The organism is Streptomyces sp. SID5464 (genome assembly GCF_009862985.1).
Classification (GTDB): Bacteria; Actinomycetota; Actinomycetes; order Streptomycetales; family Streptomycetaceae; genus Streptomyces; species Streptomyces chartreusis_D.
Window position 1 is genome coordinate 6,384 of record NZ_WWIQ01000020.1, and the last position, 57,671, is coordinate 64,054.

General features: G+C 72.6%; 45 protein-coding genes and 2 pseudogenes (1 of these 47 only partly in view). 28 read left to right on the top strand and 19 right to left on the bottom strand.

The window, feature by feature from the left end; genetic code table 11:
* Nucleotides 1-549: cbb3-type cytochrome c oxidase subunit I (locus GTY47_RS12860; protein WP_010033776.1), on the bottom strand; the 549-nt coding region annotated here is incomplete at its 3' end.
* Nucleotides 550-966: 417 nt separating this feature from the next.
* Here GTY47_RS12860 and GTY47_RS12865 point away from each other — a divergent pair.
* The 4 genes and pseudogenes from GTY47_RS12865 to GTY47_RS12880 all read left to right on the top strand — a co-directional run bounded on the left by GTY47_RS12865 (nt 967) and on the right by GTY47_RS12880 (nt 5,190).
* On the top strand, nt 967-2,028 hold the full coding sequence (locus GTY47_RS12865; RefSeq protein ID WP_010033779.1) for an N-acetylmuramoyl-L-alanine amidase: 1,062 nt from the start codon (nt 967-969) through the stop codon (nt 2,026-2,028).
* Between the two features lie 76 nt (nt 2,029-2,104).
* Nucleotides 2,105-2,507, top strand: a pseudogene (locus GTY47_RS12870) (ABC transporter substrate-binding protein); the annotation flags it as partial.
* 76 nt (nt 2,508-2,583) lie between these two features.
* A pseudogene (locus GTY47_RS12875) lies at nt 2,584-3,874 on the top strand (ATP-binding cassette domain-containing protein); the annotation flags it as partial.
* Between the two features lie 227 nt (nt 3,875-4,101).
* On the top strand, nt 4,102-5,190 hold the full coding sequence (locus GTY47_RS12880; protein WP_231911232.1) for an acyltransferase family protein: 1,089 nt from the start codon (nt 4,102-4,104) through the stop codon (nt 5,188-5,190).
* A 3-nt stretch (nt 5,191-5,193) separates the two neighbouring features.
* Here the strand turns inward: GTY47_RS12880 and GTY47_RS40215 are convergent, their stop codons facing one another.
* The 3 genes from GTY47_RS40215 to GTY47_RS12890 all read right to left on the bottom strand — a co-directional run bounded on the left by GTY47_RS40215 (nt 5,194) and on the right by GTY47_RS12890 (nt 6,727).
* Nucleotides 5,194-5,355 (bottom strand): hypothetical protein, encoded by a 162-nt coding sequence (locus GTY47_RS40215; protein WP_173937233.1) that lies wholly within the window; start codon nt 5,353-5,355, stop codon nt 5,194-5,196.
* Nucleotides 5,356-5,570: 215 nt separating this feature from the next.
* Nucleotides 5,571-5,795 carry a hypothetical protein gene (locus GTY47_RS12885; RefSeq protein WP_010033790.1) on the bottom strand — a complete coding sequence of 75 codons (225 nt, stop codon included), beginning with the start codon at nt 5,793-5,795 and terminating at the stop codon, nt 5,571-5,573.
* Nucleotides 5,796-6,223: 428 nt separating this feature from the next.
* The gene (locus GTY47_RS12890) at nt 6,224-6,727 is read right to left on the bottom strand and encodes a MarR family transcriptional regulator (protein WP_010033791.1); all 504 of its coding nucleotides are present in this window, start codon (nt 6,725-6,727) and stop codon (nt 6,224-6,226) included.
* A gap of 108 nt (nt 6,728-6,835) precedes the next feature.
* Here GTY47_RS12890 and GTY47_RS12895 point away from each other — a divergent pair, with 108 nt between their 5' ends.
* A complete protein-coding gene (locus GTY47_RS12895) occupies nt 6,836-7,351 on the top strand; it encodes a YceI family protein (protein ID WP_010033792.1) in 516 nt (171 codons plus the stop codon).
* An 18-nt stretch (nt 7,352-7,369) separates the two neighbouring features.
* On the opposite strand, the gene GTY47_RS12900 is transcribed toward GTY47_RS12895, so the two are convergent.
* Complete coding sequence (locus tag GTY47_RS12900; protein WP_040902536.1) at nt 7,370-9,073, bottom strand: membrane protein; 1,704 nt, start codon at nt 9,071-9,073, stop codon at nt 7,370-7,372.
* A gap of 143 nt (nt 9,074-9,216) precedes the next feature.
* Nucleotides 9,217-13,284, bottom strand: a complete 4,068-nt coding sequence (locus tag GTY47_RS12905; RefSeq protein ID WP_029180746.1) for a bifunctional nitrate reductase/sulfite reductase flavoprotein subunit alpha — start codon at nt 13,282-13,284, stop codon at nt 9,217-9,219.
* A 194-nt stretch (nt 13,285-13,478) separates the two neighbouring features.
* Between GTY47_RS12905 and GTY47_RS12910 the strand changes: the two genes are divergently transcribed.
* The 4 genes from GTY47_RS12910 to GTY47_RS12925 all read left to right on the top strand — a co-directional run bounded on the left by GTY47_RS12910 (nt 13,479) and on the right by GTY47_RS12925 (nt 16,166).
* A complete protein-coding gene (locus tag GTY47_RS12910; protein ID WP_010033798.1) occupies nt 13,479-13,874 on the top strand; it encodes a cell division protein SepF in 396 nt (131 codons plus the stop codon).
* A 108-nt stretch (nt 13,875-13,982) separates the two neighbouring features.
* Nucleotides 13,983-15,176, top strand: coding sequence for an ATP-binding protein (locus GTY47_RS12915; RefSeq protein ID WP_010033801.1), 1,194 nt, complete (start codon nt 13,983-13,985; stop codon nt 15,174-15,176).
* Nucleotides 15,173-15,496 carry a nucleotide pyrophosphohydrolase gene (locus tag GTY47_RS12920; protein ID WP_029180747.1) on the top strand — a complete coding sequence of 108 codons (324 nt, stop codon included), beginning with the start codon at nt 15,173-15,175 and terminating at the stop codon, nt 15,494-15,496. Before GTY47_RS12915 ends, GTY47_RS12920 begins: the two co-directional genes overlap by 4 nt.
* Nucleotides 15,497-15,695: 199 nt before the next feature.
* Nucleotides 15,696-16,166 carry a DUF6099 family protein gene (locus GTY47_RS12925; RefSeq protein ID WP_010033807.1) on the top strand — a complete coding sequence of 157 codons (471 nt, stop codon included), beginning with the start codon at nt 15,696-15,698 and terminating at the stop codon, nt 16,164-16,166.
* A 44-nt stretch (nt 16,167-16,210) separates the two neighbouring features.
* Here GTY47_RS12925 and GTY47_RS40220 read toward each other — a convergent pair whose 3' ends face one another.
* On the bottom strand, nt 16,211-16,384 hold the full coding sequence (locus GTY47_RS40220) for a hypothetical protein (protein ID WP_010033808.1): 174 nt from the start codon (nt 16,382-16,384) through the stop codon (nt 16,211-16,213).
* 237 nt (nt 16,385-16,621) lie between these two features.
* Between GTY47_RS40220 and GTY47_RS12930 the strand changes: the two genes are divergently transcribed.
* Entirely contained in the window at nt 16,622-17,545 is a 924-nt protein-coding gene (locus GTY47_RS12930; protein ID WP_010033810.1) for an LLM class F420-dependent oxidoreductase, read from the top strand.
* Between the two features lie 100 nt (nt 17,546-17,645).
* Here the strand turns inward: GTY47_RS12930 and GTY47_RS12935 are convergent, their stop codons facing one another.
* Nucleotides 17,646-18,458, bottom strand: coding sequence for an SAM-dependent methyltransferase (locus GTY47_RS12935; protein WP_010033812.1), 813 nt, complete (start codon nt 18,456-18,458; stop codon nt 17,646-17,648).
* 161 nt (nt 18,459-18,619) lie between these two features.
* Here GTY47_RS12935 and GTY47_RS12940 point away from each other — a divergent pair, with 161 nt between their 5' ends.
* The 5 genes from GTY47_RS12940 (at nt 18,620) to fxsT (ending at nt 30,011) form a co-directional block, all read left to right on the top strand.
* Nucleotides 18,620-20,083 (top strand): 3' terminal RNA ribose 2'-O-methyltransferase Hen1, encoded by a 1,464-nt coding sequence (locus tag GTY47_RS12940; RefSeq protein WP_010033815.1) that lies wholly within the window; start codon nt 18,620-18,622, stop codon nt 20,081-20,083.
* Nucleotides 20,080-22,656 (top strand): polynucleotide kinase-phosphatase, encoded by a 2,577-nt coding sequence (locus GTY47_RS12945; RefSeq protein ID WP_010033817.1) that lies wholly within the window; start codon nt 20,080-20,082, stop codon nt 22,654-22,656. The genes GTY47_RS12940 and GTY47_RS12945 overlap by 4 nt, the downstream gene beginning before the upstream one ends.
* Before the next feature lie 156 nt (nt 22,657-22,812).
* Complete coding sequence (locus tag GTY47_RS12950; protein WP_010033819.1) at nt 22,813-24,363, top strand: hypothetical protein; 1,551 nt, start codon at nt 22,813-22,815, stop codon at nt 24,361-24,363.
* Nucleotides 24,360-25,457 (top strand): AAA family ATPase, encoded by a 1,098-nt coding sequence (locus tag GTY47_RS12955; protein ID WP_010033820.1) that lies wholly within the window; start codon nt 24,360-24,362, stop codon nt 25,455-25,457. Before GTY47_RS12950 ends, GTY47_RS12955 begins: the two co-directional genes overlap by 4 nt.
* Nucleotides 25,458-25,532: 75 nt before the next feature.
* Entirely contained in the window at nt 25,533-30,011 is a 4,479-nt protein-coding gene (fxsT, locus tag GTY47_RS12960; protein ID WP_231911111.1) for an FxSxx-COOH system tetratricopeptide repeat protein, read from the top strand.
* A gap of 46 nt (nt 30,012-30,057) precedes the next feature.
* Here the strand turns inward: fxsT and GTY47_RS12965 are convergent, their stop codons facing one another.
* The gene (locus GTY47_RS12965; protein ID WP_086012463.1) at nt 30,058-31,419 is read right to left on the bottom strand and encodes a cation:proton antiporter; all 1,362 of its coding nucleotides are present in this window, start codon (nt 31,417-31,419) and stop codon (nt 30,058-30,060) included.
* Between the two features lie 221 nt (nt 31,420-31,640).
* On the opposite strand from GTY47_RS12965, the gene GTY47_RS12970 reads away from it, so the two are divergent.
* The 5 genes from GTY47_RS12970 to argF all read left to right on the top strand — a co-directional run bounded on the left by GTY47_RS12970 (nt 31,641) and on the right by argF (nt 38,420).
* Nucleotides 31,641-32,738: a hypothetical protein gene (locus GTY47_RS12970; protein WP_010033828.1), complete on the top strand. Its 1,098-nt coding sequence runs from the start codon at nt 31,641-31,643 to the stop codon at nt 32,736-32,738.
* A complete protein-coding gene (locus GTY47_RS12975; RefSeq protein WP_010033830.1) occupies nt 32,735-33,841 on the top strand; it encodes a caspase family protein in 1,107 nt (368 codons plus the stop codon). Before GTY47_RS12970 ends, GTY47_RS12975 begins: the two co-directional genes overlap by 4 nt.
* Nucleotides 33,842-34,260: 419 nt before the next feature.
* Nucleotides 34,261-35,988, top strand: coding sequence for an HEXXH motif domain-containing protein (locus tag GTY47_RS12980; protein WP_010033833.1), 1,728 nt, complete (start codon nt 34,261-34,263; stop codon nt 35,986-35,988).
* Nucleotides 35,989-36,097: 109 nt separating this feature from the next.
* Nucleotides 36,098-37,321 (top strand): arginine deiminase, encoded by a 1,224-nt coding sequence (locus GTY47_RS12985; RefSeq protein ID WP_010033839.1) that lies wholly within the window; start codon nt 36,098-36,100, stop codon nt 37,319-37,321.
* Nucleotides 37,322-37,412: 91 nt separating this feature from the next.
* Entirely contained in the window at nt 37,413-38,420 is a 1,008-nt protein-coding gene (argF, locus tag GTY47_RS12990) for an ornithine carbamoyltransferase (protein ID WP_010033840.1), read from the top strand.
* A 34-nt stretch (nt 38,421-38,454) separates the two neighbouring features.
* On the opposite strand, the gene GTY47_RS12995 is transcribed toward argF, so the two are convergent.
* Complete coding sequence (locus tag GTY47_RS12995) at nt 38,455-38,922, bottom strand: ATP-binding protein (protein WP_010033841.1); 468 nt, start codon at nt 38,920-38,922, stop codon at nt 38,455-38,457.
* Nucleotides 38,923-39,230: 308 nt separating this feature from the next.
* Between GTY47_RS12995 and GTY47_RS13000 the strand changes: the two genes are divergently transcribed.
* A complete protein-coding gene (locus tag GTY47_RS13000; protein ID WP_010033843.1) occupies nt 39,231-40,058 on the top strand; it encodes an enoyl-CoA hydratase family protein in 828 nt (275 codons plus the stop codon).
* Entirely contained in the window at nt 40,043-42,424 is a 2,382-nt protein-coding gene (locus GTY47_RS13005; protein ID WP_040902509.1) for a bifunctional salicylyl-CoA 5-hydroxylase/oxidoreductase, read from the top strand. Before GTY47_RS13000 ends, GTY47_RS13005 begins: the two co-directional genes overlap by 16 nt.
* Here the strand turns inward: GTY47_RS13005 and GTY47_RS13010 are convergent.
* Together GTY47_RS13010 and GTY47_RS13015 are read right to left on the bottom strand one after the other, a co-directional pair.
* Nucleotides 42,408-43,235: a PaaX family transcriptional regulator C-terminal domain-containing protein gene (locus GTY47_RS13010; RefSeq protein ID WP_010033847.1), complete on the bottom strand. Its 828-nt coding sequence runs from the start codon at nt 43,233-43,235 to the stop codon at nt 42,408-42,410. The genes GTY47_RS13005 and GTY47_RS13010 overlap by 17 nt on opposite strands.
* 15 nt (nt 43,236-43,250) lie before the next feature.
* A complete protein-coding gene (locus GTY47_RS13015) occupies nt 43,251-44,873 on the bottom strand; it encodes an AMP-binding protein (RefSeq protein ID WP_010033848.1) in 1,623 nt (540 codons plus the stop codon).
* Between the two features lie 128 nt (nt 44,874-45,001).
* On the opposite strand from GTY47_RS13015, the gene GTY47_RS13020 reads away from it, so the two are divergent.
* From GTY47_RS13020 to GTY47_RS13035, 4 genes are all read left to right on the top strand, one after another.
* On the top strand, nt 45,002-46,156 hold the full coding sequence (locus tag GTY47_RS13020; protein WP_010033851.1) for an acyl-CoA dehydrogenase family protein: 1,155 nt from the start codon (nt 45,002-45,004) through the stop codon (nt 46,154-46,156).
* Nucleotides 46,153-46,551: a RidA family protein gene (locus GTY47_RS13025; RefSeq protein ID WP_010033854.1), complete on the top strand. Its 399-nt coding sequence runs from the start codon at nt 46,153-46,155 to the stop codon at nt 46,549-46,551. The genes GTY47_RS13020 and GTY47_RS13025 overlap by 4 nt, the downstream gene beginning before the upstream one ends.
* A gap of 103 nt (nt 46,552-46,654) precedes the next feature.
* Nucleotides 46,655-47,092 carry a DUF6299 family protein gene (locus tag GTY47_RS13030; RefSeq protein WP_010033856.1) on the top strand — a complete coding sequence of 146 codons (438 nt, stop codon included), beginning with the start codon at nt 46,655-46,657 and terminating at the stop codon, nt 47,090-47,092.
* 115 nt (nt 47,093-47,207) lie between these two features.
* Nucleotides 47,208-48,080 (top strand): LLM class flavin-dependent oxidoreductase, encoded by an 873-nt coding sequence (locus tag GTY47_RS13035; protein ID WP_010033859.1) that lies wholly within the window; start codon nt 47,208-47,210, stop codon nt 48,078-48,080.
* Between the two features lie 24 nt (nt 48,081-48,104).
* On the opposite strand, the gene GTY47_RS13040 is transcribed toward GTY47_RS13035, so the two are convergent.
* The 7 genes from GTY47_RS13040 to GTY47_RS13070 form a co-directional block, all read right to left on the bottom strand.
* Nucleotides 48,105-48,416, bottom strand: a complete 312-nt coding sequence (locus tag GTY47_RS13040) for a metalloregulator ArsR/SmtB family transcription factor (protein WP_010033862.1) — start codon at nt 48,414-48,416, stop codon at nt 48,105-48,107.
* A gap of 50 nt (nt 48,417-48,466) precedes the next feature.
* Nucleotides 48,467-48,766, bottom strand: a complete 300-nt coding sequence (locus GTY47_RS13045; protein ID WP_010033870.1) for a hypothetical protein — start codon at nt 48,764-48,766, stop codon at nt 48,467-48,469.
* A gap of 148 nt (nt 48,767-48,914) precedes the next feature.
* Nucleotides 48,915-49,679: a class I SAM-dependent methyltransferase gene (locus tag GTY47_RS13050; protein WP_010033875.1), complete on the bottom strand. Its 765-nt coding sequence runs from the start codon at nt 49,677-49,679 to the stop codon at nt 48,915-48,917.
* A gap of 90 nt (nt 49,680-49,769) precedes the next feature.
* Complete coding sequence (locus GTY47_RS13055; RefSeq protein ID WP_040902538.1) at nt 49,770-50,975, bottom strand: aminotransferase class V-fold PLP-dependent enzyme; 1,206 nt, start codon at nt 50,973-50,975, stop codon at nt 49,770-49,772.
* Nucleotides 50,972-52,291 carry a pyridoxal-phosphate dependent enzyme gene (locus GTY47_RS13060; protein WP_010033880.1) on the bottom strand — a complete coding sequence of 440 codons (1,320 nt, stop codon included), beginning with the start codon at nt 52,289-52,291 and terminating at the stop codon, nt 50,972-50,974. Before GTY47_RS13060 ends, GTY47_RS13055 begins: the two co-directional genes overlap by 4 nt.
* Nucleotides 52,288-53,754: a Y4yA family PLP-dependent enzyme gene (locus GTY47_RS13065; RefSeq protein WP_010033883.1), complete on the bottom strand. Its 1,467-nt coding sequence runs from the start codon at nt 53,752-53,754 to the stop codon at nt 52,288-52,290. Before GTY47_RS13065 ends, GTY47_RS13060 begins: the two co-directional genes overlap by 4 nt.
* A gap of 97 nt (nt 53,755-53,851) precedes the next feature.
* Entirely contained in the window at nt 53,852-55,318 is a 1,467-nt protein-coding gene (locus tag GTY47_RS13070; protein ID WP_010033886.1) for a serine/threonine-protein kinase, read from the bottom strand.
* 235 nt (nt 55,319-55,553) lie between these two features.
* Here GTY47_RS13070 and GTY47_RS13075 point away from each other — a divergent pair, with 235 nt between their 5' ends.
* Both GTY47_RS13075 and GTY47_RS13080 read left to right on the top strand, forming a co-directional pair.
* Entirely contained in the window at nt 55,554-56,642 is a 1,089-nt protein-coding gene (locus tag GTY47_RS13075) for a serine/threonine-protein kinase (protein ID WP_010033890.1), read from the top strand.
* A protein-coding gene (locus GTY47_RS13080) for a hypothetical protein (RefSeq protein WP_010033891.1) crosses the window boundary here: on the top strand, nt 56,639-57,671 show its 5' portion. Its footprint extends 239 nt past the window's final position; the window shows 1,033 of its 1,272 coding nt (coding positions 1-1,033); it begins with the start codon at nt 56,639-56,641; its stop codon lies beyond the right edge, outside the window. Before GTY47_RS13075 ends, GTY47_RS13080 begins: the two co-directional genes overlap by 4 nt.

Sequence of the window (57,671 nt, forward strand, 5' to 3'; positions counted from 1 at the left end):
GTTGACGGAGCCGAGGATGGTGCCGAACCCGGACAGGGCCAGGCCCATGAGCCACAGGTCCCCGCCGACCTGGGGAGTGCGCTCCCCACCGCTGAGCGGGGTGTAGGCGGTCCAGCCGTAGTCCGCGGCGCCCTGGGGGGTGAGCAGGCTGCCGAGCACGATCAGGCCGCCGAAGAGGAACAGCCAGTACGACAACATGTTCAGCCGCGGGAAGGCCACGTCCGGGGAGCCGATCTGCAACGGCATCACCGCGTTGGCGAACCCGGCGAACGTCGGCGTCGCGAACAGCAGCAGCATGATCGTGCCGTGCATGGTGAACGCCTGGTTGTACTGCTCGTGGGACAGCCACTGGATCCCCGGCCGGGCCAGCTCGGCCCGGATGGCCATCGCCAGCGCCCCGGCGATGAGGAAGAAGACGAACGACGTGATCAGGTACAGGTGCCCGATCTTCTTGTGGTCCGTGGTCGTCACCCAGGAGACGATCACCTGGCCCGGGCCGCGGCGCTCCGCCGCCGGTACCGGAGCGGCCGGTTCGGTATGTGTCGCCATGAGTTCCTCGATCGGCAGTGCGTGTCTGACCCGCCGGAAACTAGTCCTCCTGATGCGGAACAGCCGTCCGACGTGGGGCTCCTTGGGGCCGAACGGCCGAGCGGTCCATACGAATGAGTGGTGTTCCGAGGTAGGCGGTCGGCAGGTGCGGACGAAAGAGGAGTCGCTGCGTCCCGCGCTGCCCTGCCCTTCCTGATGCGGCAGCGTCGTAATCTCGCCGAATTTGTGTGCGGGCGTACGGCGAGGTGAGCGATGAGGCAAGCGGCGGAAGAATGGTGGGTGAGGGCCTGGCGGGGTACCAGGGCAGGTTCGGGCGAAACGAGCCGCCGGGCACACTCCGCAACCGCGACCGCTGTCTTCGGACCGGCACGAGTGTCTTCGGACCGGCACGAGCGCGCCGAAACGGAGGACCGACGCATGGCCACACCGCTCACCGCCGCCCGGCTCGTCGCCGCGCTGAAGGCCGAGGGCTGCGCCGTTCACGAGGTCGGCGGATGGCGCACCCACAACCGCAACCACAAGGGCCCGTGGGGTCCCGTGCACGGGGTGATGATCCATCACACCGTCACCGGGCCCGGCACGGACGTCGTCGGTCTGATCTACCACGGCCACAGCGCCCTGCCCGGTCCGCTCGCCACCGGATGCATCACCAAGGACGGCGTCGTCCACCTGACCGGCAACGGCCGGGCCAACCACGCCGGCGGCGGCGACGGTGACGTTCTCGATGCCGTCATCGGCGAGTCGTACGGCACGTATCCGCCCGCGACCCACGAGCACGACGGCTCGGCCGGCGCGGTCGACGGCAACGCCCGTTTCTACGGCTGGGAATGCGAGAACAAGGGCGACGGCAAGGACCCGTGGCCGAGCGCCCAGTACATCGCCATCGTCAAGGCCACGGCCGCGATCTGCCGCGCGCACCGCTGGGGCCCCAAGAGCGCGATCGGACACCTGGAGTGGAGCGACTGGAAGGTCGACCCGCGCGGGTTCGACATGGCCGGCTTCCGCCGTGACGTCGCCGACGCCCTGGCCCTCCGGGCGGGCCTGTGGGAAGGAGAGGACCCCATGCCGCAGTACGTCAACCTCGGTGCCGCCGGGGGCTATCGGCTCGCGCCCGGTGCCTGGGACTCGGTCGAGTTCGCCACGGAGTGGGCCGACGAGACCGGCGACCACGCCACCGGCGGGAGCGTCTTCGTCCGCGGCCCGGCCCGTTTCAGCGGGAGCGTCAGCCTGCACATCGACGGGCTGCCGGCGGGTGCGGTAGTCCAGGCACGCATGTCGGAGTACGAGGGCGACCAGCACCGCGCCGACCACCCGATCCACGAGATCGTCGGGACCGGCGGCGGCACCTTCGCGGTCGTGCCCCTGACGAAGCGGCTCCCGTCCGGCCGGAGCATGCGGGTACGGCTGCTGAACCAGGCCGCCGGCCCGGTGACCGTCGCGAGCGCGGTGCTGACCGTGCTGGTGTGGAAGGAGACCTGAGTCCCGGGCTCCAGCGCGCTACCGGGTCGGCAGCCCGGGACCCGTGCAGCGCACGTTCGCCGACGGCACTTCTCCGCGCACCGACCGGCCGCCCTTCGACGACGAGCGGGTGCGCCAGGCGTTCTTCCTCATCGCCGACCGGAAGGAGCTCGTCGACGGAGCCCTGTCCGGGGCCGGCGAGGTCGGCAACGACCTGTTCGGCAAGGGCTACGAGTACTACGCCGACGGCCTGCCCCAGCGCGAGCAGGACCTCGACCGCGCCCGCGCCCTGCTGAAGCGGGCCGGCGCCGGGAAGCTGAGGGTCACCCTGGACACCTCGGCCGTCGCCGCCGGTTTCACCGAGGACCAACCCCACCAAGTGGCAGCACAAGGACTTCGACGCCCTCTACCAGCAGGCCCAGTCGACCCGCGACAAGACCGGGCGGGCGGCCGTCTACGAGCGGATGCAGCGCCGTCTGTACGCCGAGGGCGGCTTCCTGCCGCCCTGGAGAAGAGCCCGAGAACGAAGGGACGGCGGCCGTGACCGAGACGGACCAGACCCCGACGCCGCAGCCCGTGGCCGAGATCCGCGACCTGCGCGGCGAGATCGACGGCCGTGCGATCGTCGACGGAGTCCGCCTGCGCGTGCTCCCCGGCCGTGTGACCGCCCTGGCCGGCGCCTCCGGCAGCGGCAAGACCACCACCGGCCTGGCGCTGCTGGGGGAGTACCCGGCCGGTGCCCGGGTCACGGGGGAGGTGCGCCGGTCCGGGGACGGTCCGGTCGGGTACGTGCCGCAGCATCCCGCCGCCGTCCTCAACCCCGCCCGCCGCGTCAGCGCCCTGCTCGACGACATCGCCCGCCCCCCGGGTACGCCACCTGCCCCGGCGCGAACGCCGCGGCGCGGCCCGCGAACTGGTCCTGCGGGCCCTGTCCGACGCCCAGCTCCCGGACGCCGAAGCCGTGCTGCGCCGCTACCCGCACCAGCTCTCCGGCGGCCAGCAGCAACGCGTCGTCCTCGCTCAGGCCCTGCTGCTCGGCGCCCGCGTCATCGTCGCCGACGAACCCACCACCGGCCAGGACGCGCTCACCGAGAGCCGGATCGGCGACCAGCTGGCGGCGGTCGCGGCCCGCGGCATCGGGGTCGTCCTGCTCAGCCATGACCTGGACGTCGTCCGTGCCCTCGCCGACGAGGTCCTCGTCATGCGCGCCGGACGGGTCGTGGAGTCGGGGCCCGCGGCGCGGCTGTGGGCTGCGCCCCGCCACGCGTGGACCCGCCGGCTGCTCGACTCACAGGGGGCCGCGCCACAGGACCGGCCGAGCGGCGACGCCCGGCAACCCGCGCTGGTGGTACGGGACCTGACCGCCGTGCACGGCCGCGGCAACACCGTCCTGCGCGTCCCGCACCTCGCGCTCCACCCCGGCGCGTGCCTGGCCGTCGTCGGCCGCTCCGGCAGCGGCAAGACGACGCTGGCCCGCTGCCTCGCCGGCCTCCACCGCGACCACGACGGCGACGTCCTGCTCGACGGCACACCGCTCCCGCGCAGCCTGCGCCACCGCAGCCATGCCCAACTCGCCGCCGTGCAATACGTCTTCCAGGACGCGCGCGCCGCCTTCGACGAGCACCGGCCCGTCCTGCACCAGGTGGCCCGTACTGCGGTACGGCTGCCGGGTGCCGGCGAACGGGCGGCGACCGAGGAGGCGTCGGCCACCCTCGCCCGTCTCGGACTGCCGGCGGAACCGGCCCACCGCCGCCCCGGCGAACTCTCCGGCGGCGAACTCCAGCGCGCCGCCCTCGCCCGCGCCCTCCTCGCCCACCCCCGCGTTCTGGTCTGCGACGAGATCACCTCAGGACTCGACACCGTCACCCTCCCGTCTCCCTCACGGAGACGACCGCCCGTCTGGACACGTATACCCGGGCATGAACCGAAGCGAGTCACCCCCGTCACGAGTTGAACCGGGGCACGGCCCTGTGATTAGGGTGCGTGCGATGTTCTGCGCAGACGCCACCCCCTTATCCCGGGCAAGACGAGGCACAGCCGGTTCCGGCTTCTTCGGGAGGGCCCGTGAGTGACACGGTGACGACGGCCCGCCCGGTGGCCGAAGGGACCGGGGCCCCGCGGGGAACGGAACGGGGCGCTGCGGCCCGCCCGGCGCGGCAGCGGGACGCGTTCTTCGACAACGCCAAGTACCTGGCGATCGTGCTGGTGGCGGTGGGACACGCCTGGGAGCCGCTGCGGTCGGGCAGCAGGGCCGTCACCGCGCTCTACATGCTCGTCTACGCGTTCCACATGCCGGCGTTCATCATCGTCTCCGGCTACTTCTCGCGCACCTTCGACGGGAGCCCGGCGCGCCTCAAACGCCTGGTCACCGGTGTCGCCGTGCCGTACGTGGTGTTCGAGACGGCGTACACCCTGTTCACCCGGTGGACCAGCCAGGACCCCGACCGCCCGGTCAGCCTGCTGGATCCGCTGTATCTGACCTGGTTCCTGGCGGCGTTGTTCGTCTGGCGGCTGACGACGCCCCTCTGGCGGCATGTGCGGTGGCCGCTGCCGACGGCCCTCGTCATCGCGATGCTGGCGACGCTCTCGCCGTCCATCGGGCACGACCTCGACCTCCAGCGCACGCTTCAGTTCCTGCCGTACTTCGTGGCCGGCCTGCTGCTGCGGCCGGAGCACTTCCGGCTGGTGCGCCGGCGGCAGGCGCGGATCCTCGCCGTACCGGTGGGCGTCTGCGCGCTGGGTGTGGCGTACTGGGCGGTGCCGCGGATGAACTACGCCTGGTTCTTCCACGCCGACAGCGCCCGGGAACTGGCCGCCCCGTTCTGGTACGGGCCCGTGATGACACTGGCGGCCTTCGGCTGCTCGGCCGTCCTGGTCGCCTGCTTCCTCGCCTGGGTGCCCGGGCGCCGGACGTGGTTCACCGTGCTGGGCGCGGGCACGCTGTACGGCTATCTGCTGCACGGTTTCGTCGCGCAGGCCGCCACGTACGGGGGCTGGTACGAGCCGGCCTGGGTCCACGGACCCGTCGGCGTGCTCGCCGCCACCCTGGTCGCGGCCGTGGTCGTCACAGCGCTGTGCACGCCGTCCGTGCGGCGGGTCTTCCGCTGTGTGACGGAACCGGGGATGGCGTGGGCCTTCGGCACGGGGAACGCGGCCCCGCCGCGGGGCGATGCCCGGGCGTGAGGCCTACTGCTGGGGGCTGGGTTCCTGCTGGACCGGTGCGTGCCCGTTCAGGGCCTGCGTCATCTGGTGCTGCGTCTCTTCGGCGACGACGCGAGCCTCCTCGACGACGTCGCCGCGTTCGCGTATGAGGCTTTCGTAGATCGGAAGTTCTTCGGTCCGGGTCAAGTCGGGTTTCACAGGGTTTGTCCTAACGCTTTACAGCCGGGTCTGAGGGGCCCGTGTAAGTCTGCGTCATGCCGTGCCGCGGTGTTACCCACCCCCGTCGTGTCCAGAATTCCGTCACGAGCTTCGCGAATTCCCCACCTTTGCGACCGTGGGGAAGCGCCCGGGTACGGCGAAGGCCCCGGGAACGCGTCCCGGGGCCCTTAGCGCGGATGCCGTCAGAGCGACGTCGTGTGAACGGCAGCGCTGCCGCCGGCCGAGGCGCCGTCCGACGACAGGGACCCCTGGAGGTCGGCGCAGACGCCCGCGGTCAGGGGCTCGACCAGGCCGCTGGAGAGGCTGCCCACGAGGCCCACGGAGGCGCCGCCCGCCATACCGCCGGAGACGGTCTCCAGGTCGGCGTCGGACAGCTCGGCGATGTCGACCCGAGAGGTGAGGTTCATTGGAGGTGTTTCCCTTCGCGTGAATATCTCGCAATGGCGGCGAGCGTGGGGGGTTGCCGAGTTCAGAACCGAGATTCCGCACCGACGGCTCCGCCGTGCGCAGGATCAAAGCACTCCGCGGGAGAAAAGTTCCAGCCGCCTCCCGGCACCGCACCGCGCCTTTCGGTGACCGTCTTCACCACCATGACCACGGGCACACGAAATGCGCCCACTTCTTCACACACCCTGTCGCCCCGTCGTGCGCACGGGTATTGCGCCCCGATTCCCGAAGCGGGCACTTCGGCGCCAAATCCCCGTGCCACGGCACTGACTTGGCGCCCTGCGTGCCGTCCCCCGGCGTCCTGGCGAACCGTGTGCAGATGTGCTGGAGGTTCCGATTCCGTTTAGTCGGGCCGCCGCGACCGGCGTCTCCGGCTCCCGGACCTCCCTCAGTCCGGGCGGGACTCCTCGGCGAGGTCCGGCACCAGCGCGCACAGCGCCTCCCGCTGGTCCGGGCCCATGAAGCGGGCGAGGGACTGCGTCACCGTCTCGGCGAGCGGGCCGGAGGCCTCGGTCAGGAGGCGGCGGGCCTTGTCGGTGAGGGTGACCTCGACACCGCGCCTGTCGCCGCACACCGACCTGCGGGTGACGAGGCCGGCGTGCTGGAGGCAGGCGATCTGGTAGGTGAGGCGGGTCTTCGGGCGGCCCAGGAGCTCCGCGACGCGCGTCATGCGCAGGCCGCCCTCGGGCTGCTCCGCGAGCAGGCACAGGATCAGGAACTCGTCGTGCGAGACGTCCAGCTTCTCCTTCACGACCGAGCGCAGCCGCTGCTCCACGGCCCCGGTCGCGGCGAGCACCAGCATCCAGGCGCGCAGCTCCGCCGGCAGCAGCCCGCTGCCCTCGGTGAACGGGCATTCGGGCAGGTCGGCGGGGTGCTCCTGGGGGTCGGCCATGCATCCAGCGTACCTGTCGTCCAAATTTGGAGAAGAGGGTTGTTCAATTTTGGACGAGACGCTAGCGTGCAGTCATCCAAATTTGGACGATATGAGTGGAGGAAGATCATGACCGTCGCCGTGGAAACCGGACTGTGGCAGCTCGACACGACCGCTTCGACCGTCGGCATCCGGCACAAGACCATGTGGGGCCTGGTCACCGTGAAGGGCACGTTCGGCGCGATCAGCGGCTCGGGCGAGGTCCGGTCCGACGGGTCCGCCGTCGGCACCCTGACCTTCGACGTCGCCTCCCTCGACACCAAGAACGCCAAGCGCGACACCCACCTGAGGTCCGCCGACTTCTTCGACGCCGACCACCACCCCGAGATCACCTTCGTGGCCCGCAGCGCCGAGCTGCGCGACGGCGACCAGGTGCACATCGTCGGTCAGCTCACCGTGCGCGGCGTCAGCAGGCCGCTGTCCCTCACCGCCCGACTGAAGGACGGGAACGCCACGGGGCTCACGCTGGAGACGGAGTTCAGCGTGGACCGGGACCAGTTCGGCATGGGCTGGAACCAGCTGGGCATGATCCGCGGCCTGACCACGGTCACCGCCGGCCTGCGCTTCGTCCGGACCAGCGGCTGACACGACCCCGGCGCGGGTTCAGCCCGTTCGGTGCACCGCCTGCTGCACATCCGCGCTCGACAGGGTCTGCGGCGACGCCGTGAACGCGCGCAGGCGGATCCGGGCCCCCGGCCGGGGCAGGGTGAACCGGCCCGAGGGCGGCCGGAGTTCATAGCGGGCGGTGGCATGCCCGGGCAGACTGCGCGGCCCCCGGACGACCTTCCAGTACGGGTCCATGCCCTGGCCCATGGTCAGGGTGAAGTGCGGGGCGAGGGCCGTGCCGTCCGTGTTGGTGACCTGCAGCGTGAGGCGGGAGACGGTGGCCGCGGTGGCGTGGCGGACCGCGACGACCCGCATCCGCAGGGGCGGCGTGCCCGTCGCCGCCACGGCCGCGCCACCCAGCGCGGGCATGAGCAGCAGCACCGTCAGGGCGATCCGGGCCGGGCGGCGCCGCGGGCCCGACAGCGACCGCGGACGGGGCTGCCACGCCCCGGCGAAGGCCGACGCGGGCGCGGTGACGGCCGCCGCCAGCCACAACGGCGTCATCAACAGGTAGTAGCCGTCCTGGGAGCGGGTCGCCAGATAGAAGGCACACCAGGGCAGGACCGTCGCGGCCGGCCCCAGGCGCCGTACGAACAGCACGAACAGCGCGAGCAGGCCGGCGAGCAGCAGCAGGCTCGCGGAGGAGTACCAGTCGAGCCGGTCACTGCCGTCGGTCAGGTACAGCGAGATGTCCACCACGCCCTGCCCGTGCAGCACCGCGCCCTGCGTCAGCGGCAGGGCGATCCCCGTCAGCCAGGTGCCCGGCTCGCTGACGGCGAAGTAGGTGTTGATCAGCAGCCACACGGTCGCCGCGGCCCCGGCGAACCGCAGCACCACCAGCGCCGCGGCCCGGCCGCCCAGTTCGCCGCGGCGCACCGCGTAGATCCCGGCCAGCAGGAACGGTGCCAGGAACCAGGGGAGTTGCTGTGCCGCGCACGCCGCCCCCAGGCATGCGGCCCGTGCCAGACCGGCCGCCCGGAGCCGCCCGCCCGCGCCGATGCGGGGCCAGCGCACCACCACCGGCACCAGCAGGGCCAGGGCCACGACGGCCGGGTAGCCGAGCCGCCCGTACGACGGAAGCATCCCGAAGCCCAGACACACCATGGTCGCCGCCGACCGCCACGGCGCCGGCAGCATCCGCCACAGCACGACCGTGCCGGCGACCAGCGCGCCCGTGCTCACCGCCGTCGCCGGAGTGCCGCCGTGGCCCAGCCACAGCAGCGGCACGGCCAGCAGCGGGGCCAACGGCGGATAGCCGTAGGTGAGGTCGTAGCCCCCGGTCACCGTCGGGGTGAGGGCCACGCCGTGGCCGAAGAGCCAGGGCCACGGCTGTCCGTACACCGGATGCCCCGCGGCCACCTCCCGTGCCGCCTGCGTGGTGAGCAGCGCCTCGTCGGAACCCCGGTGCAGCATGATCCACGCGCACAGGGCGAGCGTCACACCCGTCACCAGCACGCACAGGTCCACCCGCGCCAGTGACCGTTCCCGGCGGACGACCAGAGTCAGCACCCCGCACGCCAGGATCGAGGCATAGCACACCGAGATCACCGCGGCCACGGCCGGCCGGTGACTGGCCGCCGTCGCCCACACCGCACGGGTGCCGATCAGCAGACTGATGTCGGCGAGCAGGGTCAGGACGCGGTGCCACTGGGCCGGGGACGGCGGCACGGACGCCGCCGACTGCGTGCGCGGGCCGGGCACCACCAGCGTGGTTTCTGCCGAGTACACGCCGAAGGACGCTAATCGCCGCCGGTGAGCGGGGCCCGGACGGTGGTGAAGAGACGGGTGTGAGGCGAGTAAGGACCTGCGTGCGCCTCAGGAACCGCCAAGGAGTCGCGGCCCGCTCAGTACACGTCCCGTACGTACCGCTTGTCCGCCGCGAGGTGTTTCACGTACGCGGCGGCCTCCGCCTCGCTCAGCCCGCCGTGCGCCACCGCGATGTCCCGCAGGGCCCGGTCCACGTCCCTGGCCATGCGGGAGGCGTCGCCGCAGACGTAGAAGCGGGCGCCGTCGCACAGCCAGTGCCACAGCTCCGGCCCGTGCTCGCGCATCCGGTCCTGTACGTACACCTTGTTGCGCTGGTCGCGGGAGAAGGCGGTGTCCAGACGGGTGAGGGTGCCCTCGTCGAGCAGAGCCGTCAGCTCGTCCTCGTAGTAGAAGTCCGTCGCGCGGTGCTGCTCGCCGAAGAACAGCCAGTTGGGGGCCCGGTGCCCGAGGGCCCGCCGCTCCTGGAGGAAACCGATGAACGGCGCGACGCCGGTGCCGGGGCCGACCATGACCATCGGCGTCGACGCGTCGGCCGGGGGCCGGAAGTGCGGCGAGCGCTGCACGAACACCGGCACCTCGGTGTCCGCCCCGGCGTCGGCGAGGAACGGCGAGCAGACCCCGCCGCGCGGACGGCCGTGCAGGTTCTCGTACCGCACCACGGACACCGTCAGCGACACCTGATGCGGATCGACCAGCGGGCTGGACGATATGGAGTACAGCCGCGGCTGGAGCTTGCGCAGCACCCCGGCCCACTCCTCGGCGCTCGCCCGCACCGCGTACTCGGCGACCACGTCCACGGCCTGCCGCCCCCAGCACCACTGCGCCAGCCCGTCCTTGTTGTCGGGCCGCAGCAGCCTGCGCAACTGGTGCTTGTCCCGGGCCCGTTCGGCGACGAACCGCAGCAGGTCCGGGGTGATCTTCGTGATGTCGAGGTGCCGGCCCAGCGCCTCGGCGAACGGCACCTCGCCCACACCGGCCACCTCGACGGCCGCCCCGGCGTCCAGCCCGGTCACCGCCAGCCACTCCGCCACGAGGGCGGGCGCGTTGACCGGACGCACGCCGAGTGCGTCCCCGGCCTCGTACGCCAGGTCCGTCCCGCTGGTGTCGAAGGTGAACCGCCGGACCTCCTTGCCCGCGCCGGGCCGGCTGAGCAGCCGGTTGCCGACGAGCCGGGCGATCGTGGCGGCGGGCTTGGACTTGGGCTCGGACTTGGGCTTCGGCTCGGGCTCGGGCTTGCGCTCTTCCGCGGTGGTGCCGCCGAGCGCCGAGAGCACCTGGTCGAGCCACGCCCCGGCAGAGGGCTCGTAGTCCGGCTCGCAGTCCGTACGCGGGGCCAGCCGCACCGCGCCCAGCTCGTCGAGCCGCGCGTCCAGCCGGCGCCCGTGCCCGCAGAAGTCGTCGTACGAGGAGTCGCCGAAGGCGAGCACGGCGTACCGCACACCCTCAAGCCGCGGGGCCCCTTCGCCGGAGAGCGTGTCCCACAAGCCGGTGCCGTTGTCGGGCGCGTCACCGTCCCCGAAGGTGCTGGTGATGAAGAGCAGGTCCGCAGTGCGGGCGAGCGCGGCGACGTCCGCCTCGTCCATGCCGACGAGGCTCGTACGGTGCCCGGTCTCGGTCAGCCGCGCGGCGGTGGCGGCGGCGAACTCCTCGGCGTTCCCCGTCTGCGAGGCCCACAGCACCACGACCTCACGGCCGGCCGGCTCCCTCGCGGGGGCGGCCGGTGGCGCCGAGCGCGAGTACATGCCGGCGAGGACCCCGTTGACCCACAGGGCGTGCTCGGGCGTGAAGGGCGCGTCGGGCGGGAGCACCGGAACGCCGGGGGCGCCCGAGCCGAGCCCGGCGAGGAAGCCGGTGAGGTACTGGCGTTCCTGGGCGGACAGGACCGGGGGAGGGGAGGGCTCCAGACCGAAGGGGTCGGCGCCGCCCGGGGTGACCACGGTGGGCGTCAGGGCCGCGACGGGTTCCTCGGACCCGGGCGTCGCAACGGGCGTCGCCACCTTCGCCAGCGAAACGGCACACACCTTGAACTCCGGCTGGAACGACAGCGGATCCACCGCGTCGCTCGTCACCGCGTTGATGCTCAGGTACTCGCCGAACAGGTCGTTCCAGTGGAAGGGCGCGAAGCAGCAGCCCGGCCGCACCCGGTCCGTGACCACCGCCGGCAGCACGGCCCGCCCGCGCCGCGAGGCGACCTCGACCAGATCGCCCTCCACGACCCCGAGCGCGTCCGCGTCCCGCGGATGGAGCTCCACGAAGGGCCCGGGGTTCAGCTTGTTGAGCTTGGCGACCTTCCCGGTCTTGGTGAGCGTGTGCCACTGGTGCTGCACCCGCCCGGTGTTGAGCACGAACGGGTAGTCGTCGTCCGGCATCTCGGCGGCGGGCAGGTGCGGCCGGGCGAAGAAGACGGCACGGCCGCTCGCCGTCGGGAACCGCAGCCCGTCGTCACCCACGTACCGGACGGGATTGCGCTCGGGCCCGTCCTCCCGCGCGGCCGGCCACTGCACGGGCGTCCGGCGCAGCCGCTCATAGGAGACACCGCGCAGGTCCCACTGCGTCTTCGGGTTGTGGAACCGCCGGATCTCCTCGAAGACCTGCTCGGCGCTGTCGTACGAGAACCCCTTCTCGTACCCCATCGCGCACGCGACCTCCGCGATGATCCGCCAGTCGGCCATCGCCTCCCCGGGCGGATCGGCGGCGGCCCGGGTCAGCGTGAGGTTGCGCTCGCTGTTGACGAAGACGCCCTCCGCCTCGGTCCACATCGCGCCGGGCAGGACGACGTCGGCGTACGCGTTCGTCTCGGTGTCCGCGAACACGTCCTGCGTGACGACGAACTCGGCGGCCTCCAGGCCCTCGATGACCGTACGCCGGTTGGCGACCGAGGCGACGGGGTTGGTGCAGATGATCCAGCAGGCCTTGATCTCACCGTCGGCCATCTTCCGGAACATCTCGACGGTGCCCTGCCCGACCCCGTCGGCCCGCAGGGTCCCCGGCGGCAGCTCCCACACCTCCTCGGTGAACGCCCGCTCCTGAGCCACGAGCACCGACCGCTGCCCCGGCAGCCCCGGGCCCATGTAGCCCATCTCGCGCCCGCCCATGGCGTTGGGCTGGCCGGTGAGGGAGAACGGCCCGGCGCCCGGACGGCAGATCGCGCCCGTCGCCAGATGCAGGTTGACCAGGGCGTTGGTGTTCCAGGTGCCGTGGGTGGACTGGTTCAGCCCCATGGTCCAGCAGCTCATCCACTGTGTGCCGGCCTCGCCGATCAGCCTGGCCGCCCGGCGGATGTCGTCCTCGGCGAGCCCGGTGATCTCCGCCACCGCCGCCGGGGCGTAGTCGCCGAGGAACCCGGGCAGGTCCTCCCAGCCCTCGGTGTGGGCCGCGACGAAACCGGGGTCGGTGTGCCCGTCCGCGTGCAGCAGGTGCAGCAGGCCGTTCAGCAGCGCCAGGTCGGTCCCCGGCCGGACCTGGAGGAACAGATCGGCCCTGGCGGCGGTGGCGGTCCGCCGCGGATCCACGACGATCAGCTTGGCGCCCGCCTTGACCCGCTCCATCATCCGCAGGAAGAGGATCGGATGGCAGTCCGCCATGTTCGAGCCGATGACGAGAAAGACGTCCGCCTGATCGAAGTCCTCGTACGAGCCGGGCGGCCCGTCCGCGCCCAGCGACAGCTTGTAGCCGGTGCCCGCGCTCGCCATGCACAACCGCGAGTTGGACTCGATCTGGTTCGTCCGCACGAACCCCTTGGCCAGCTTGTTCGCGAGGTACTGCGCCTCCAGGCTCATCTGCCCGGACACGTAGAAGGCCACCGCGTCCGGCCCGTGCGCGTCGACGATCGTCCGCAGCCGCGCGGCGGTCTCGGCGATCGCGTCGGCGACGGGCGAGGGCACCGGCTCCTCACCCCGGTCGTCCCGGACCAGCGCGGTGGTCAGCCGCCCGGGCGCGGCGAGCAGGTCGGCCGTGGTCGCGCCCTTGGTGCACAGCCGGCCCGCGTTCGCCGGGTGCGCCTTGTCGCCGGACGCCTTCAGGACCGTGCGCCGCCCGTCCGGCCCCATGGCCACATCGAGCACGAGACCGCAGCCCACACCGCAGTACGAGCAGACCGTGCGCACCGCTTGCGTCTCCTGCTGCGGCCGGGGGGTCGTGGTCATGCCCTCGACGGTACGAATGTCCCGTTACGCAGGTGTCACATTGCTTGATCACGAGCAGTTACGCCCGTCACACAGCCGTCTTCCGGCCGTTGTGAGGTGCATCGAGGTGGCGGAGCGTGTCGCTGTTGGGCCGAACGGGTGACCGTGCGCAAGAATTGGCCGATGGAGACAGCCAGCGCGAGCCAGGACGGAGCATGCCGGTGAACAGCCACGATGTCACCGACGAACAGTGGGAGGGGCTCGCCCAGGTCGTGCCGCTGCGGGGCCGGGACGCCTGGCCGTCCTCCGTCGACCACCGGTCCATACCCGAGGCCGAGACGGAGGCGCGACGCCGCTTCGTCGTCCTGCGGGTGAACGTCTTCGCCGACGCCCGTGACGTCGCCGAGACCCTGATGGCCGGCGTGCCGGTGCTGCTCGACCTGACCGGCGCGGAGACGGAGGTCGCCAAGCGCGTCCTCGACTTCAGCACGGGCGTCGTCTTCGGCCTGGCGAGCGGAATGCACCGGGTGGACCGCAACGTGTTCCTGCTCACGCCGGCGGGGACCGAGGTGACAGGGCTGATGGAGGGGGTCGGGGTTCCCGGGGTGTGACGTCGCCCGGGGGTGAGGGTGACGGCCTCTGGGAGCGGGTCGCCCGATCGTGGGAAGCCCCGGAAGACGGAACGGTTCGTCCCGCGGACCAAGTCCTACGGTCCGGACATGACCCAGCCCCCCGCTCCCACGCCCCCCGCTCCCACCCCCCTCGTGCAGCCCGGCCCTCCGGCGGGCGGCGCCGCGCACCCCGAGCGGCCGCGCATCACCGAACTGCGGCTGTCCGCCTTCACCAGCCACCGCCGCGCCGTACTCCCGCTCGGGCCGCTCACCCTCCTCGCCGGTCCCAGCGGCTGCGGCAAGTCCAGTGCGCTGCGGGCGTACGAGGCGCTCGCCCGGCTCGGGGGAGGCGCGGCGCTCGGCGAGGCGTTCCCGGACCCCGTCGCCTGTGTACCGGAGCGGGCCCGGCCCGACGCGCAGCACCGCCGGGGCTTCCGTATCGGCTGCACGGCCGACGGGCCCGCCGGCCCGGTCCGGCTCGATGTCGCCGTGCAGGCCGAGCCTCAACTGCGCGTGGTGGGCGAGCGGTTGACGGCCGGCGGACTGGTCCTGCTGGAGACCGCCCTGCGCGACCCCGGGAAGCGCGCCGTGCAGGCCGCCTGGCACACGGCCGGGCCGACGCCGGTGACCCGTGGCCCGCTGCCGGACGACCGGCTCGGCACCGCCCTGCTGCCGCTGCGCGTGGCCGGCCGGACGCCCGGGCAGCGCAGGGTGCTGGCCGCCGCCGAGCAGATGGTGGTCGCCCTGCGCTCCGTCTTCGCCTGTGACCCCGGTCCCGGCCGGATGCGCGGCCCCGTACCGGCCGGCTCCGGCCGGCTGCTCCGCGACTGCGGCAACCTCGCGGACGTCCTGTTGCGCACCCGCGCCGAGTGCGGACACCGGCACGCGCAGTTCGTCGCGGCGGTACGGGCCGGCTGCGCGGGTCCGGTGGCGGACGTGCTGGCCGAGCCGGCGGCCGGCGGGGCGGTGCGGGCGGTGCTCGACCGGGGCGACGGCATCCGGACGGAGCTCGGCCGGCTGGGCGAGGGGGAGTTGAGATACGTCGCGCTCGCACTGGTGCTGCTCACCGGGCCGGGTGTGCTCGACCTGGACCCGGCCGGCGAGGTGCCCGCCGCCCTCCAGACGCTCACCGTGCTCGCCGACGGCCTCGACCGGGGACTCGATCCCGGGCAGCGGGGCGAACTGCTGCGGCTCGCGGCCCGGATGTGCGAGCGCGGCCACATCCGGCTGGTCGGCGCGGTGAGCGACGCGTCATGGGCCGCCGGGACCGACGGGGTCACGGTGGTACACCTGAAGCCGTGACAGAACCTCTCGACGTGGCGAGACTGCAACGCCGGCTGGCCGAGTTCGCGGCCGCGCGGAACTGGCAGCCCTACCACACACCCAAGAACCTGGCCGCCGCGCTCAGCGTGGAGGCGTCCGAGCTGGTCGAGATCTTCCAGTGGCTGACGCCCGAGGAGTCGGCCCGGGTCATGGCCGATCCGGACACCGCGCACCGGGTCACGGACGAGGTCGCCGACGTGCTCGCGTATCTGCTCCAGCTGTGCGAGGTGCTCGGCATCGACCCGCTGGCCGCGCTGGACGCGAAGATCGACCGGAACGAACGGAGGTTCCCGATCTAGGAGCCGGGCGGTCCACTCCAGGAGTCACACAGTCCGCTTGTACTCTCCGTAATCAAAACGCGACCCGAATCCGAATTGTTGTCCGCAGATTTCCGTCTTCCTCTGGCTTTTCGTCTCACACCCCTTCACTCTGGGTAGTGAACAAGGGAGTTCGGGCGGACGGACGCGCGGAGCGCGTCGGACAGGACGGGGGCAGCGCATGGACGCGGTGCGGCTCATCGTGACGAGCAGGCGGTCCCTGGCCGCGGGCGGCGATGTGCCGGGGGTCCTGGCCGAAGTGTGGCAGGCTCAGGCCCTCGCGCAGGCGATCGGCAGCCGCCTCGCGGTCGCCGGACCGCCCGAACTGCGCGGCGAGGCACTGGGGTTGACGGAGCTGGCGGGCCGCGGCTGCGGTGTCCTCGACCCGCCCGATCTGGCCCCCGGTGAGCTGCGGGCGGGCCAGCTCACCGAGTTGGGCGACGCCCGCCACACCCTGATGTACCTCGGTGGCCTCCTCGGCGAGGTCGGCATCGCCCTCGTGGGCCTCGCCTGCGCCGCGGACGACGAGGGCACGTACTGGCAGTGCATGGAGGCCATCGACGCGGCGGACGAGTCCCGGGACCGCGTCCTGGAGATGCTCCGCAGACTCGCGGACCGGGAACAGGCGTTACCGGAGAGGGAGGCGGGGTAGCGGCTGCCGGAGGCCGGCTCCGGCCCGCCCCGCCGGAGCAGGCCTCAGCCGACCTGCTCCTCCTCGCCCGACCTCCGGTCGGCGTCCCCCGCCGCCTGGAGATCCGCGTCCAGCGCCGACAGGTCCGCGTTCAACGCCGCCATCAGCTCCTCCATCTGCTGCAACAGCCCTTTCGGCTGCCCGGTCCCGCCCTGCTGCGGCACGGTCTCTTCGGACATGACGGCCTCCTCGGCCCCTGGCCCCCGGGGAGGCCGACGCGGGTGACGCCCCGGCGCTCACCGGCCGGTGCGGAAGCCGGGGGCTCCGGCTCCGCCCGAGCCAACGATCACCAACGGGGCCGGTCACTGGCCCGGTCACGGGGGACCCGCGGTATTGACGTAATTTCACCCGACCGGGGACCGGGCGGGACGGGGGTCCGATCCGTCGTCCCACGGCCCGGCGTGCAGGATGGAGGCATGGATCTTCGCATCTTCACCGAGCCCCAGCAGGGGGCCACCTACGACACTCTGCTCACCGTGGCCAAGGCCACGGAGGAGCTCGGCTTCGACGCATTTTTCCGTTCCGACCACTATCTCCGCATGGGCTCCGTGGACGGCCTGCCCGGCCCCACCGACGCCTGGATCACGCTGGCCGGACTCGCCCGTGAGACCAAGCGCATCCGGCTCGGCACCCTGATGACCGCCGGCACCTTCCGGCTCCCCGGCGTGCTCGCCATCCAGGTCGCGCAGGTCGACCAGATGTCCGGCGGCCGGGTCGAACTCGGCCTCGGCGCCGGCTGGTTCGAGGAGGAGCACACGGCCTACGGCATCCCGTTCCCCAAGGAGAAGTTCGCCCGCCTCGAGGAACAGCTGGAGATCGTCACCGGCCTGTGGTCGACGGATCTCGGCAAGACCTACGACTTCCACGGCACCTACTACGACCTCACGGACTCTCCCGCGCTGCCCAAGCCCGCGCAGAAGAAGATCCCCGTGCTCGTCGGCGGCCACGGCGCCACCCGCACCCCGCGGCTGGCCGCGAAGTACGCCGACGAGTTCAACATCCCCTTCGCCTCGATCGAGGACAGCGAGCGCCAGTTCGGCCGGGTCCGTGCCGCCGCCGAGGAGGCCGGCCGCAACGGCGACGACCTGACCTACTCCAACGCCCTCGTCGTCTGCGTCGGCCGGGACGACCAGGAGGTCGCCCGCCGGGCCGAGGCGATCGGCCGTCAGCCCGACGAGCTGAGGCTCAACGGCCTGGCGGGCACCCCGGCCGAGGTCGTCGACAAGATCGGCCGCTACGCCGAGATCGGCGCGAGCCGCATCTACCTCCAGATCCTCGATCTGGACGACCTCGACCACCTGGAGCTGATCTCCTCGCAGGTGCAGTCCCAGCTGTCCTGAGGCCGGTACGCGGCCGGTACGGCAGAACGGCGGGTACGGCAGCACGACAGGACGTCTGTCCGGCGGATCGGGCGTGGCGCGCGATCCGCCGGAGCCACCCTCACGGCTTGCGGCCGACCGCCACGTAGAGGGGCGTCTCCTCGCCCCCGCCCCCGCCGCCGGTCTGTTCCCCGAGCTCGGGATGCCACCGAGCGGCGAGCACCACCCCCGGCTCCACCAGCTCAAGTCCCGTGAAGAACGCCGAGAACTCGGCGTGGGAGCGCACCTGCGCCGCCGTCCCGCCCTTGCGGTACACCTCGACGACCCGCTCCCAGGTCTCCGGGTCGAAGTCGCCCGTGGCGTGGGAGAGCGTCAAGTAGCTTCCGGCCGGCAGGGGTTCGAGAAGCTCGCGCACGATCCGGGCGGGCTCGTCCTCGTCCGCCACCAGGTGCAGCAGGGCCACCAGGGACAGTGCGATCGGCCGGCTGAAGTCGAGGGTCTCCCGTGCCGCCTCGATGATCTTTCCCGGTTCCCGCACGTCGCCGTGGACGTAGGCGGTCTTTCCTTCCGGTGCGCTGTGCAGCAGGGCCTGGGCGTGCCTCAGGACGATCGGGTCGTTGTCCGCGTACACCACCCGGGCCCGCGGGACGATCTCCTGGACGATCTGGTGGAGGTTCGGCTCGGTCGGAATGCCGGTCCCGATGTCGAGGAACTGCCGGACACCTCGCCCGGCCAGCAGCCGGGAGGCGCGGTGCATGAACAGGCGGTTGGTCCGCGCCATTTCCCTGGCGGCGGGGAAGAGCGATATCACCTGCTCGGCCGCCTCCGCGTCGACCGGGTAGTTGTCCTTCCCGCCGAGGTAGTAGTCGTACATGCGTGCCGAGTGGGGTTTGCCGGTGTCGATGTGTCCCGCGCTGGTCCCGGCGTCTGTCACGTGAGGCCTCCGCATCTCCGCGTGCGTGGGCGCTCCTGCGAATCCCCCTCGAACGCCCGGTCGACCGGGAGGCTAGCGAAAATTCCCGGGTGGTGCCGGGGCCGGCTCTGTACGGTGGGGCGTATCCGCAGTTCAGACCACTGATCAGAGGTCGACCCACCGTGTTTCTGACCATCACGACCACCGGCACCCCGGAGCGCCCCGCCACCGATCTCGGCTTCCTGCTGCACAAGCATCCCGAGAAGGCACAGGCGTTCTCCACCTCCTACGGCACGGCCCACGTCCTCTACCCCGAGGCGGACGCCCAGCGCTGCACGGCGGCGCTGCTGCTGGAGGTCGACGCGGTGGCCCTGGTCCGGCGCGGCAAGGGCAAGGGCCGGGGCGGCGCCCCGGACTCGGCACTCGCGCAGTACGTCAACGACCGCCCGTACGCCGCCTCCTCCCTCCTCGCCGTGGCGCTGAGCAACGTGTTCTCCAGCGCGATGAAAGGCGTCTGCAACGCCCGGCCCGAACTGCCCGCCGAGTCCCGGCCGTTGCGCATCGAGGTGCCGGCGCTGCCCGCCCGCGGCGGCCCCGCGCTGGTACGACGGCTCTTCGAGCCGCTCGGCTGGACGGTCACCGCCGAGCCCGTGCCGCTGGACACCGAGTTCCCGCAGTGGGGCGACTCGCGCTACGTCCGGCTCGAACTGGAGTCCGTGGACCGCACCCTCGCCGAGGCCCTGCGCCACCTGTACGTCCTGCTCCCGGTCCTGGACGACGCGAAGCACTACTGGGTCTCCTCCGACGAGGTCGACAAGCTGCTGCGCGCCGGCGAGGGCTGGCTGCCCGGCCATCCGGAGCAGAAGCTGATCACCAGCCGCTACCTCTCGCGCCGCTGGTCGCTGACCCGGCAGGCGACGGAGCGACTGGAGCTGGTGCGGCTGGCGGAGGCGGACGACAGCGAGGTCGAGGAGATCGACAACGCGGTCGAGGCGGAGACCGAGACCGAGGAGCGGCCGACCCCGCTGGCCGTGCAGCGCCGGGAGGCGATCACCGCCGCGCTCAAGGCGTCCGGGGCCGCCCGGGTGCTCGACCTCGGCTGCGGCCAGGGCCAGTTGGTGCAGGCGCTGCTCAAGGACCCGGCGTTCACGGAGATCGTGGGCCTGGACGTGTCGATGCGCGCGCTCACCATCGCGTCCCGGCGGCTGAAGCTGGACCGCATGGGGGAGCGGCAGGCCGCGCGCGTCACACTCCTCCAGGGCTCGCTCGCCTACACCGACAACCGGCTCAAGGGGTACGACGCCGCCGTGCTCAGCGAGGTGATCGAGCACCTCGACCTGCCCCGGCTGCCCGCCCTGGAGTACGCCGTGTTCGGCGCCGCACGGCCCCGGACCGTCCTCGTGACGACCCCGAACGTCGAGTACAACGTGCGGTGGGAGAGCCTCCCGGCCGGTCACGTCCGGCACGGCGACCACCGCTTCGAGTGGACCCGGGCGGAGTTCCGGGCCTGGGCGGAGGCGGTGGCCGAACGGCACGGATACGAGGCCGAGTTCGTGCCCGTCGGCCCGGACGACCCGGAGGTGGGACCGCCCACCCAGATGGCCGTGTTCACACTGACCACCCCGAAGGAGGCGAAGGCGGCATGACCGACGTACGCGAGGGGCGCGTCCTGCCCGTCACCGACCTCTCCCTGGTGGTGCTCGTCGGCGCCTCGGGCTCCGGCAAGTCCACGTTCGCCCGCAGGCACTTCAAGCCGACGGAGATCATCTCGTCCGACTTCTGCCGCGGTCTCGTCTCGGACGACGAGAACGACCAGAGCGCCACCAAGGACGCCTTCGACGTCCTGCACTACATCGCCGGCAAGCGCCTCGCCGCGGGCCGCCGCACCGTCGTGGACGCGACCAGCGTGCAGCCCGAAGCCCGCCGTCAGCTGGTCGAGCTGGCCAGGCGGTACGACGTCCTGCCGATAGCCATCGTGCTGGACGTGCCCGAGGACGTGTGCGCCGAGCGCAACGCGGCCCGCACCGACCGCGCTGACATGCCCCGCCGCGTCATCCAGCGCCACACCCGCGAACTCCGCCGCTCCCTCAGGCACCTGGAGCGCGAGGGCTTCCGCAAGGTGCACGTCCTGCGCGGCGTGGCGGACGTCGAGACCGCCACCGTCGTCACCGAGAAGCGCTTCAACGACCTGACCCACCTCACCGGCCCCTTCGACATCATCGGCGACATCCACGGCTGCTCCGCCGAACTGGAGTCGCTCCTCGACAAGCTGGGCTACACCGACGGAGTCCACCCCGAGGGCCGGACCGCCGTCTTCGTCGGCGACCTGGTCGACCGCGGCCCCGACAGCCCGGGCGTGCTGCGCCGCGTGATGGCGATGGTGAAGTCGGGCGACGCCCTGTGCGTGCCCGGCAACCACGAGAACAAGTACGGCCGGTACCTGCGCGGCCGCAAGGTCCAGCACACCCACGGCCTCGCCGAGACCATCGAGCAGATGGCGGGTGAGAGCGAGGAGTTCGCCGCCGAGGTACGGGAGTTCATCGACGGCCTCGTCAGCCACTACGTCCTCGACGGCGGCCGGCTGGTCGTCTGCCACGCCGGGCTGCCCGAGAGGTACCACGGCCGCACCTCCGGCCGCGTCCGCAGCCACGCCCTGTACGGCGACACGACCGGCGAGACCGACGAGTTCGGCCTGCCGGTGCGCTACCCGTGGGCGGAGGAGTACCGCGGCCGGGCGGCCGTCGTCTACGGCCACACACCGGTTCCGGAAGCAACGTGGTTGAACAACACCATCTGCCTGGACACCGGCGCCGTCTTCGGCGGCAAGCTCACCGCGCTGCGCTGGCCGGAGCGCGAGCTGGTCGACGTACCGGCGGAGCGGGTCTGGTACGAGCCGGCGAGGCCGCTGCGCTCCGAGGCCCCCGGCGGGCAGGACGGCCGCCCGCTGGACCTGGCGGACGTGCGGGGCCGCCGGGTCGTGGAGACCCGGCACCAGGGCCGGATCTCGATCCGCGAGGAGAACGCGGCGGCGGCCCTGGAGGTCATGAGCCGCTTCGCGGTGGACCCGCGGCTGCTGCCGTACCTCCCGCCGACCATGGCCCCGACGGCCACGAGTCACATCGACGGCTACCTGGAGCACCCGGCCGAGGCCTTCGCCCAGTACGCGGCGGACGGTGTCGCGCGCGTCGTGTGCGAGGAGAAGCACATGGGCTCGCGGGCAGTGGCCCTGGTGTGCCGGGACGCGGAAGCGGCCCGCAAGCGCTTCGGCGATGGGGGCACCTCCCGCTCGAGCGCAGCCGAGAGTGGGGGAGGGCCCACCGGGTCCCTCTACACCCGCACCGGCCGCCCGTTCCTCGATGACGCGGCGCTCACCGAGGAGATCCTCGACCGGGTGCGCACGGCGATCGGCGAGGCCGGACTGTGGGAGCACCTCGAGACGGACTGGCTGCTGCTGGACGCCGAGCTGATGCCCTGGTCGCTGAAGGCGTCCGGGCTGCTGCGCTCGCAGTACGCCGCCGTGGGTGCCGCGTCCGGCGCGGTGTTCCCGGGCGCGCTGGCCGCGCTGGAGGGCGCGGCGGCACGGGGCGTCGACGTGACCGGACTGCTGTCCCGCACCCGCGAACGGTCCGCCGACGCCACCGCGTTCACCGAGGCGTACCGCCGCTACTGCTGGACGACGGACGGCCTGGACGGCGTCCGCCTGGCACCGTTCCAGATCCTCGCGGTCCAGGGCCGCAGCCTCGCGGGGCTGCCGCACGACGAGCAGCTCGCCCTGCTCGACCGGCTCGTCGAGCACGACGGCAGCGGCCTGCTCCAGACCACCCGCCGGCTCTACGTCGACACCGCCGACGCGGAGTCGGTCCGGGCCGGTGTCGACTGGTGGCTGGAGATGACCGGCCGCGGTGGCGAGGGCATGGTCGTCAAGCCGGTCGGCGCACTGGTCCGCGACACGCAGGGCCGCCTGGTGCAGCCCGGCATCAAGTGCCGGGGCCGCGAGTACCTGCGGATCATCTACGGCCCCGAGTACACCCGCCCGGAGAACCTGGCCCGCCTGCGCTCCCGGTTCCTCAACCACAAGCGGTCCCTGGCGATCCGCGAGTACGCGCTCGGCCTGGAGGCGCTGGACCGGCTGGCCGAGGGCGAGCCGCTGTGGCGCGTCCACGAGGCCGTCTTCGGCGTCCTGGCCCTGGAGTCGGAGCCGGTGGACCCGCGTCTGTGAGCCGGAGGCCGATCACATCCGGCCAGGCCTGTCCCGCCTGGGACGATCCTGGCCGGACGTCGTCCTTCTGATCCCATTCGTCCCTGGTTAACCGCTGGTTGCCGTGCTAACTTCGCTGGTCGGTCAGGCAGGTGTACCGGCTCAGGGGGAAAGTCGGTGGAGACACACGCGGGGTTCGGCGAACCCGAGGACGACTCGGGCCGCGCGGGCGGCTTACGGCTGCTGTTACGGATGACCAACGCCCTGTGCGGTCTGGGCTGCATGGAGGACGCGCAGGGGCGGCTGCACTTCGGGGTCGTCCTGGGTGATCTGCTGGGCCGTCAGATCGACCTGCGCGGCGTGAAGTTGCGCGAGGACGTGGTGCTGCTGGTGCGCGCCGCGCTGAGCATGCCGGGCGGCGAGCGCGTACTGGTCGAGGTGGTCCGGATCCTCGAAGGAGATCTGGCGGGCGACGAACTCGACCTGCTGCTCGACCAGTGGCTCGCGCCCGCCCCGCCGTCCGCCCTCCAGGGCCCCCTCTCCCGTGGCGACATGACCCGGGCCCGCTCCCTCCTCGCCCTGGGCGAACTCCCCGCGGCCCGGCTGCGTGACGCCCTGGTCGAGGAACTCAACGGCCTCGACCTGCCCACCGGACTCGCTCCGGAACAACTCCTCGCCCACGTCCTGGACTGGAACGTGCAGCCGGACGGACTGCCCCCCGCCGTCCTCCTGATCGACCACGCCGCCCGGCTCGCGGCCACTGCCGAGCACCGCACCGCCCTGTCCGGGTGGGTGAAGGACTGGGCCGGGCAGCACGGCCTGACCGGCGCACTGGAGGAACGGCGCCGGGTCCGCGGCGCGGTGACGAGTGATCCGGACATCCCGCGCTGCCTGGTCGTCGCCGTCGAACCCGCACGGGACGGCACCGGCGAGATCGTCGTCCGCCCCTGGCTCAACACCGTCCCCGGCCGCTGGGACCCCCAGCCCGGCGAACCCGCCACGACCACCCTCGACGAGCTCGGCACGGCCGTCCAGCGCGCGTTACGCCAGGGCGCCCGCCTCTGGGCGGTGCCCCGCGACCCCGATCCGAGTGGACGCAGGCAGCCGCCGCCGTACATCGAGTTCGTCCTTCCGTACGACCTCCTCAACCACGATGTGGCCGGCCTGACCTTCCGGGTCGGCGACGGGCAGCCGCTGCCGCTCAGCCTGAAGTACGGGGTGCACCTGCGCAGTCTGGAGCGGATGCGCACGGACGACGCGCTGGTCCTGGACCAGTGGCGGGAACGCTGGCACACCCTGCGCGAACACGGCGTCCTGGTGCACGGCTGGCGCGAACCGGACGGCGGTCGGCTCGGCGAGTGGCAGGCCGGGCTCGCCGGGGAACCCAGACGTACGGCGGTGGTGCTCGACGCGCCGGCCGACGTCATGGCCCTGGAGGCCCTCAAGGCCGCCATAGCGGAAGGGATAGGGCTCGCGATCTGGGACCGCAGAGGTGTCTTCCGTGAGGAGCGCCGGGAGGTGGTGACGGCCCTGTTCGCCGCGGCGCCCACGCCGGCGAGGATCCCGGTGGCCGTTCACCTCCTGCGCAGGAACGCCGAGAGCGACGGGCGCGGCCCCGGCGAACTCCTGGGTAGACATATCGGTTTTTTCTGGGACGATCCGACGCGTCCCGTGGATGTTCAGCCCATCGACCCAGGCGATCTCGCCAGCGAGGAGGCATCGGCATGAGTGCGCAGGAGCAGACGGTCCCGAACGGCTGGCGGCTCTTCCACGGCACGGGCAGTGCCCCCGCCGTCCCGCCGGCACTGCCCGAACCGCCGCCCTGGCGCCGGTTCGCCGGCGGTCCGCCGTGCCCCGTGCCCCCGGCCGACCCGCAGGCCGCGCTGCGCCGCCTGGGCCCCGGCGACGTCACCCCGCAGCTGGGCGAGGAAGAGATCGACATCGTCAACGCCGCGCTGCTGCTGCGCCGGCCCCTGCTGATCACCGGCCCGCCCGGCGTCGGCAAGTCCACCCTCGCCCATCTGATCTCGCGTGAGCTCGGCCTCGGCCGGGTCCTGGAGTGGAACATCGTCAGCCGCACGACCCTGCGGGACGGCCTCTACGCCCATGACGCCATGGGCCGCGCCCAGGCCATCGCCGCCTGGCGGGCCGACGGCCCGGGTCCGGCGGACGCCACGGGGCCGGCGGACGACACGGGGCCGGCCGAAGACGTCAACACCGTGCTTACTCAAAAACCTCGTCAACTTCCCCCAGTTCTGGGCGACTTCATCACCTTGGGCCCCCTGGGGACCGCCCTGCTGCCCTACGATCGTCCCCGTGTGCTTCTCGTCGACGAACTCGACAAGAGCGACATCGACCTGCCGAACGACCTGTTGCACGTCCTGGAGAACGGAAGCTATGACGTCCCCGAGCTGGTGCGTGACGCCGCGGACACCGCGTGCGTCCACACCAGCGACCCGGGGGGCCGAGCCGAGGTGCGCGGCGGGCGGGTCGAGTGCCGGGAGTTCCCGGTCGTGGTGATCACCAGCAACGGAGAACGCGAATTCCCCGCGGCCTTCCGCCGGCGCTGTCTGCCGCTGGAGATGCGCACGCCCACCCGGGAGCAGCTCCTGGCCATGGTCGAAGGGCACCTCGGAACCCGCCCGCAGGGCACGGAAGACCTGGTCGACCTGTTCGTCCAGCGCGTCCAGGCCGGCGGCACCCACTCACTGGACCAGCTACTGAACGCTGTCCAGATGACTACCGCGGGTGGTTTCCAGGCCGATGGTGACGGGCGTAAGCTCGTGGAAATGCTCCTACGCGACCTCGCGAAGGGCCGCTGAATGAAGGGCTATCCCAGGGAGCACGCATCCGGGCTCGGCGACGGATTCCCCGTTTCGGGGTCGTCGCCTCCTTCGGTGTTCGCCGAATCCGCCGACGAGGCGGCAGAGCACGGAGTGCCGGTCCCCGCCGCCCTGGACCAGCCCGTCCCACGCTGGCAGGACGTCGCCGACGCCGTCTGGCTCGCCGCGTACTGGAGCCACCACGGCGGCCCGGGCACATCCGGCCCGGAGCCCGCGCAGGGCCGGGCCGCGGCGCCCCCGGCTCCGCCACCCGTACGCCGACGGGAAGCGGAGGACGCGAACCAGCCGGAGACACCACCGGCCGACGAGCCCCGCCCGGCCGGCACCGCCCCCGACGCCGTACGCCCCCCGCAGCCGCCCGCCACCCCCGCCCTTCCCGAGGACCCCGGCGACCAGCCGCAGCCGCCGGTCACCGCCGCGCTGCCCGGAGAAGCGGGCACCGCGGCCCGCCTGTTACCCGACGCCGAGGGCCGCTTCACCCTGCGCCTCGGGCAGCCGCTGCTGCCCGCCGACGACCGACCGCAGAACGCCCCGGGGCGCACCACCGCCCGGTTCGCCCGCGCCCTGCACCAGCTGGCCCGACGCGTGCCCTCGCGGGACACCCTGGAACTCGACGAGGAGACCACCGCCGAGCAGGGAGTCGTGGACGGCCTGTGGATGCCCTTCCTGCGTCCCGCCCGCAGTGCGGCCTTCGACCTGGTCCTGCTCGTCGACGACGCGCCCACCCTCCGGATCTGGCAGGAGTCCACCGCCCGTCTCGCCCAGGCCGCCGAGCACAGCGGCGCCTTCCGGGCCGTGCGCACGGTCCGGGTGAACGTGCCGCGCACCGGGACCGCCACCCTGCGCTGGACCGCCGCCCGGGCGGCCGCCGACCCCGCCGAACTCCTCGACGGGCGTGGCGACCGCGTCTTCCTCGTGGTCACCGACGGACTCGCCCATGGGTGGGCCTCGCCCGCCGCCGACGACCTGCTCGGCCGGCTCGCCCACGCCGGCCCCACGGCCCTGGTGCATCTGCTGTCGCCGCATCTGCGCCACCGCACCTCGCTCTACCCCTACCCGGCCGTCCTGGAGGCCGGCGGATTCGGCGCCGCCAACGACGGGCTCGAACACTGGGCGCCGCCCGGCGGCCCCGACCCCCTGCGACCGCTGCCCGACGCGGGTGACGGCTCCGTGCCCGTGCCGGTGCTCTCCCTGAAGCCCGGCTCCCTGGCCGCCTGGGCCGACCTCGTCACCGGGGAGCGCGGAGTGCGTCGCGCCCTGCCGGTCGTTTTGGCCGGCACCCTCACCAAGGGATCGCCCGCACCCGGACTGCGTGCCCCGCGCTTCCCGCGCGCCGCCAAGGCCGCCGTGCGCCGCTTCTTCACGCTCGCCACCCCGGCCGCCCGCCGGCTCGCCACCCAACTCGCCGCCGTTCCCTTCGATTTCGACGTCGTGGAACAGCTGCGGCGGCGCATCATGCCGGAGACCGGCCCGGACCACCTCGCCGAGATCCTGATGGGCGGGCTGATCGACTGGGACGGCGGCGGCGAGGGGAACCCCGAGTTCGCCGACGGGGTCCGTGAGGAACTGCTCGCCACCACCACGCGCAGCCAACTCGCCCACACCGTCAGCGTGGTGGGCGAACTGCCCGCCGCCGGCGCCCGGGGTGTCGCGCTGCGCGCCGCCCTGCGCGATCCGATGGGCACCACGCTGCCCGACCCGTCCGAGCGGAGCTGGATGCGGAGCGAGCTCGCCGTGATGCGGGCGCTTTCGGGGCCGTACTCCGAGCGGGCCCGCCGTATCGAGCCCGGACTCTCCCGGGCCCGCGGGCCCGGTGCCGCCGATCGAGTGAGTCCGGGAATGTCCGGAGTTACACCCTCTGAGGTGAACCGCGCTGATCATGGGGGATTGCCCGACGGAACGGGAAGTCTGCCACCGTCGAACGGCCCCAACGAAGCTGGAGAACCTCCCGTGCCACCCCTGGTAACCGACGCCACCCCACAAGATCCCTCGGAGGCTGAGCCCCCCATGCCGACCACCGCTACCGGAACGCCCGCCGCCCTTCTGGTGAACGTGCCTCTGCGGAACACGTCATTCGTCGGCCGGCAGGCGCTGCTGAGGGCCGTGGAGGAGCAGCTGGGCTCGCAGGACACGGCCGCGGTGCTGCCCAACGCCCTGCACGGCCTAGGCGGTGTCGGCAAGTCCCAGCTGGCACTCGAGTACGTCTACACCCACCAGCACGACTACCGGGTGATCTGCTGGATCCCCGCCGAGCGAGAGAGCCTCATTCTGGCCGCGCTGGCCCAGCTGGCGGCGCAGCTGGGTGTCGCCCCGACCGGCCAGGACAGCCTCGGCGCCCCGGCCGCCAACACGGCCGTGCCGGCCGTACTGGAGGCGCTGAGCACCGGAAAGCCGTACGACAGCTGGCTGCTCGTCTTCGACAACGCCGAGGACGTCGACGCGGTGCGCGCCTACTTCCCCACCAATGGCCCCGGGAAGGTCATCGTCACCTCCCGGAACCGGGCCTGGGAACGGGTGGCCACATCGCTGCCGGTCAACGTGTTCGAGCGCGAGGAGTCGATCGAGCTGCTCCAGAAGCGTTCGCCCGACCTGTCCACGGAGGACGCCGGCCGGCTCGCCGAAGCGCTGGGCGACCTGCCGCTCGCGGTCGAGCAGGCGGGAGCCTGGCGCGCGGTGACCGGCATGCAGGTCGACGAATACCTCGACCTGCTCGCGCAGCGCAGTCCCGAGATCCTCGAGCTCGACCCGGCTCCCGACTATCCGGTGTCCGTCGCCGCCGCGTGGGACATCTCGCTGGAGCGGATCAAGGAGAACAACCCCGGCGCCCGGCAGCTGCTCGACATCTGCGCCAGCATGGCTCCCGAGCCCATCCCCAGGGCGATGCTGCGCGGCAGCCGCGGTGTCAACGTCACGCCGGAGGTCGACCCCCTGCTGCGGGAGTCGATCAAACTCAACCGCGCCGTCCGCGACCTCAGCCAGTTCTCCCTGGTCCGGGTGGACCCGCGTTCCGACACCCTGCAGATGCACCGCCTGCTCCAGACCGTGCTCCTGGCCAAGCTGAGCGCCGACGAACGGGAGCGGATGCGCGACGCCGCGCACCAGCTGCTGTCGGCCGCCAAGCCCGGTCCCTCCGGCTCCTCACTGGAATGGCGCGCGTACCAGGCGCTGTTGCCCCACGTGCTCACGTCCCAGGCCGTGACGAGCACCGACACCTATGTGCGGGAGCTGGTCTTCGACACGGTGTGGTTCCTCTACTACTGGGGCGACCACGTGAACGCCGCCGACTTCGCCCGCCAGGCCTGGAGTGCCTGGATCGGATCCTCCGGCGAGGACGACGTCCACGTCCTCCGGATGACCAAGAGCCTCGGATTCCTGCTGCGGCAGAACGGCCAGGTTCCCGAGTCCATTCCGCTCACCGAGAAGGCCCTGGAGATCTCCCGCCGTACCGACATCGACCCGGAGAACCTGATCGACTCGCTGTGCGAGATGGCCGACGCCCGCGGCTACCAGGGCAGGTTCGAGGAAGCGCGGGCTCTGACTCAGGAGGCCACCGAGCTGGCCCGGTCCCTGTTCGGCCCGGACGATCCGATGACGCTGCGCGCCACCCACGCCTGGGGAGTCGCCCTGCGGTTGTGCGGCCGGTTCCGGGAGGCGCTGCCGCTGGACCGGGAGAACGCCCAGCAGCGTGAGCTGCTCTTCGGCCCGGCCAGCTTCTTCACCCTGAACACCCTCAACGCCCTCTCCATCGACATGCGAGAGAGCGGGGACTATCCCGGCGCCCGCGACTTCCAGGACGACGCGTACCGCCGAGCGCGCACCGAACTCGGTGAGGAACATCCGCTCACGCTGCGCATCGCCCGGAATCTCGCGGTCTGCCTGCGTCGTGACGGGGCGCACGACGAGGCGGCCAAGCTCTCGGAGGAGACGCTGCGGCGCTTCATCGCCCGTTACGGACACGACCACTTCGACGCCATGTCGACGGCGACCAACGTGGCCGTCGACCGGCGCCTGACCGGTGACGTCGACGGCTCCCGGGAACTGGCGGAGGTGACTCTGCGGCGATTCGAGCAGCGTCTCGGCGAAGACCACGCGTACACCCTGCTGACCAAGGCGAACCTGGCCGCCACCCTGCGCGAACTCGGCGCGCTGGACCAGGCTCAGGAGCTGGAGGACGACGCGGCACGTCGGCTGGCAGCGGGTGTGGGGCCCCGGCATGTCACCACGCTCACCGTCGCCATCGGGCAGGCCAACACGGCCTACGCACGCGTCGACTTCGAGCGGGCGCACGAGATCGACCAGGCCAATCTGCCGCTGCTCGCCGAGATCGCCGGCGAGGAGCACCCGCTGACGCTGTCCTGCATGGCGAACCTGGCTCTCGACCTGCTCGGCCTGGGCCGCAGGGCGGAGGCGGACGAGTTCAAGCGCAAGGCGACGGACGGCTTCGCTCGTGTGGTCCGTGGCGAGCACCCGTGGCTGCTGGCGGCCCGCCAGGGCCGCCGTATCGACTGCGACATGGCGCCGATGCCGCTGTAGGCGGCGGCCTCGTCCGGGGTGGCGCCCGTGTGCCGCCCCGGGCAGGTCAGCCCGCGTCCGCCACCGGCGTGGTGGACGTGCCGTCCGACGGGCGAGGGGGCACCGGGGCGTCGGCGATGTGGTCCTGGAGCGGCAGGACGGTCACGCTCTCCGCACGGCCCGGGACGCGGGTCGGCTCGTGGTCCGACAGTCGGCGGACCAGGATCAGCAGGGGCTGGGTCAGCAGCGTCGTGGCGAGGGCCATGAAGACCAGCACCGTGTAGAGGGGCTTGCTCACCAGGCCCGCCTGGAGACCGGCGTTGAGGGCGATCAGCTCCGTGAGGCCCCGGGCGCTCAGCAGGACACCGACGGTCCGTGCGTCGTCCCGGTCCAGTCCGCCCACGCGGGCCGCCACCACGCCACTGCCGACCTTCGTGGTGACCGCCAGCACCGTCACCACCAGCAGCGCGATCCACCCGGTGGCGGTCATGTTGTTGAGGGTGACGGACTGCCCGGAGAAGACGAAGAAGTAGGGCACCAGCAGGGAGCTGACGATGTGCAGGGGCCGCAGCAGGTCCGGGTCGAGCGTGCCGTCGTCCTGACGCGGGCAGACGATCCCCGCGAGCAGCGCGCCGCAGATCGCGTGCAGCCCGAGGAACTGCGTCACGGACGCCGACGCGCAGGCGAAGCCGATCAGCAGCGCCAGCCGCAGGGACGGCTCCATCCGGGTCCGCCACAGCAGCCTGCGCAGCACCGGCCGGGCCGCCACCAGCATCAGCACGGCGAAACCGGCCGCGATGGGCGCCCGCCACTGCCAGCCCAGCGCGTGCTGCCCGCTGTCGCCGTCCAGCATCGTCCCGGCCAGCACCGTCCAGCCGATCACGTCGAGCAGCCCGGCGGCGGACACCGCGAGGACTCCCGGCACCGTGTCGGCCAGACCGTTCTCCCGCACGATGGCCGTCAGCACCGGTACGGCCGTTATCGACAGGGCGACGCCGGCGAACAGCACCATGCCGACCGTGAGCGCGGGCAAGTCCAGTGCCCGCAACTGCTCCCGGAACAGCAGCGCGCAGCCGCTCCCGACGGCCATCGGCACCACGAACGCCGCCAGGGCCACCGTCACCGCCGTACGCGCCCGGTCGCCCAGGATCTTCAGATCCAGCTCGTATCCCACCGCGAACAGGAAGACCACCAGGGCGAACTGCGCGAGCCCGTTCAGTGCGATGCCGATCTCCTGGGGGAACAGCAGCGTGTAGGCATCCGGCGCGGTGCTGCCGAGCAGCGAGGGGCCGAGGGCGATGCCCGCCGTCAACTGGCCCACGATGTACGGCTGCTTCAGGCGCTGTGCCACCCAGCCGGCGCCATGGCCGATCGCAAGAATCAGGGCCGAGGCGAACAGGAAATGCGTGACCACCGCTTCAGCGCCCACTGCGTCCCCCTGTGTCCAGTTGTCGTGACCGCCGGTTCCGGCCGTGGGTGGGTCCTCGCACGTGTGCTCGACTCCAACTTCCCCATGATACTGGTAACTTGACGGAGTATCGGCAGTCGTACACAACTCCGCACGGGTGTCACGGGGGGCACATGGCGACAGTCGTCTTCATTCATGGAACAGGGGTGCGGGAACCAGGCTTCTCGAAGCTTGCGGGGCGCGTGGCGGCCGGACTGACCGCCCTGCGCGAGGGACTTCGCATCGTGCCCTACTACTGGGGAGGCACGCACGGCGCCACGCTCGCCGCCGGCGGGGCCAGTCTGCCGGCGGAGCCGGGCGGCACGTCCCGGGGACCGGCCGGGCGGTCCCCCGGAGACGAGGCGGCCGCCGCCTGGGCCGCGCTCTACGCCGACCCGTACGCCGAACTCGTCCTCGCGGCGGCCGGTGCGCCGCAGGTCACCGAGAGGGCGCCCGGTTCCCTGCCGCCCGATCACGCGATCCGGGCGCGCCTCGCCGCTCTCGCCGCGCAAGGGGACGCGCCCGCCGCCGAGTTGGGGCCGGGCCTGGCCCGCGCCGCCACGGACCTGGCGGCTCATCCACTCCTCGGGCCCGCCGCCGAGGCCCTCGCTCCGGACGACCTGGCGATCCTCGCCGCCCGCAGTCTGACCGCCCGGGTCCTCGCCGACGCCCTGGACTCCGACGCCCCGCTCGTGCCGGTCGGCGACCTGCGTGACGCGGTCACCGACCGGCTCGCCGCGACACTCGGTGCACAGCCGCGGGGCACGGAACGCGGGGTGCGCTCCCTGGTGCTGCGGGTCGCGGGTTCGGCGGCATCCCGTGCCGCCGTGCGCCGCCGGCGCGCCCTCACCGAGGCCGCCCATCCGGCCGCCGGTGACATCCTGCGGTATCTCAGCCGGGGCGAGGCCGCCCGCACCGGCCTGCGCGACCTGGTCGCGGGCCTGGAACCGCCGGTCGCCCTGGTCGGCCACAGCCTGGGCGGGATCATCGCCCTGGACACCCTGATCTCCACTCCGCTGCCACAGGTCCGGCTCCTGGTGACGGCGGGATCCCAAGGGCCGTTCCTGTACGAGTCCGGGTCCCTGCCCTCCCTCGAACACCCCGCCCCGCTCCCACCGTACATGCCCGACTGGCTGAACCTGTACGACCCCCGTGACCTGCTCTCCTACCTCGGCGCGGGCCTGTTCCCGGGCCGCGTCACGGACGTCCCGGTCGACAGCCGCCAGCCCTTCCCGGCCTCGCACAGCGCCTATTGGACGAACCCCGAGGTCTACCGGCACATCGTGGACCGGCTGCCGTGAGTCCCGCCCGGGTGCACGCGCTGATCGTCGGTGTCGAGCGGTACGACGCCGGACCCGGCTGGGACCTGCCCGGGCCGGCCCGGGACGCCGTGGCCTTCCACCGGCTGCTGCGGGCCGCCGGGGTGCCGGACGAGCAGCTCCGGCTCCATCTCGCCCCCCTGCCGTCCTACGTCCCGGACGTTCCGTATCACCCAGCCGACCATGCCACCCTGCGCCGCGTCCTCGTCCGGGAACTGCCCCTGGCCCAGGGCGATGTCCTCTGGGTGTGGTGGGGCGGGCACGGTGTTCTCGACCTGGCCGGGCACCTGCGGTTGTTCTGTGCGGACGCCAGTACCGCCGACAAGCTGGGCATCGACCTGGATTCCGCGCTCGACCGGTACGCGGGGGACGCCGTACCGGCCTTCGGCGAGCAGCTGTGGATCGTGGACGCCTGCGAGACCTTCGAGGAGGACCTCGCCTTCCGGGAGCAACTGCCGCCGGACGCCCTGCCGGTGGGGCGGCGCAACCTCGCCCACCGGCAGACGCTGCTACGGGCGGCCGGGCGCGGACGGGTCGCCGCCAACGACCCCGAGCGCGGTACGGGGCTGTTCTCCGAGATCCTGCTCGGGCTGCTGGCCGAGGAGGCGGCCGTCCTGCCCGCCCCGCCCGATCCGGAGGGACTGTTTCCGGCCGTAAGGGCGCGTATCGCGGCCCTCAGGGAAGCGGGACGTACTCTCCAGTATCCGGAGATTCGGCTCCAGAGCCCCGAGCGCACCGAGATCGTGACGCCGGCTCAGGCGGGTGCCGGGGCGCGCCCGGCTTCACCGTTGCAGCGGGCGGTCGACGCGTTCCTCGCCTATCCGGCGATGGGGGATCCCGTCGAACGGCAGGCGGTGGTGGGCACGCTGGACCCGCGTGTCACTGCGACGCTGCCTCGTCACAGCAAGGCCCGCACGGATGTCGTCGGCATCCTCAACAGGCTGGCCCGGAGTCGGCCGGAGATGCTGTGGGAGCTGTTCGACGCCGTCGTCTCCCTCGACGACGATCCGGTCCTCAAGGGCGAACTAGGGTCTGCCCTAAGGGAGTTCGCGGACTCCGTCGGGCGCCCGCGCGATCAGAAATGATCGGGTGGCGTGATCGTACGGTTTTCGACCCGGGCAGGAATGGCCATGATGGACATGGACACGGGCACGGGGCATCGCGTGCCACCGTGCGAGAAGGGGGAGCATCTTGGACCAGCCGCCCGCTCTGTGCCACGCCGAAGCCGCCGTTCCTGAGCCGGCCACCGCTGCTGGTACCGACGTCTGGGAGTCGGATCTTGCCGACCTGGCGGAGTTGCCCGTGACCGCGGTGGACCGTCTCGCCCCTTTGCCCCCCTCCGCCCGTCTTCTGGGCGAGGTCCTGCGCGCACGCGACAGCATCAGAGGAGGCAACGAAGGGACCGCCCGGGCCGAATAGCCTTCCAGTCCCCGACGGCAGGCGGCCCAGGAGGCCTCGAAGACCGCCGGGGCTCCATGCCCGCACCCCCGACGGGAGGTCCCGCATGCCCAGCGCGCCGCGCCCCGCCCCGTTTCGCATGCCCGAGCGGATCTTCGCGGAGCTGGCCGCGGGAGGCGGCTCCGCGGAGGCCGTCGCCTTCCTCGAACGGGCCGAGCGGGCGCGCAGGCTGCTGCTCCTGCGGACCCTGCTGGACCGGCTCGGCACGCTGCGCACGCCGCTGAGCCCGGCCGCCGAGGCCTGGGCCGTCCTCAAGGAGGCCGCCGCGGTGGCGCCCGGGCCGGTCGACCGGCTGCTGCTCGCCCCGGCGACCGGCGGCTGGATCGCCCATGTGCTGCGCCGACTGCACGGCACGGCGTCGGGCCCACCGCTGTGGGCGGAGGCCGGGCACCTGTGCGCCCTCGCCCTCGCGGCGTCCGTCCGGGCCGGTACGCGGGCGGATCTCAGGGTGTCCCTCAGCGACGGCGGACTGCCGCTGCCGGGGCTGGGACTGGCCCGACTTCCCGGTGCCGAAAGGGGATTCACGGTCGGCCGGGCCCGAACGAGCGGGGGCGAGCTGGTGCTGTCCGGTCCGGGCCGGGACGGCGGCACCGTATCGGTGACGGTCCACCCGGCGACGCAACCCCTGCCGTCGCCGGCCGCGGAGGCCCCGGCACCGGCCGCCGAGGCACCCGGCCCGGGCGCGTGGCTTCCGCTGCGCACCCTCACCCACCACACCCCCGCCGGGCCGCTCGCCATCCCGCTCGAAGACCTGGACCCCTACCGCGACCTGGACGACCCCCTCCCGCCCGCACGGCTCGACGACGACGAGGCCGAGGCGTGGCAGCGGCTGTTCGAGGAGGCCGTCACCCTGCTCGCCGGGCCCGGCGGCGACGGGCCAGGCCGGTTCGACCCCGGGGCGATCCGGGCCGTCGTGCCGTGGGGGCGTACCGGCACGCTGCCGCCCGCCCCGCCCACCGTCCTGGTCTCCGCCTCCAGCGGCGACTCCTTCGGGGCCATGGTGATCGCCCGCACCTCCTCCGCCGTGGCCCTCGCCGAGACGCTGGTGCACGAGTTCCAGCACAGCAAGCTCGCCGCCCTGCTGCACCTCTTCCCGCTGCTCGACGACGACCGCGAGGAGCAGTACTACGCCCCCTGGCGGCCCGACCCACGGCATCTGACCGGCCTGCTGCACGGGGCTTACGCCTTCACCGGTGTCACGGGCTTCTGGCGGGACCGCCTGGCCGGGGCGCGGGACGACCGGGCGGCCGACACGGCCGGGTACCACTTCGCGCTGCGCCGGCTGCAGAGCCGCCTCGTCGTGCGCACCCTGCTGGCCAGCGGCCGTCTCACCCCGCAGGGCCGGGCCCTCGTGTCGGGCCTCGCCGGCACGCTCGACGGCTGGCTGCGCGAGCCGGTCCCGCACGCCGCCCTCAGCCGTGCCCGTACGGCCGCCGCGCTGCACCGCACCGAATGGCGGCTGCGTAACGTCGATCCCGCGGTGGAGATACCGTCGGACGGCCCCCGCTTCCGCCCCGACCGCACCTCCTGGCCCGACGTGCGCACGCACGCCTTCGCCGACCGCCCCGCCACCCCGCACACCGCCGACGAGCACCTGGCCGCCGGGGACGCGGCCGCCGCGCTCGCCCGGTACGCCGGACAGCTGGCCGCCGACCCTGCCGAGCCGCACGCCCTGGCCGGCTGGATCGTCGCCCGGGCCGTGCTCGAACCGGGCCGGGCGACGCGGCGCATGCTGGCCCGGCCGGAGCTGCTCCAGCCGCTGCCCAGCGGCTGACCGGCGGCGTCCCGGCGCGGGCTGGTTGTCGTCAGGCGGACGCAAACAAGAGTTCGTCGAAACACGCGAGCAGCGCGTCAACAGGCGCTCCGGTGGTCAGGATGGAGGCATGGCTTACCACGTCCACTCCGAGGCCGGGCGGCTGCGCCGCGTCATCCTGCACCGGCCCGATCTCGAGCTCAAGAGGCTCACCCCCAGCAACAAGACCTCGCTCCTCTTCGACGACGTGCTGTGGGTGCGCAGGGCCCGCGCCGAGCACGACGGGTTCGCCGACGTGCTGCGCGACCGGGGCGTCACCGTCCACCTCTTCGGTGACCTGCTGACCGAGGCCCTTCAGGTCCCGGCGGCCAGGGCCCTCGTCCTGGACCGCGTCTTCGACGAGAAGGAGTACGGCCCGCTGGCCACCGACCATCTGAGAGCCGCGTTCGAGAACCTGCCCGCGGCGGAGCTGGCCGAGCTCCTGGTCGGCGGCATGACCAAGCGCGAGTTCCTCGACGTGCACCCGGAGCCGACCTCGGTGCGCTTCCACGTCATGGAACTGGACGACTTCCTGCTGGACCCCCTGCCCAACCACCTCTTCACCCGCGACACCTCCGCGTGGATCTACGACGGCGTCTCCATCAACGCCATGCGCTGGCCCGCCCGGCAGCGCGAGACCGTGCACTTCGAGGCGATCTACCGGCACCACCCGCTGTTCCGCGACGAGACCTTCCACATCTGGTCCGAGGGGCAGGCCGACTATCCCTCCACCATCGAGGGCGGGGACGTCCTCGTCATCGGCAACGGGGCGGTGCTCATCGGCATGAGCGAGCGCACCACGCCCCAGGCCGTCGAGATGCTCGCGCACAAGCTGTTCGCCGCCGGTTCCGCCGAGACGATCGTGGCCCTCGACATGCCCAAGCGGCGTGCCTTCATGCATCTCGACACCGTGATGACGATGGTCGACGGCGACACCTTCACCCAGTACGCGGGGCTCGGCATGCTCCGCTCGTACACCATCGAACCGGGCGTCGGCGAGAAGGAGCTGAAGGTCACCGACCATCCGCCGGAGCACATGCACCGCGCGATCGCCGCCGCGCTGGGCCTGAACGAGATCCGGGTGCTGACCGCCACCCAGGACGTGCACGCGGCCGAACGCGAGCAGTGGGACGACGGCTGCAACGTCCTGGCCGTCGAACCCGGCGTCGTGGTCGCCTACGAGCGGAACGCCACCACCAACACCCACCTGCGCAAACAGGGCATCGAAGTGATAGAGATCCCGGGCAGCGAGCTGGGGCGGGGGAGGGGCGGGCCGCGGTGCATGAGCTGTCCGGTCGAACGAGAGGCCGTATGAGCACCCACCGTAACGTATAGGCATGCTGAGTTTCGTATAGTATTCCAGTAGTCCTGTCCGTCCCCGCACCGCCGTATCCCTGGAGCGCCCCATGGCGACAGTCCCGACCGCCCTCGCCGGCCGCCACTTCCTCAAGGAGCTGGACTTCACCGAGGAGGAGTTCCGTGGCCTGGTCGAGCTGGCCTCCGAACTGAAGGCCGCCAAGAAGGCCGGGACCGAGACGCAGTATCTGCGGGGCCGGAACATCGCGCTGATCTTCGAGAAGACCTCCACCCGCACCCGCTGCGCCTTCGAGGTCGCGGCCGCCGACCAGGGCGCCTCGACGACGTACCTCGACCCGTCCGGCTCGCAGATCGGCCACAAGGAGTCGGTGCGGGACACCGCGCGGGTGCTGGGCCGGATGTACGACGGGATCGAGTACCGGGGCGACAGCCAGCAGAAGGTGGAGGAGCTGGCGGCGTACGCCGGTGTGCCGGTCTACAACGGGCTCACCGACGACTGGCACCCCACCCAGATGCTCGCCGATGTGCTCACCATGACCGAGCACTGCGCCAAGCCGCTGCCCCGGATCGCCTTCGCCTACCTGGGTGACGCCCGCTTCAACATGGGCAACTCCTACCTGGTCACCGGCGCCCTGCTCGGCATGGACGTGCGGCTCGTGGCCCCGAAGGAGTACTGGCCGGCCGAGGAGGTCGTCGACCGGGCCCGCGCGCTCGCCGAGACCAGCGGCGCCCGCATCACCCTCACCGAGACCCTGGACGAGGGTGTCCGTGGCGCCGACTTCGTCGCCACCGACGTCTGGGTCTCCATGGGCGAGCCGAAGGAGGTCTGGGCCGAGCGCATCACCGCCCTCGCCCCGTACGCCGTGACCATGGACGTCCTGCGCGCCACCGGCAACCCGGACGTGAAGTTCCTGCACTGCCTGCCCGCCTTCCACGACCTCGGCACCAAGGTCGGCCAGGAGATCCACGCGGCCCACGGCCTGGAGTACCTGGAGGTGTCGGACGAGGTCTTCGAGTCGGCGCACTCCGTGGTCTTCGACGAGGCGGAGAACCGACTGCACACCATCAAGGCGGTGCTGGTCGCGACGCTCGGCTGAACCGCGCCCCACCAGCCCCCACGTCGCCCGCCTGTCAGGCCGACGGGCGCCGCTGAGCCGGTACCACCGGCAGTCTGAACCACACCGCCTTGCCGGACTCGGTCGGCCGGTGCCCGCACGACGAGCTCAGGGTGCGGATCAGGAGCAGGCCGCGCCCGTGCTCCTGCCAGGGGTCGGGCAGCCCGCCGGACGGACACGTCAGATCGCCGGGCGGCTTCGGGTCGGTGTCGTGCACCTCGACCTGGCAGCCCGACGCCATCAGCTCCACCACCAGCTCTATCGGCCCCCGCCCGGAGGTGTGCTCCACGGCGTTGGCCACCAGCTCCGCCGTGAGCAGCTCCGCGGTGTCGCAGTCGGCCCCGTGCTCCAGCTCGGCCAGCGCCGTACGGACCAGGGCACGGGCCACGGGCACCGCCGCTGCGGTGTGCGGCAGCGCGATGCGCCAGGAGGCGGGGGCTGAGGGGAGTTCGTACAAGGCGGGTCCGTTCATGGAGCAGGACATCCTGCTTTCAACCTTATGAATGGTACGGCGCCACTCTTCCGAGGCGTCCGAGGGGCACTGTCGGGGGACCTGCGGCCCCCTTGCCGCACGGCTTACCCAGGTGAACGCGGTGCCGCGCACAGCTGCTCCCGCCGTTACGCCGGTGTGGACGATCTGTGACGGATGTGACCGGCCCGGTTCACACCCGGCTCCCCAGGAAGTCCTACCCGGACGGCCTATCGCGCACTCATGACGACAGTCACGGATGAGTGATAACTTCGTGGGGTAGAGCTCAGTGAGGCAGTGCCCGCCCGAGGAGGCCGCACGTCATGAGTCCCTTCACCGGCTCCGCCGCCCGCACCCCGAGCTGGGAGCACCTGCGCGTCGACGTCACCGACGGCGTCGCCACCGTCACCCTGGCCCGCCCCGAGAAGCTCAACGCGCTCACCTTCGGTGCCTACGCCGACCTGCGCGACCTGCTCGCGGAGCTGTCCCGGGAGCGGTCCGTACGGGCCCTGGTGCTGGCAGGCGAGGGCCGCGGCTTCTGCTCCGGCGGCGACGTGGACGAGATCATCGGCGCCACGCTGTCCATGGACACCGCCCAGCTCCTCGACTTCAACCGGATGACCGGCCAGGTGGTCCGGGCCGTCCGGGAGTGCCCCTTCCCCGTGATCGCGGCGGTGCAGGGCGTGGCGGCCGGGGCCGGAGCGGTGCTCGCCCTGGCCGCCGACTTCCGCGTGGCCGACCCCACGGCCCGTTTCGCCTTCCTCTTCACCCGCGTCGGCCTCTCCGGCGGCGACATGGGCGCGGCCTACCTCCTGCCCAGGGTCGTAGGGCTCGGCCACGCCACCCGCCTCCTCATGCTGGGCGACGCCGTCCGGGCCCCCGAGGCGGAGCGCATCGGCCTGATCAGCGAACTGACGGAGGAGGGCCGGGCGGACGAGGCGGCCGGGATCCTGGCCCGCCGGCTGGCGGACGGCCCGGCCCTCGCCTTCGCCCAGACGAAGGCCCTCCTCACGGCCGAGCTGGACATGCCCCTGGCGGCATCGGTGGAGCTCGACGCCTCGACTCAGGCCCTCCTGATGACAGGAGAGGACTACGCGGAGTTCCACGCGGCATTCACAGAAAAGCGCCCCCCGAAATGGAGCGGACGGTAGTGGATGTACCTGGAGGGGCGCGGGGCTGTGCCGATCTGCGGCTCCGCCGCGGGGCGCGACAAGCCGCAACGCACCCGCAGCCGCCCAACGACAAGAGCGACCCCCTACGCGTCGCGATCATCGGCGGCGGCCCCGGCGGCCTCTACGCCGCCGCCCTCCTCAAACGCCTGGACCCCACCCGCGCCATCACCGTCTGGGAGCGCAACCCCCCGGACACCACCTTCGGCTTCGGCGTGGTCCTCTCCGACGAAACCCTCGGCGGTATAGAACACGCCGACCCCCAGGTCTACGAGGCCCTCCAGAGGGACTTCGTCCGCTGGGACGACATCGACATCGTCCACCGCAACGCCCGCCACACCTCCGGCGGCCACGGATTCGCCGCACTCGGCCGCAGGCGCCTCCTCGACATCCTCCACACCCGCTGCCGCGACCTCGGCGTCGACCTCCGCTTCCACACCGAGGCTCCGAAAGACCTCCCGCGGACCCACGACCTGGTCATCGCCGCCGACGGCATCCACAGCACCACACGCGAGACCCACGCGGACGTCTTCCGCCCCCGGGTCACCGCACACCGCTGCCGCTACATCTGGCTCGCCGCCGACTTCCCCTTCGACTCCTTCCGCTTCGAGATCGCCGAGACCGAACACGGCGTGATGCAGCTGCACGGCTACCCCTACGCGCCGGACGCCTCGACCGTGATCATCGAGATGCGCGAGGAGGTCTGGCACGCGGCCGGATTCGACGAGCTCGGCGAAACGGAGTCGATCGAACGCTGCGCCAAGATCTTCGCGGAAGCACTCCGCGGCCGCCCCCTGAAGTCCAACAACTCGGCATGGACGACCTTCCGCACGGTCGTCAACGACCGCTGGTCGCACGGCAACGTCGTCCTCCTCGGCGACGCCGCCCACACCGCCCACTTCTCCATCGGCTCCGGCACCAAGCTCGCCGTCGAGGACGCCCTGGCCCTGGCCGCCTGCCTGGAGGAACAGGACACGCTGGACCACGCCCTGGCCGCGTACGAGGCGGAACGGCGGCCCGTCGTCGCCTCCACGCAGCGCGCGGCCCGGGCCAGCCTGGAGTGGTTCGAGAACCTCGCCCTGTACCTGGACCAGCCGCCCCGCCAGTTCGCCTTCAACCTGCTCACCCGCAGCCGCCGCGTCACCCACGACAACCTGCGGCTGCGCGACGCCCGCTTCACGGAGACGGTCGAGCGCGAGTTCGGCTGCCCGCCCGGCACGCCCCCGATGTTCACGCCGTTCCGGCTGCGCGGCCTGACCCTGCGCAACCGGGTCGTCGTCTCGCCCATGGACATGTACTCGGCCGTCGACGGCGTCCCCGGCGACTTCCACCTCGTCCATCTGGGCGCGCGGGCGATGGGCGGGGCAGGGCTGGTGATGACCGAGATGGTGTGTGTCAGCGAGGAGGGCAGGATCACGCCCGGCTGCGCCGGCCTCTACACCGGCCGGCAGGCCGAGGCCTGGCGGCGGATCACGAACTTCGTGCACGACCGGGCACCCGGCACCGCGATCGGCGTGCAGCTCGGCCACAGCGGCCGCAAGGGCTCCACGAAGCCGATGTGGGAGGGCATGGACGAGCCGCTGGAGGAGGGCAACTGGCCGCTCGTGGCCGCCTCCGCGCTCCCGTACAAGCGGTTCAGCCAGACTCCGCGCGAGCTGTCCCGCGCCCAGCTCACCGACATCCGCGAGCAGTTCGCGGCCGCGGCCTGCCGCGCCGCCCGGGCCGGATTCGACCTGCTCGAACTGCACTGCGCCCACGGGTACCTGCTCTCCGGCTTCCTCTCCCCGCTGACCAACCGCCGCACCGACGCCTACGGCGGCCCGCTGGAGAAGCGGCTCCGTTTCCCGCTGGAGGTGTTCGACGCCGTACGGAACGTCTGGCCGGGCGAGCGGCCCATGACCGTCCGGATCTCCGCCACGGACTGGGCCGAGGGCGGGACGACCGCCGAGGAGGCCGTCGAGATCGCCCGGGCCTTCGCCGCGCACGGCGCCGACGCGATCGACGTGTCGACGGGGCAGGTGGTGGCGGACGAGCGGCCGGAGTTCGGGCGGTCGTACCAGACGCCCTTCGCGGACCGCATCCGCCACGCCACCGGCGTCCCCGTGATCGCGGTCGGCGCGATCTCCTCCTGGGACGACGTCAACTCGCTGATCCTGGCGGGCCGCACGGATCTGTGCGCCCTGGCCCGCCCCCACCTCTACGACCCGCACTGGACGCTGCACGCGGCGGCCGAACAGGGCTACACGGGCCCCGGCGCCGTCTGGCCCGCCCCGTACCGCGCGGGCAGCCGCCGCCCCCAGACGGGCCGCACGGACGCGCCCAGGCCGCGCCTCACTCTGGGGCGCTGAGCAGCCCCACGAACGTAGCGCCCGCGTCCCGCAGCCGCTCGTGCAGGCCCTGGAACACCGCTGACGAGCGGGTGCCAGGCCAGTCCCGGGGGAGCAGTGCGGACGGCAGACCGGGGTCGGTGTAGGGGAGGTGGCGCCAGGAGTCCAGGGCGAGGAGGTAGTCGCGGTAGGCCTCCTCCGGCGGGGTGTCGTCGCGTTTCTCCCAGTCGTGCAGCACGGGGGCGTGGCGGTCGAGGAACGCCTCGTGCTGCTTGGCGATGGCGGCCAGGTCCCACCAGCGGGCGACGGCCTCCGCGGTCGGGGCGAAGCCGAGGTGGTCACCGCGGAAGAAGTCGACGTAGGTGTCCAGCCGCAGCCGCTGGAGTGTGTGCCGGGTCTCATCGTGCAACCGCGCGGGCGCGATCCACACGCCGGGCGCGGCCGTGCCGAAACCGAGGCCGGCCAGCCGGGAGCGCAGCACGTGCCGCTTCTGCCGCTCCGACTCCGGCACGGAGAACACGACGAGCACCCAGCCCTCGTCCTCGGGCGGCGCCGTGGCGTAGATGCGCCGGTCGCCGTCGTCGAGCAACTGGCGGGCGTCCGGGGACAGTTCGTACCCGGCGGCGCCCTGGGCGGTGCGGGCGGGCACGAGCAGCCCGCGTCTCTTCAGCCGCGACACCGAGGAGCGTACGGACGGGGCGTCGACGCCGACCGCGGCGAGCAGCCGGATCAGCTCGGCGACGGGCACGGGACCCGTCGCGAAGCGGCCGTACGCGCCGTAGAGCGTGACGATGAGAGACCGTGGTGCATGCTGGTCGGACACGTTGATCATCTTAGGTCGTACGGGTCACTCCCGGTCGCCTGCGGTGCCGCCGTCCGGGAGCCCTCCCGTGCGCAGCCTGAACCGCTGGAGCTTGCCGGTGGCCGTGCGCGGCAGCGCGTCCAGGAAGACGATCTCGCGCGGGCACTTGTACGGCGCCAGCTCGCTCTTCACGAAGGCGCGCAGCGCCTCGGCATCCCGGTCGGCGCCTTCCTTGAGGACGGCGAAGGCCACGACGACCTGCCCGCGGGCCTCGTCGGGCCGCCCCACGACCGCCGCCTCCACCACGTCCGGGTGCCGCAGCAGCGCGTCCTCGACCTCCGGTCCGGCGATGTTGTAACCGGCCGAGATGATCATGTCGTCGGCGCGGGCGACGTACCGGAAGAAGCCGTCGGGTTCGCGGACGTAGGTGTCACCGGTGATGTTCCAGCCGCCGCGTACGTACTCCCGCTGCCGCGGGTCGGCGAGGTAGCGGCAGCCGACCGGTCCGCGCACCGCGAGCAGTCCCGGCTCCCCGTCGGGTACCGGCTCGCCGTGCTCGTCCTGCACGCGCGCGTGCCAGCCCGGCACGGGAACGCCCGTCGTGCCGGGGCGGATCCGCTCGTCGGCGGCGGAGATGAAGATGTGCAGCAGCTCGGTGGCGCCGATGCCGTTGATGACGCGCACGCCGGTGCGTTCGTGCCATGCCTTCCAGGTGGCCGCCGGCAGGTTCTCGCCGGCCGAGACGCAGCGGCGCAGGGACGAGACGTCGTACCCGTCCAGCTCGTCGAGCATCGCGCGGTACGCCGTAGGGGCCGTGAACAGCACGGACACCCGGTGCCCGGCGATGGCCGGCAGCAGTTGCCTCGGACCGGCCTGTTCGAGCAGCAGCGCACTCGCCCCGGCCCGCAGCGGGAAGACCACCAGCCCGCCGAGGCCGAAGGTGAAGCCGAGCGGGGGGCTGCCCGTGAACACGTCGTCGGCGCGCGGGCGCAGCACGTGCCGGGAGAAGGTGTCGGCGATCGCCAGGACGTCCCGGTGGAAGTGCATGCAGCCCTTGGGGCGGCCGGTGGTGCCGGAGGTGAAGGCGATCAGCGCGACGTCGTCGGCCGCCGTGTCGACGGCCTCGTACGGTGTGCCGGGCGCCGGGCGGTTGAGGAGGTCGTCGGGGGCGTCGCCGCCGTAGGTCGTGATCCGCAGGCCCGGGATCTCGGCCTTGGCGAGGTCGTCGACGGCCCGGATGTCGCACAGCGCGTGCCGGACCCGGGCGATCTCGCACATCGTGCCCAGCTCGTGCGGGCGCTGCTGGGCGAGCACGGTGACCGCCACGGCCCCCGCCTTCAGCACCGCCAGCCAGCAGGCCGCGAGCCACGGTGTGGTGGGACCGCGCAGCAGCACGCGGTTGCCGGGGACGACGCCGAGTTCGCCGGTGAGCAGGTGTGCGACGCGGTCGACGCGGGCGCGCAGATCGGCGTACGTCCATGGTTCTCCGGCCCGGGTGAGGAAGGCCGGGCGGTCGCCGGGCGGGCCGCTCAGCAGTTCGGCGGCGCAGTTGAGCCGTTCGGGGTAGCGCAGCTCCGGAAGGTCGAAACGGAGCTCGGGCCATTGGTCCGGGGGTGGCAGATGGTCACGGGCGAAGGTGTCGACGTGGGCCGTACCCCGTGGATTCATACGATTCGCCCCCTTGGCGTGGTGGGCTCGCTCCAGGAGCGTATCGTGTTGGTGACGACAGTCAACGGTCCGCGATAACCTCGGAGCGGCCCGGCCGGGAGGCAGGGGTGGCGGAGAAGGGACCGGCGATGACCGCATTCTCGCTCGAACCGGCACAACTCGCCTGGTGCGCCGAGCTGCGCGCCCTGGCCGCGGAGCGGCTCCGCCCGCTGGCCGAGAAGGGCGAGCCGGGCCGGGTGAACCGGGCCCTGGTCGCCGAACTCGGCCGCCTCGGGCTGCTCGGCCGCCTCTTCACCTCCGGCGCGCTCGACCTGTGCCTGATGCGCGAGTCCCTGGCCTACTCCTGTACGGAGGCGGAAACGGCCCTGGCCCTCCAGGGCCTCGGCGCCCACCCCGTCCACGCCCACGGCACGGATCCCCAACGCGCCCGCTGGCTCCCCCGAGTCACCGACGGCACGGCGATCGCGGCCTTCGCCCTGAGTGAGCCGGGGGCGGGGTCGGACGCGGCGGCACTGGGGTTGCGGGCGGAGCCGCCCGCCGAACTGGCCGCCCACCCCGACGGCCCCACCCGCTGGCGTCTCACCGGTGAGAAGTGCTGGATCTCCAACGCGCCCGAGGCCGACTTCTACACCGTCTTCGCCCGGACCACCCCGGGGGTGGGCGCGCGTGGTGTCACGGCCTTTCTCGTGCCGGCCGACCGGCCGGGGCTGACCGGGGCCGGACTCGACATGCTCTCCCCGCACCCCATCGGCGCGCTCGACTTCGACGCCGTGCCGGTGACGGCCGACGACGTGCTCGGTGAGGTGGACCGGGGATTCCGGGTCGCCATGGGGACGCTCAACCTGTTCCGCCCCAGCGTCGGCGCCTTCGCGGTCGGTATGGCCCGGGCGGCGCTCGACGCGACCCTCGCGCACACCGCCGGGCGAGACGCCTTCGGCGGCAAGCTGCGGGACCTTCAGGCCGTCTCCCACCAGGTCGCCGAGATGGCCCTGCGCACGGAGGCGGCCCGGCTGATGGTCTACGCGGCGGCGACGGCGTACGACGAGGACGCCCCGGACGTGCCCCGGCGCGCGGCCATGGCGAAACTGCTCGCCACCGAGACCGCGCAGTACGTCGTCGACACGGCCGTCCAGCTGCACGGCGCCCGCGCACTGCAACGCGGTCACCTGCTCGAACACCTCTACCGGGAGGTGCGCGCCCCCCGGATCTACGAGGGGGCCAGCGAGGTCCAGCGCGGCATCATCGCCAAGGAGTTGTACGCAGCCCACCAGGAGGCCCGGTGACCACCGAACGCGTCAACCCGCCCGGCCTCGCCCCGCCGGCGGGCTTCTCGCACGCCGTCGTGGCCTCCGGGTCCAGGGTGGTCTTCCTGGCGGGGCAGACCGCCCTCGACGGCGACGGCAAGGTGACCGGCGCGACCCTGCCGGAACAGTTCGAGAAGGCCCTCACCAACCTGCTGACCGCCCTCGCGGCGGCCGGCGGCACGCCCGCCGACCTGGCCCGCGTCACCGTCTACGCCACGGACGTCGCCGCGTACCGCGCCCACGCCCCGGAACTCGGCCGCCTCTGGCGGAAACTGGCGGGCCGTGACTACCCGGCCATGGCGGTCGTCGAGGTCGTCCGGCTGTGGGACGAGGAGGCATTGGTGGAACTGGACGGCTTCGCGGTGCTTCCGTAGGGACGCGGCGGACTCGCCACCGAAGGGGTGAGGATCACGGGCGGCGGGCCGGAGGCCCGGTACGAGTGGAAGCCGCAAATCCACTCCTTTCGGGAGGTTCCCCATGCGTCTACGCCCCCTTCTCGGCGCGGCGACCGGTGCCGCGCTGCTGCTGCTCACCGGTGCCACCGCCGTGCCCGCCACCGCGGCGCCCACCCCGCACGAGGCCGTGACGGTCGACTCGGTCGGCCGGATCGCCGCCGACGGCACCGTCACCCTCTCCGGCACCTACCGCTGCCAGAGCTCCAGCGGCCCGGTCTTCGTCAGCTCCTCCGTGACCCAGGGCGTCTCCACCACCAGCTACGGCATCGGCGGCACCCGGGCCGTGTGCGATGGCGCGAAGCACCGCTGGGTGAACACGGGCCGCCCCGTGCCCGGCGCACTCGTGCCCGGCGCGGCCCGCGTCGAGGCCACTGTGATGGAACTGCGCACCTCCACTGGCCTGCCGCTGCCCCGCTTCCACGCCGTACGGGACCAGGCCGTCACCCTGACCCGGGGCTGAGCGCGACGGTGAACGGAACCGGTGAGCGGCCCGGGTCCACGGGGGCTCACCGGTCCAAGAGCCGAGCGGCGTAAAGCAGTTGTTCATGCCGGAGCACCAGGGGTAGTAAGGCCCCATGACTACTCTTGGTGCTGTCTTCCGGCCTCAGCTGCCCCCCGAGAAGCTGCGTGACATAGCCCGTACCGCCGAGGCGGCGGGGCTGGAGGAGCTGTGGTTCTGGGAGGACTGCTTCCTGGAGGGCGGGGTCGCCACCGCGTCCGCCGCGCTCGCCTGGACCGAACGGCTGCGGGTCGGCATCGGACTGATGCCCGTGCCCCTGCGGAACGTCGCCCTCACCGCGATGGAGGCCGCCACCCTGGACCGGCTCTTCCCGGGGCGCTTCACGCTGACCGTCGGGCACGGCGTGCAGGACTGGATGGGGCAGGCCGGAGCGCGGGCCGAGTCGCCGGTCACGCTGCTGCGTGAGTACCTCGACGCGCTCCGGGCGCTGCTGCGCGGCGAGCGCGTCACCACCGACGGGCGGTACGTGAAGCTGGACGACGTCGGCCTCGACTGGCCCCCGCCCACCGCTCCCGAGGTGCTCGCCGGCGTCACCGGCCCCCGTTCGCTGCGCCTGTCCGGCGAGGCCGCCGATGGCACGCTGCTCAGTGAGGCCACCCCGCCGGACGGTGTCGCCAAGGCCCGCCGGCTCATCGACGAGGGCCGAGCGGTGGCCGGCCGCACCGGCTCCCACCGCGTGGTCGTCTATCTCCTCACCGCCACCGGGCCGGACGCCGCCGCCCGCCTCCAGGCCGAGCGCACCGCCTCCGGCACGGACAAGATCCCCGACCTGGGGGTCGCCGGCGACGCCGGTACGGTGGCCGAGGCCGTTCAGCGCCTGGTCGCCGCCGGCGCCGACACCGTCGTCCTCGAACCCACCGGCGATGAGCCGGACCCCGAGGGCTTCGTCCGCTTCGTGGCCGAGGAGGTCCGCCCCCTCGTCCCGTAACCCCGCGAAGGGGCACCCTGTGCGCTACTCCTGGGCGTGCCGGATGGCGTCCAGCACGATGTGTGCCACGTGGTCGTCGGTGAGGGTGTACCGCGTCTCGCGGGCCTGACGCCGGGCGGCGACGATCCGGGACGTGCGCAGCACCCGCAGATGCTGGGAGACCAGCGGCTGGCTCACGCCCAGCGCGGTCACCAGCTCATGGACGTACTTCCCGCCGCCGGACAGTTCGCGCACGATCCCCAGTCGTACGGGCGAGGCCAGCGCGCGCAGCAGCTCGCTGGCCGCTTGCAGGGTCTGATCCGGCTCGTCCGTGGGGGCAGCGGGCGTCGTTGTCATATGCGCACATTAGCATATGACAACGATTTCCAGTATGCCGGGCAGGAGCCTCAGTGGTCGTCCCAGTGTCCCTCGTGGGCGGCGTGCCGGTGACCGTCGTGCACGTAGTCGGTGTGGTCGCCGTGCCGCACGGCCAGATGGCCGCAGTTGTCGCCGTGCTCGTGGTCGTGGTTCTGGTGCACCGTGTGGCCGCCGTTCGCGCACTCGTCGACGTGGTCCTCGTGCGTCCGGTGGATGTGGCCGTCGTGGGCGTAGTCCGTGTGGTCGCCGTGGGTGAAGGCGACGTGGCCGCAGTCGTCGCCGTGGGCGTGCGCGTGGTTCTCGTGGGTGAGGTGCTCGGCGGTGGTCATGGGGTGGCTCCTTGCGTGTGCTCGTGCTGCCCGCGACGCTTCCGCCGGGGCCGTCATGGCGACATTAACATATAGCGATTTCTGCATGTATTGTCCGGCCGGCCGGCGCCGCCCGCGAGCCGAGGGCGGCGCAGGGGTGACGCCCGGGTCAGCGGACCGCGACGACCACGCAGCTGTCGCCGTACTGCCAGACCGGGCCCGCCGTGGCGAAACCCGCCTGCCGCAGCAGCTCCAGATGGGCGGAGAGAGGGAGTTCGGCGGGGCGGCCGGTGTCGAGAGGCGCCGCACGGCGGCGGCGCTCGGCGAGCAGGTCCGTCAGCTCGGGGTCTTCGGAGACGGCGGCCCACCAGGAGCCCCAGTCCTCGTGCGCGAACACCCGCTGCCGGTCGGCCCGGCACCGCCCGACATGGGCGGCGATCCCGCCCGGGCCCGTGTCGTCCTGGGGGAGGTGGTCGCCGTTGACGAGGACACCGCCGGGCCGCAGCAGCGCGGCGAGCTGCCGGTAGGTGCGCAGCAGGGTGTCGCGGTCGAGGTAGTGCAGGGCCGTCGTGGAGACGGCCGCGTCCAGGGGCCGGTCCAGGTCCAGGGTCCAGGTCCAGCCGGGTGCGCCGATCTCGGCGTCGATGTAGCGGGCCGCGTCCGGGTGATGGGTCCGGCCCAGCTCCAGCAGCAGGGGATCCCGGTCCACGGCCACGATCTCCGCGTCCGGCAGCCGCCGGACCAGCCGGGCCGCCAGTGAGCCGGGCCCGCACCCGAGGTCGACGACGAGGGGCCGGGAGTCGTGCCCGGCCGTGACGTGCTCGACCACATCGGCGATCACCGTGAACCGCTCCTCGCGGTCGACCGCGTACCGCTGCTGCTGGAGCTCCCAGCGCTCCACCCACCGCTCCGCCGTCGCCAGACTCAGCCCCATCCGGTCGCGCCACCTTGCCGTCTCGCACCTGACTCTTGCCGGTCCGAGCCTACAGGTGGAAACGGTTCCCATTACGCATTGTCGGGGGAGTCACTGGAGTGAGGCGAGGACGGACAGCAGCCGGTCGATCTCCTCAACGGTGTTGTACACATGCAGACTCACCCGGACCGAACCGGTCTTCTCACCCGCGTCACCCTGGCAGTGGTTGTCCGAGCGGACCATGAAACCGTGGCTGAAGAGGATGAATCCCAGGTCGCCCGAGTCGATGGCCCGATGCCGCAGGGTGACGATGCCCTGGCGCCGCTGCACGGTCGAGTCGGCGGCCAGGCTCAGCGGGCAGCCGAGGATCTCGTAGGCGTCCAGATGGCGCAGTCCCTCGGTGAGCCGGGCCGCCAGGGCGACCGTCCAGTGCTCGACGCGCTCCAGACCGGCGGCGTCCAGCCAGTCCAGCGCCGCTTCGAGCGAGGCGATGCCCACGGTGTTCGGGGTGCCGCTCCACCCGCCGGGCGTGAACGCCGGGCCGCGCGCCTGCCGGGCCCACACCGCCCCCGAACCGGGCAGGGCCAGCGCCTTGTGCCCGGAGAAGACGACGAAGTCGACGTCCAACTCGGCCACGGACACCGGCAGATGCCCGACGCTCTGCGCCGCGTCCAGGCAGATCACCGCGTCCGGGCCGACCGCCCGGCGGATGCGCTGCACGTTCATGTCGCCGCCGTAGACATGGTGCACGTGGGTGGTGGCGACGAACCGCGTTCGCGGCCCGGCCCGTTCGGCCAGCGCACGGTGGTCGTAGTCGCCGGAACCGCTCTGGTACGGCATCGGCACCACCCGGATGTGCGTGCCCTCGCGGGCGAGCAGCCGCTGGGCCTCCCGCCAGGGCGCGATGTTGGCCTGGTGGTCGGCGTCCGGTACGACGATCTCGTCGCCGTCGCGCACGAACCGCGGCAGCCAGTCGCGGGCGATCGTGCGCAGCCCCTCGGTCGTGCCGCTCGTGAAGTGGACGGCGGAGCGGTCCGGTCGGTGGTCCCCGAGGAACCGGGCTACGCGCTCGCGGGTGCGCTCGACCAGCTCCGTGGTCCGGTTGGCCCAGGTGTAGGTGCCTCGCGCCGCGTTGGCGTTGCTGCCGGTGAGGTATGTCTGCACGGCGTCCAGGACGGCCTGCGGCTTCTGCGCCGTCGCCGCGCTGTCCAGGTACGCCAGCTCCGGGTGCCCGGTGACGATGGGGAACTGGGCGCGCAGCGCCTGCTGCCACCGGCGCAGATCGTCGCGGATCGCGGGTGCGGTCACGGCGGTCAGTCCCGCACCAGGGGCGCGCCCGCGTCCCGCCAGGCGATGATGCCGCCGGCCAGACTGCGGACGTCCGGGTGGCCCATCCGGGTCAGCAGCGCCGCGTACCGGGCGGACTGCTCGCCCACCGGGCACGCCAGCAGCACCGGCCGGCTCCGGCTGAACGGCAGTCCTCCCTGGAGGAGTTCGGCGAACAGCTCGTCGACGATGTTGACCGACCCGTCGATGTGCAGCGCCGCGTACGCGAAGGGACTGCGCAGGTCCACCACGAGCGGCCGGTCGGTGTCGATCCAGCGCCGGGCCTCGGCCACCGTGACCGACGGCGCGCCGCCGACCTCGGCGTCGGTCAGATCGGCCGGCGAGTTCTTCCTGGGCAGCCGGCCCAGCAGGTCGGGCCGCCGCTGCCGGACGTAGCTCAGATAGCTCTCCACGCGGTCGCAGACGATGAACACCGCCGTCCGCCGCTCGGTCAACTCCTCGTCGACGGCGCGCAGATGACGGACGGCTCCGTGATACGCGGCGCCTCCCGTGGGCCCGCCCAGGATGCCGCAACGGCGGTTCAGGGTCAGCATCCCCTCGATCGCCTCGTCGGCGCTCACCGACTCCATCGTGTCGTACGTCTCCGGGTCGAACAGGCCGACCTCCTGCACCTCGTCGATGGTGCGGATCCCGGGGATGAAGTCGGACTTGGCCGCGACCAGCCCGACCACCCGCACCGAGGGATCCTCCTCCCGCAGCGCGCGGGCCACGCCCGTGGAGGAACCGGCCGTGCCCACACAGGCGACGAACCAGTCCGGCACCCGGCCGTCCAGGTCCTTGACGATCTCCGGGCCGGTGCCGGTGAGATGCGCCTCGGTGTTGCGCGGGTTGAAGTACTGGTCCGTGTGGAGATAGGCGCCGCCGGAGGCGGACAGCGTTTGGTGGAAGAGGGTCAGCGGATCGTCCGTCGCGGTCGGGTCCAGACACTCGCTCTGCCCCGGCAGCTCCTCGATCTGGGCGCCGAGCAGCAGCAGGAGGTCCTTGATCTCCGGCACCCGCATCCGGTTGGTGACGCTCTTGAAGCCCAGGCCGTGCATGCCCGCGAGGACCGCCAGTGCCTTCGCCGTGTTGCCGCTGGACAACTCCACGACCTGGCTGCCGTGTTCGACCGCCTCGGCCAGCAGCGGGCGCGCCATGTTCCAGGCCGCCCGGTCCTTGACCGACCCGAAGGGGTTGAGCATCTCCAGCTTGGCGAACAGGTCGATGTTGCGCAGGCCGTGCACGGCCGGGTCGATCCGTACCAGCGGGGTGTTGCCTATCGCCTCGGTGATGCTGTCGTACCTCACTGGGCTCCCCCCGAGGGCGTGATCGGCCAGAACTGGTCGTCGAGGCACCAGCGCCAGGCGTCGCCGTCCTGCCAGGCGGCGACCTTGCGGGCGGCGGGCTGGTGCTGGGCGCGGGTGGCGTGGAAGTCCATGGCGTAGCCGGCGGTGTTGGCGAAGGCCAGCAGGTCGCCGGGGACCGGACGCCGCGGCAGGAAGACCGTGCGCCGGGTGATCAGATCGGTCTCCAGGCACAGGCCGCCGAAGAGGTGGACGGCGACGGGCCCCTCGCCCGGCCCGGCTCCGCTCCTGGGGATGACGACGGGGTCCACCAGCACTCCGTGGTCCTCCAGGGCGATGTCGTCCGCCTTCGCCGCCAGCCGGACGAGCAGTGCGCCACCCGCCTGCTGGGGGCGGACCTCCAGCACCCTCGCCAGCGTCAGCCCGCACTGGTCCAGCAGCGCCCGGCCGGGCTCGCTGTGCAGGTCGTACAGGTGCTCCAGCAGCAGCGCGGCCAGCGGACGGCCGCCCAGGGAGGCGGCGGGCTGGGCCAGCAACTCGTCCAGATAGGCCGCGCCGGCGACGGACCGGTGAGCGGGGTAGAGGCCGAGCGCGCCGCGCACGGTGCCTGACTCGTTGCGCAGCCCGTAGCCGTGGCCGCCCCAGGTCATCGGCGGGCGGCGGCCCAGCACGGCGGACGTGAGCGCGGTCGTGTACGCTTCCCACTGCTCCCGCTCGGCGAGGTAACTGACGCCGAACCCACCCCCGATGTCCACGGCCCGGGGCCGCAGCCCCCGGCTCCGGCAGGCCTCCAGAGCCGCCAGGGACCCTTCGAGGGCGGTCGCCTTCTCCGCGACACTCGTGGTGTCCAGGTGGTAGGCCACCCCCGTCAGGCCGATCGCGTCGCCGTGCCGCTCCACCGCCTCCAGAAGGGGCTCCAACTCCCGTACGGGCGTGCCGAACCGGCTGCGCCGGCTCAGCACCTTCACCCCCGGTGTCTCGAACCCCGACAGCCGCAGCAGCACCCGCACCGGGGCGAGCGCGTGCCCCCGCACCAGCGCGGCGAGCTGGTCCAGCTCGGCGACGCCGTCGACGCCGACCGTGACGCCCGTGAGGGCCGCGAGCCACAGGAACTCGGGGTTCTTCGGGCCCGTGGCCGTGATCCGGTCGGCGGTGAAACCGGCCCCCAGCGCGTGCTGCAACTCACCCAGCGACGCGACGTCCACGCCCGCGTCCGTGGCGGCGAGCCGGCGCAGCAGCGCGCTGGACCGGTTCGCTTTGTGGGCGTAGAAGACCTGGCCGGACAGGTGATGCCTGCGGTACACGGACCGGAACCGCTCCAGGTTCTCGGCGATCTGGTCCGGCACCACGACGTGCAGGGGTGAGCCGAGCGCGTCGGTGAGCGAGTGCAGGGTCCCGGTCGCCGCCAGGAGCGACCTGAGCCGTGGTTCCAGCCGCGGTTCGAGGTACAAGGGCCGGCCCCCCATGCGTGCTCCCTCCCCTGAAGCTCCTGCGCCCGGCATCCGGGCACGTCGGACACTCCCCGCGTTTCGCCGTATAGCCCATATCCATTCTTCGGTCGCTTTACGCCCTGCCTGTCCTGAAGCCGTTCCTGACCTGGTCGAAGACGGGGCGGTAGGTGTCCCACTGCGCCTCGGGCGCCGAGAGGTAGATGTCGTACTCGCGCCCGCCCTCGCGGCCGTAGCCGAGGTCGATGGCGCGGAACGGGCGGGCCCGGCCCTGGAAGGTGAACTCCCAGATGGCGGCGGGCTGTTCGCGGAAGGTGGTCCGCTGCATGCGGATCCGGCGGTAGGTCGGGTAGTTGACCTTGGTGTTCGCCTCGATCTCCGTGAAGTGGTCGGCGGGGGTCGGGCCCGCGGGGGCGACCGTGCCGATGGTGATGCCGGCGAGGCCGGAGGGGGTGGCGTAGATGACCTGTTCCGCCGTGCGGTCGCGGGGCGTCCAGTCGTTCGGGATGGGGAAGGAGACGCCGAGCTTCGGCTCGTGGACGAGGTGGTAGCCCTTGGGGACGGGGGCGGGGCGGGCCGTGTCGTGGTCGGGTTCGGCCGTGTGGTGCGGGGCCGTTGTGTACAGGGTGGTGCCCACGGCGAGGGTGGCTGTCAGAGCCGCGGCGATCGTGGTGATGCGGCGGCGTCGGCGGATGCGGGTGGTTCGTGGCTGGTCGCGCCCCGCGGCGGAGCCGCCCGTCGGCACGGCCCCGCGCCCCTTGGGGGCGGTGATCGCCACCGTTCGGAGAGCACGTTCTGTCTCCTCCGCGGAGGGACGGGCCTCCGGTTCCCTGGCCAGTAGGGACTCTATGAGTGGGGCCAGCGGGCCGGACCGGCTCGGTGGGGTCAAGAGGTCCGTCGCTATCGCGTACGCCGTTTCCATCGCCGTCGCCCGGCGGAACGGGGGGCGGCCCTCCAGCGCCTGGTACAGGGTCGCGCCCAGGGCCCACAGGTCCGATGCCGGGCCGGGGGTGAGGCCCCGGACGCGTTCGGGGGCCATGTACTCGATGGAGCCGACCATCTCGCCGGTCCTGGTCAGCGTCGACGAACCGGCCGTCATGGCGATGCCGAAGTCCGTGAGGACGACCCGGTCCCCCGCGCCGAGGAGGACGTTTCCGGGCTTGACGTCGCGGTGCAGCACACCGGCCTCGTGCGCGGCGCGGAGGGCGCCCACCATGGCCAGGCCGACGCGGGCCGCCTCGTGGGGCGGGAGGGTCCGGCCGCCCTGGAGGAGGTCGCCGAGCGTGCGGCCGGGGACGTACTCCATGACGACACAGGGGCGGCCGTCGTCCTCCACGACGTCGTGCACGACGATCACGTTGGGGTGCGTGACGCGCGCGGCGCTGCGGGCCTCCCGGCGCATGCGCTCGTACAGCGTGCCGAGCTCGTCCGCGGACAGGTGCGGCCGCTCGTGCAGCTGCTTCAGGGCGACCTGGCGTCCCAGCAGCTCGTCGTCGGCGCGCCACACCGTGCCCATGCCGCCCCGGCCGATCCGCTCGGCGAGCCGATAGCGCCCGGCGACGAGTCGCCCCTCGTCCGACACCGTGTGTCCTCCGCCACCTTGTCCGTCTTGGGCGCCTTGATACGCCCTGGTCACCATAACGGGCGACCCCGGGCCGACCCGGGCCGGGAGTGAGGCGGATCACGGCCCCGATCGTCGGGAGGGGTCCCGACGGGGTCCTCCTACCCTGGCGTCCCGCGCCGCCGCCGGGCGGACGGGGCGGAGTGGACCGGCGACGTCGCGGGTGGTTTCACCGGTGGGGAAGGTGCGTGAGCACGTGCTCGACCGCACGCAGGACACGGCGACGGGTGTGGGCGGCGCCCTGCTCCGGCCGGGGCAGCGGATCAACTCGGCGCTCGTCGTGGACCGCCGGCTGGGGGAGGGCGCCTTCGCCGAGGTCTACCGGGTGCGGCACCACATCCTCGGCTGGCAGGCGCTGAAACTGTTCAAGCACGTGGCCTCGCTGGAGGCGACGTCCCGGATGCTCGACGAGGCCCGGATCCTGTCCACGCTGGGGCACCCCAACATCATCCGGGTGTTCGACGCCGGCACCGTGCAGACCTCCGAGGGCGTACGCGGCTACATCACCATGGAGTACGTGGCGGGCGGCAGCCTGGAGCGGCTCATGGAGTCCCACTCGGGCGTGGTGCCCGTCGGCGAGGTGACCGCCGTGCTCCGGCAGGCCGCCGAGGGACTCGCCGTGGCCCACGAGCGGCCGCACCCCATCGTCCACCGCGACCTGTCCCTGGCCAACGTGCTCATCACCTACGACGAGACCGGGCTGCGCGTGAAGGTCAGCGACTTCGGCCTGGCCAAGGAGACCGACCCGGGCACCAGGGCGGCCAGCGCCCAGGGCACCGTCGCCTACATGCCGCCCGAGGTGCTGCGGCGCGGCAAGGGCTACGGGTGCCCGGGGGACGTCTGGGCGCTGGGCACCATCGGGTACTTCCTGCTCACCGGACACTTCCCGTACGACGGCGGGGACCCGGTGCAGTCCTTCTCCCTGGAGCGGTTCAGCAGGCCGCTGCAGCCGCCCCGCGCCTTCAACGACGACGTGGGCCCCGAACTGGACCGGCTGGTCACCGACATGCTGCGGATCGACCCGGCCGAGCGGCCCGCCACCGCCCGGGCCGTCGCCGACCGCGCGGCCGGTCTGCGCCCGGCGCCCGGCCCCGAGGCCGCCGGTCCGGCCGAGCCGGCCGGGTCCGCCGACGCGCTGTTCCGGGAGGCGACCGCGCTCTCCCGGATGCCCGGCAAGCTCGGCGAGGCCGCCGACCTGCTGGAGGAGACCATCAGCCGCTACCCGAGCTTGCGCGAGCGGCATCTGACACGGCTCATGACCTGGCGCCGGGGGGTGATCATGTGACCACGCCGGTGAGGGAGTTCGACCGCTTCGAGGAACTGGCGGGCACACAGCTGTACCGCAGGAACGTCTTCGTCGTGACCGGCCTGCCCACCCGCGCGAGCGGTCCGGCCGTGCGGCGGCACCGGCAGAAGGCGGAGGCGCGGCTGGCCGTCGAGGACAGCTGGCCCGGAGCCCCGGACCTGGCCCCGGCCGGCGGCTACGGCAAGGACGAGGTGCGGGCCTCCTTCGAGGGCCTCCAGGACCCGCGCCGGCGCATGGTCGACGAGCTGCTGTGGCTGTGGGGCACCCCGGAGTCCGGCTGCGACTGCGACCCGGACGTGCACGAACGGCACGACGCCGCCGTGCTGCTGCACGCCCGCGTGCTGGAGGCGGAGACCGGACGGTCGCGGCTGCCCGTCGAGCAGCGGGCGTCCCTGTGGGAGAACGCGGTGTCCGCCTGGGGCCACCTGCTGGCGGACGGGGCACTGCGGCAGCACGTCCGGCACCGGATCCGGGCGCTCGGCGACCCCCGGCTCGGCGAGGACGCGGCCGACGACCTCCTGGCCCGGCTGCCACGGCTGCTCGTCTCCCCCTTCCCCCAGCTCTTCGCCGACCAGGCCACCGCGACCCGGCTGACGTCGGTCTGCTCGGTCTGGGCCGGGTTCCCGCCCTTCGACGGCCTGTTCTCGGAGCTGTTCGAGGGTGCGGTGGAAGAGGCGTACGAGAAGATCCACGGCGACCTGCTGACGGTGGAGCGGGAGCGCGAGGCCCGCCACTACCGCGAGGCGTTCCTGCTCCTGCGCGACCGGGTCGTGCCCGGCTTCGAGGACATGGCGCCGCTCAGACCGTTCGTCTCCGGCTGGCGCTACGACGAGACCGCCCACATCGTCGCCGTCGGACTGAACAACCTCGCGGTGGAACTCCTCGGCATCTCCGTGCACCGCCCGCCGAGCGCCTCCCGGCGCGAGGAGATGCTCTGGCTCGCGGAGAAGGCGTACGAGATCGGCCCGGACCGCGACTCGGACGGGCTGAAGGAGAACTGGGAGACCA

Excerpts from the sequence above, each read along its gene's own strand:
- GTY47_RS12925 (WP_010033807.1), top strand. The coding sequence starts at position 15,696 with ATGGACGCGGTGCGGCTCATCGTGACGAGCAGGCGGTCCCTGGCCGCG.
- GTY47_RS12955 (WP_010033820.1), top strand. The coding sequence starts at position 24,360 with ATGAGTGCGCAGGAGCAGACGGTCCCGAACGGCTGGCGGCTCTTCCAC.
- GTY47_RS13050 (WP_010033875.1), bottom strand. The coding sequence starts at position 49,679 with ATGGGGCTGAGTCTGGCGACGGCGGAGCGGTGGGTGGAGCGCTGGGAG.
- GTY47_RS12905 (WP_029180746.1), bottom strand. The coding sequence starts at position 13,284 with ATGACCACGACCCCCCGGCCGCAGCAGGAGACGCAAGCGGTGCGCACG.
- GTY47_RS12985 (WP_010033839.1), top strand. The coding sequence starts at position 36,098 with ATGGCTTACCACGTCCACTCCGAGGCCGGGCGGCTGCGCCGCGTCATC.
- argF (WP_010033840.1), top strand. The coding sequence starts at position 37,413 with ATGGCGACAGTCCCGACCGCCCTCGCCGGCCGCCACTTCCTCAAGGAG.
- GTY47_RS13005 (WP_040902509.1), top strand. The coding sequence starts at position 40,043 with ATGGAGCGGACGGTAGTGGATGTACCTGGAGGGGCGCGGGGCTGTGCC.
- GTY47_RS13015 (WP_010033848.1), bottom strand. The coding sequence starts at position 44,873 with ATGAATCCACGGGGTACGGCCCACGTCGACACCTTCGCCCGTGACCAT.
- GTY47_RS12945 (WP_010033817.1), top strand. The coding sequence starts at position 20,080 with ATGACCGACGTACGCGAGGGGCGCGTCCTGCCCGTCACCGACCTCTCC.
- GTY47_RS12915 (WP_010033801.1), top strand. The coding sequence starts at position 13,983 with ATGACCCAGCCCCCCGCTCCCACGCCCCCCGCTCCCACCCCCCTCGTG.
- GTY47_RS13020 (WP_010033851.1), top strand. The coding sequence starts at position 45,002 with ATGACCGCATTCTCGCTCGAACCGGCACAACTCGCCTGGTGCGCCGAG.
- GTY47_RS12895 (WP_010033792.1), top strand. The coding sequence starts at position 6,836 with ATGACCGTCGCCGTGGAAACCGGACTGTGGCAGCTCGACACGACCGCT.
- GTY47_RS12910 (WP_010033798.1), top strand. The coding sequence starts at position 13,479 with ATGCCGGTGAACAGCCACGATGTCACCGACGAACAGTGGGAGGGGCTC.
- GTY47_RS13010 (WP_010033847.1), bottom strand. The coding sequence starts at position 43,235 with ATGATCAACGTGTCCGACCAGCATGCACCACGGTCTCTCATCGTCACG.
- GTY47_RS13035 (WP_010033859.1), top strand. The coding sequence starts at position 47,208 with ATGACTACTCTTGGTGCTGTCTTCCGGCCTCAGCTGCCCCCCGAGAAG.
- GTY47_RS13030 (WP_010033856.1), top strand. The coding sequence starts at position 46,655 with ATGCGTCTACGCCCCCTTCTCGGCGCGGCGACCGGTGCCGCGCTGCTG.
- GTY47_RS13040 (WP_010033862.1), bottom strand. The coding sequence starts at position 48,416 with ATGACAACGACGCCCGCTGCCCCCACGGACGAGCCGGATCAGACCCTG.
- GTY47_RS12930 (WP_010033810.1), top strand. The coding sequence starts at position 16,622 with ATGGATCTTCGCATCTTCACCGAGCCCCAGCAGGGGGCCACCTACGAC.
- GTY47_RS12980 (WP_010033833.1), top strand. The coding sequence starts at position 34,261 with ATGCCCAGCGCGCCGCGCCCCGCCCCGTTTCGCATGCCCGAGCGGATC.
- GTY47_RS13065 (WP_010033883.1), bottom strand. The coding sequence starts at position 53,754 with ATGGGGGGCCGGCCCTTGTACCTCGAACCGCGGCTGGAACCACGGCTC.
- GTY47_RS12865 (WP_010033779.1), top strand. The coding sequence starts at position 967 with ATGGCCACACCGCTCACCGCCGCCCGGCTCGTCGCCGCGCTGAAGGCC.
- GTY47_RS13000 (WP_010033843.1), top strand. The coding sequence starts at position 39,231 with ATGAGTCCCTTCACCGGCTCCGCCGCCCGCACCCCGAGCTGGGAGCAC.
- GTY47_RS13045 (WP_010033870.1), bottom strand. The coding sequence starts at position 48,766 with ATGACCACCGCCGAGCACCTCACCCACGAGAACCACGCGCACGCCCAC.
- GTY47_RS40220 (WP_010033808.1), bottom strand. The coding sequence starts at position 16,384 with ATGTCCGAAGAGACCGTGCCGCAGCAGGGCGGGACCGGGCAGCCGAAA.
- GTY47_RS12890 (WP_010033791.1), bottom strand. The coding sequence starts at position 6,727 with ATGGCCGACCCCCAGGAGCACCCCGCCGACCTGCCCGAATGCCCGTTC.
- GTY47_RS12995 (WP_010033841.1), bottom strand. The coding sequence starts at position 38,922 with ATGTCCTGCTCCATGAACGGACCCGCCTTGTACGAACTCCCCTCAGCC.
- GTY47_RS12885 (WP_010033790.1), bottom strand. The coding sequence starts at position 5,795 with ATGAACCTCACCTCTCGGGTCGACATCGCCGAGCTGTCCGACGCCGAC.